This is a genomic window from Pedobacter kyungheensis, from assembly GCF_000812965.1.
GTDB lineage: Bacteria > Bacteroidota > Bacteroidia > Sphingobacteriales > Sphingobacteriaceae > Pedobacter > Pedobacter kyungheensis.
Window position 1 is genome coordinate 288,358 of record NZ_JSYN01000002.1, and the last position, 57,057, is coordinate 345,414.

Annotated in this window: 62 protein-coding genes (1 of these 62 only partly in view); 24 read left to right on the forward strand and 38 right to left on the reverse strand. The window is 46.4% G+C overall.

The features are described from left to right. Positions 1-687: 687 nt before the first annotated feature. The 5 genes from OC25_RS02010 to OC25_RS02030 all read right to left on the reverse strand — a co-directional run bounded on the left by OC25_RS02010 (position 688) and on the right by OC25_RS02030 (position 4,502). Positions 688-981, reverse strand: a complete 294-nt coding sequence (locus OC25_RS02010; protein WP_039471167.1) for a DUF3892 domain-containing protein — start codon at positions 979-981, stop codon at positions 688-690. A 548-nt stretch (positions 982-1,529) separates the two neighbouring features. Further along, positions 1,530-2,489, reverse strand: coding sequence for an NAD-dependent epimerase/dehydratase family protein (locus tag OC25_RS02015; RefSeq protein WP_039471170.1), 960 nt, complete (start codon positions 2,487-2,489; stop codon positions 1,530-1,532). 11 nt (positions 2,490-2,500) lie between these two features. Beyond that, the gene (locus OC25_RS28410; RefSeq protein ID WP_280740754.1) at positions 2,501-2,635 is read right to left on the reverse strand and encodes a hypothetical protein; all 135 of its coding nucleotides are present in this window, start codon (positions 2,633-2,635) and stop codon (positions 2,501-2,503) included. A gap of 230 nt (positions 2,636-2,865) precedes the next feature. Continuing rightward, entirely contained in the window at positions 2,866-3,942 is a 1,077-nt protein-coding gene (locus OC25_RS02025; RefSeq protein ID WP_082018474.1) for a sigma-70 family RNA polymerase sigma factor, read from the reverse strand. Positions 3,943-4,277: 335 nt separating this feature from the next. Further along, complete coding sequence (locus OC25_RS02030) at positions 4,278-4,502, reverse strand: hypothetical protein (RefSeq protein ID WP_039471175.1); 225 nt, start codon at positions 4,500-4,502, stop codon at positions 4,278-4,280. Between the two features lie 168 nt (positions 4,503-4,670). Here OC25_RS02030 and OC25_RS02035 point away from each other — a divergent pair, with 168 nt between their 5' ends. The 3 genes from OC25_RS02035 to OC25_RS02050 all read left to right on the forward strand — a co-directional run bounded on the left by OC25_RS02035 (position 4,671) and on the right by OC25_RS02050 (position 6,399). Next, positions 4,671-5,015: a hypothetical protein gene (locus OC25_RS02035; protein WP_039471177.1), complete on the forward strand. Its 345-nt coding sequence runs from the start codon at positions 4,671-4,673 to the stop codon at positions 5,013-5,015. Positions 5,016-5,577: 562 nt separating this feature from the next. Then, entirely contained in the window at positions 5,578-5,946 is a 369-nt protein-coding gene (locus tag OC25_RS02045) for a response regulator (protein ID WP_052265889.1), read from the forward strand. 267 nt (positions 5,947-6,213) lie between these two features. Then, on the forward strand, positions 6,214-6,399 hold the full coding sequence (locus OC25_RS02050; protein ID WP_039471182.1) for a hypothetical protein: 186 nt from the start codon (positions 6,214-6,216) through the stop codon (positions 6,397-6,399). 156 nt (positions 6,400-6,555) lie between these two features. On the opposite strand, the gene OC25_RS28500 is transcribed toward OC25_RS02050, so the two are convergent. The 3 genes from OC25_RS28500 to OC25_RS02060 form a co-directional block, all read right to left on the reverse strand. Then, positions 6,556-6,699 carry a hypothetical protein gene (locus tag OC25_RS28500; protein ID WP_425339061.1) on the reverse strand — a complete coding sequence of 48 codons (144 nt, stop codon included), beginning with the start codon at positions 6,697-6,699 and terminating at the stop codon, positions 6,556-6,558. Between the two features lie 11 nt (positions 6,700-6,710). Then, positions 6,711-6,944: a hypothetical protein gene (locus OC25_RS02055; protein ID WP_039471184.1), complete on the reverse strand. Its 234-nt coding sequence runs from the start codon at positions 6,942-6,944 to the stop codon at positions 6,711-6,713. 147 nt (positions 6,945-7,091) lie between these two features. Then, positions 7,092-7,376 carry a hypothetical protein gene (locus OC25_RS02060; RefSeq protein ID WP_039471187.1) on the reverse strand — a complete coding sequence of 95 codons (285 nt, stop codon included), beginning with the start codon at positions 7,374-7,376 and terminating at the stop codon, positions 7,092-7,094. Between the two features lie 226 nt (positions 7,377-7,602). Here OC25_RS02060 and OC25_RS02065 point away from each other — a divergent pair, with 226 nt between their 5' ends. Further along, positions 7,603-8,088, forward strand: coding sequence for an ankyrin repeat domain-containing protein (locus OC25_RS02065; protein ID WP_039471189.1), 486 nt, complete (start codon positions 7,603-7,605; stop codon positions 8,086-8,088). A 1-nt stretch (position 8,089) separates the two neighbouring features. Here OC25_RS02065 and OC25_RS02070 read toward each other — a convergent pair whose 3' ends face one another. The 14 genes from OC25_RS02070 to OC25_RS02135 all read right to left on the reverse strand — a co-directional run bounded on the left by OC25_RS02070 (position 8,090) and on the right by OC25_RS02135 (position 24,399). Then, positions 8,090-8,740: a hypothetical protein gene (locus OC25_RS02070; RefSeq protein WP_245221854.1), complete on the reverse strand. Its 651-nt coding sequence runs from the start codon at positions 8,738-8,740 to the stop codon at positions 8,090-8,092. A 17-nt stretch (positions 8,741-8,757) separates the two neighbouring features. Beyond that, complete coding sequence (locus OC25_RS02075) at positions 8,758-10,950, reverse strand: catalase (RefSeq protein WP_039471194.1); 2,193 nt, start codon at positions 10,948-10,950, stop codon at positions 8,758-8,760. An 11-nt stretch (positions 10,951-10,961) separates the two neighbouring features. Then, complete coding sequence (locus tag OC25_RS02080; RefSeq protein WP_039471637.1) at positions 10,962-11,516, reverse strand: YciE/YciF ferroxidase family protein; 555 nt, start codon at positions 11,514-11,516, stop codon at positions 10,962-10,964. A 371-nt stretch (positions 11,517-11,887) separates the two neighbouring features. Beyond that, the gene (locus OC25_RS02085) at positions 11,888-12,484 is read right to left on the reverse strand and encodes a hypothetical protein (protein ID WP_039471196.1); all 597 of its coding nucleotides are present in this window, start codon (positions 12,482-12,484) and stop codon (positions 11,888-11,890) included. Further along, positions 12,448-12,738: a hypothetical protein gene (locus tag OC25_RS28195; protein ID WP_039471199.1), complete on the reverse strand. Its 291-nt coding sequence runs from the start codon at positions 12,736-12,738 to the stop codon at positions 12,448-12,450. Before OC25_RS28195 ends, OC25_RS02085 begins: the two co-directional genes overlap by 37 nt. A gap of 2 nt (positions 12,739-12,740) precedes the next feature. Further along, positions 12,741-13,106, reverse strand: coding sequence for a hypothetical protein (locus OC25_RS02095; protein ID WP_156131367.1), 366 nt, complete (start codon positions 13,104-13,106; stop codon positions 12,741-12,743). An 8-nt stretch (positions 13,107-13,114) separates the two neighbouring features. Continuing rightward, the gene (locus tag OC25_RS02100) at positions 13,115-13,639 is read right to left on the reverse strand and encodes a hypothetical protein (protein ID WP_156131368.1); all 525 of its coding nucleotides are present in this window, start codon (positions 13,637-13,639) and stop codon (positions 13,115-13,117) included. Then, positions 13,623-14,039 carry a hypothetical protein gene (locus tag OC25_RS02105; protein WP_039471204.1) on the reverse strand — a complete coding sequence of 139 codons (417 nt, stop codon included), beginning with the start codon at positions 14,037-14,039 and terminating at the stop codon, positions 13,623-13,625. The genes OC25_RS02100 and OC25_RS02105 overlap by 17 nt, the downstream gene beginning before the upstream one ends. A gap of 619 nt (positions 14,040-14,658) precedes the next feature. After that, on the reverse strand, positions 14,659-15,642 hold the full coding sequence (locus OC25_RS02110; protein ID WP_052265890.1) for an ABC transporter permease: 984 nt from the start codon (positions 15,640-15,642) through the stop codon (positions 14,659-14,661). 11 nt (positions 15,643-15,653) lie between these two features. Then, positions 15,654-16,631 carry an ABC transporter ATP-binding protein gene (locus OC25_RS02115; RefSeq protein WP_039471207.1) on the reverse strand — a complete coding sequence of 326 codons (978 nt, stop codon included), beginning with the start codon at positions 16,629-16,631 and terminating at the stop codon, positions 15,654-15,656. Positions 16,632-16,670: 39 nt separating this feature from the next. Then, complete coding sequence (locus OC25_RS02120; protein ID WP_039471209.1) at positions 16,671-17,525, reverse strand: COG1470 family protein; 855 nt, start codon at positions 17,523-17,525, stop codon at positions 16,671-16,673. A 651-nt stretch (positions 17,526-18,176) separates the two neighbouring features. Continuing rightward, positions 18,177-22,226, reverse strand: coding sequence for a malto-oligosyltrehalose synthase (gene treY, locus OC25_RS02125; RefSeq protein ID WP_039471211.1), 4,050 nt, complete (start codon positions 22,224-22,226; stop codon positions 18,177-18,179). Beyond that, positions 22,219-24,093, reverse strand: coding sequence for a malto-oligosyltrehalose trehalohydrolase (gene treZ, locus OC25_RS02130; RefSeq protein ID WP_039471213.1), 1,875 nt, complete (start codon positions 24,091-24,093; stop codon positions 22,219-22,221). Before treZ ends, treY begins: the two co-directional genes overlap by 8 nt. Positions 24,094-24,186: 93 nt before the next feature. Beyond that, positions 24,187-24,399, reverse strand: a complete 213-nt coding sequence (locus OC25_RS02135) for a hypothetical protein (RefSeq protein ID WP_039471215.1) — start codon at positions 24,397-24,399, stop codon at positions 24,187-24,189. A 213-nt stretch (positions 24,400-24,612) separates the two neighbouring features. On the opposite strand from OC25_RS02135, the gene OC25_RS02140 reads away from it, so the two are divergent. Then, positions 24,613-24,831 carry a hypothetical protein gene (locus OC25_RS02140; RefSeq protein ID WP_156131369.1) on the forward strand — a complete coding sequence of 73 codons (219 nt, stop codon included), beginning with the start codon at positions 24,613-24,615 and terminating at the stop codon, positions 24,829-24,831. Positions 24,832-24,896: 65 nt separating this feature from the next. Here the strand turns inward: OC25_RS02140 and OC25_RS02145 are convergent, their stop codons facing one another. Continuing rightward, positions 24,897-25,730: a DUF72 domain-containing protein gene (locus tag OC25_RS02145; protein ID WP_245221858.1), complete on the reverse strand. Its 834-nt coding sequence runs from the start codon at positions 25,728-25,730 to the stop codon at positions 24,897-24,899. Between the two features lie 481 nt (positions 25,731-26,211). Between OC25_RS02145 and OC25_RS02150 the strand changes: the two genes are divergently transcribed. From OC25_RS02150 to OC25_RS02170, 3 genes are all read left to right on the forward strand, one after another. Next, a complete protein-coding gene (locus OC25_RS02150; protein WP_039471219.1) occupies positions 26,212-26,676 on the forward strand; it encodes a low affinity iron permease family protein in 465 nt (154 codons plus the stop codon). A gap of 33 nt (positions 26,677-26,709) precedes the next feature. Further along, entirely contained in the window at positions 26,710-27,954 is a 1,245-nt protein-coding gene (locus OC25_RS02155; RefSeq protein WP_052265891.1) for a DUF2252 domain-containing protein, read from the forward strand. A gap of 658 nt (positions 27,955-28,612) precedes the next feature. After that, on the forward strand, positions 28,613-29,206 hold the full coding sequence (locus OC25_RS02170; protein ID WP_039471226.1) for a YciE/YciF ferroxidase family protein: 594 nt from the start codon (positions 28,613-28,615) through the stop codon (positions 29,204-29,206). A gap of 241 nt (positions 29,207-29,447) precedes the next feature. Here the strand turns inward: OC25_RS02170 and OC25_RS02175 are convergent, their stop codons facing one another. Next, positions 29,448-29,759 (reverse strand): hypothetical protein, encoded by a 312-nt coding sequence (locus OC25_RS02175; protein ID WP_156131370.1) that lies wholly within the window; start codon positions 29,757-29,759, stop codon positions 29,448-29,450. A gap of 26 nt (positions 29,760-29,785) precedes the next feature. Further along, entirely contained in the window at positions 29,786-30,310 is a 525-nt protein-coding gene (locus OC25_RS02180) for a DUF4385 domain-containing protein (protein WP_052265892.1), read from the reverse strand. 360 nt (positions 30,311-30,670) lie between these two features. On the opposite strand from OC25_RS02180, the gene OC25_RS02185 reads away from it, so the two are divergent. Both OC25_RS02185 and OC25_RS02190 read left to right on the forward strand, forming a co-directional pair. Beyond that, positions 30,671-31,246, forward strand: coding sequence for a GDSL-type esterase/lipase family protein (locus OC25_RS02185; RefSeq protein ID WP_052265893.1), 576 nt, complete (start codon positions 30,671-30,673; stop codon positions 31,244-31,246). 6 nt (positions 31,247-31,252) lie between these two features. Beyond that, the gene (locus OC25_RS02190) at positions 31,253-32,017 is read left to right on the forward strand and encodes a hypothetical protein (protein ID WP_039471230.1); all 765 of its coding nucleotides are present in this window, start codon (positions 31,253-31,255) and stop codon (positions 32,015-32,017) included. Here OC25_RS02190 and OC25_RS26650 read toward each other — a convergent pair. The 3 genes from OC25_RS26650 to OC25_RS28505 are packed head-to-tail and all read right to left on the reverse strand — an operon-like array spanning position 32,000 to position 34,359. Next, a complete protein-coding gene (locus OC25_RS26650) occupies positions 32,000-32,680 on the reverse strand; it encodes an SOS response-associated peptidase (protein ID WP_052265894.1) in 681 nt (226 codons plus the stop codon). The genes OC25_RS02190 and OC25_RS26650 overlap by 18 nt on opposite strands. A 22-nt stretch (positions 32,681-32,702) precedes the next feature. Beyond that, positions 32,703-33,947, reverse strand: a complete 1,245-nt coding sequence (locus OC25_RS02200; protein WP_039471232.1) for a Y-family DNA polymerase — start codon at positions 33,945-33,947, stop codon at positions 32,703-32,705. Beyond that, positions 33,931-34,359 (reverse strand): LexA family protein, encoded by a 429-nt coding sequence (locus OC25_RS28505; protein WP_425339062.1) that lies wholly within the window; start codon positions 34,357-34,359, stop codon positions 33,931-33,933. Before OC25_RS28505 ends, OC25_RS02200 begins: the two co-directional genes overlap by 17 nt. 175 nt (positions 34,360-34,534) lie before the next feature. On the opposite strand from OC25_RS28505, the gene OC25_RS02210 reads away from it, so the two are divergent. The 4 genes from OC25_RS02210 to OC25_RS02230 all read left to right on the forward strand — a co-directional run bounded on the left by OC25_RS02210 (position 34,535) and on the right by OC25_RS02230 (position 37,160). Then, on the forward strand, positions 34,535-34,774 hold the full coding sequence (locus OC25_RS02210) for a hypothetical protein (protein WP_039471235.1): 240 nt from the start codon (positions 34,535-34,537) through the stop codon (positions 34,772-34,774). Between the two features lie 48 nt (positions 34,775-34,822). Continuing rightward, positions 34,823-35,263, forward strand: a complete 441-nt coding sequence (locus OC25_RS02215) for a hypothetical protein (protein ID WP_039471237.1) — start codon at positions 34,823-34,825, stop codon at positions 35,261-35,263. Positions 35,264-35,569: 306 nt separating this feature from the next. Further along, on the forward strand, positions 35,570-36,088 hold the full coding sequence (locus OC25_RS02220; protein ID WP_039471239.1) for an RNA polymerase sigma factor: 519 nt from the start codon (positions 35,570-35,572) through the stop codon (positions 36,086-36,088). 430 nt (positions 36,089-36,518) lie between these two features. After that, entirely contained in the window at positions 36,519-37,160 is a 642-nt protein-coding gene (locus OC25_RS02230) for a DUF305 domain-containing protein (RefSeq protein WP_039471243.1), read from the forward strand. Between the two features lie 2,013 nt (positions 37,161-39,173). On the opposite strand, the gene OC25_RS02245 is transcribed toward OC25_RS02230, so the two are convergent. From OC25_RS02245 to OC25_RS02260, 4 genes are all read right to left on the reverse strand, one after another. Further along, positions 39,174-40,241, reverse strand: a complete 1,068-nt coding sequence (locus OC25_RS02245; RefSeq protein ID WP_039471249.1) for a PAS domain-containing sensor histidine kinase — start codon at positions 40,239-40,241, stop codon at positions 39,174-39,176. A gap of 207 nt (positions 40,242-40,448) precedes the next feature. Beyond that, complete coding sequence (locus OC25_RS02250) at positions 40,449-40,982, reverse strand: DUF892 family protein (RefSeq protein ID WP_052265896.1); 534 nt, start codon at positions 40,980-40,982, stop codon at positions 40,449-40,451. A gap of 12 nt (positions 40,983-40,994) precedes the next feature. After that, positions 40,995-41,354, reverse strand: a complete 360-nt coding sequence (locus OC25_RS02255) for a response regulator (protein ID WP_039471251.1) — start codon at positions 41,352-41,354, stop codon at positions 40,995-40,997. A 29-nt stretch (positions 41,355-41,383) separates the two neighbouring features. Beyond that, complete coding sequence (locus OC25_RS02260) at positions 41,384-42,217, reverse strand: helix-turn-helix transcriptional regulator (protein ID WP_039471654.1); 834 nt, start codon at positions 42,215-42,217, stop codon at positions 41,384-41,386. Between the two features lie 539 nt (positions 42,218-42,756). Between OC25_RS02260 and OC25_RS02265 the strand changes: the two genes are divergently transcribed. From OC25_RS02265 to OC25_RS02285, 5 genes are all read left to right on the forward strand, one after another. Then, positions 42,757-43,398, forward strand: coding sequence for a Crp/Fnr family transcriptional regulator (locus OC25_RS02265; RefSeq protein ID WP_209435553.1), 642 nt, complete (start codon positions 42,757-42,759; stop codon positions 43,396-43,398). Positions 43,399-43,442: 44 nt separating this feature from the next. After that, on the forward strand, positions 43,443-44,300 hold the full coding sequence (locus tag OC25_RS02270) for a sulfite exporter TauE/SafE family protein (RefSeq protein ID WP_245221860.1): 858 nt from the start codon (positions 43,443-43,445) through the stop codon (positions 44,298-44,300). An 84-nt stretch (positions 44,301-44,384) separates the two neighbouring features. Beyond that, the gene (locus OC25_RS02275) at positions 44,385-45,803 is read left to right on the forward strand and encodes an MBL fold metallo-hydrolase (protein ID WP_039471256.1); all 1,419 of its coding nucleotides are present in this window, start codon (positions 44,385-44,387) and stop codon (positions 45,801-45,803) included. 109 nt (positions 45,804-45,912) lie between these two features. Next, the gene (locus OC25_RS02280) at positions 45,913-46,470 is read left to right on the forward strand and encodes a YeeE/YedE family protein (protein ID WP_052265898.1); all 558 of its coding nucleotides are present in this window, start codon (positions 45,913-45,915) and stop codon (positions 46,468-46,470) included. 10 nt (positions 46,471-46,480) lie between these two features. Then, complete coding sequence (locus OC25_RS02285) at positions 46,481-46,894, forward strand: DUF6691 family protein (protein WP_039471258.1); 414 nt, start codon at positions 46,481-46,483, stop codon at positions 46,892-46,894. Positions 46,895-47,440: 546 nt separating this feature from the next. Here OC25_RS02285 and OC25_RS02290 read toward each other — a convergent pair. Continuing rightward, positions 47,441-47,794, reverse strand: coding sequence for a response regulator (locus tag OC25_RS02290; protein WP_039471260.1), 354 nt, complete (start codon positions 47,792-47,794; stop codon positions 47,441-47,443). 534 nt (positions 47,795-48,328) lie between these two features. Between OC25_RS02290 and OC25_RS02295 the strand changes: the two genes are divergently transcribed. The 4 genes from OC25_RS02295 (at position 48,329) to OC25_RS02310 (ending at position 51,924) form a co-directional block, all read left to right on the forward strand. Next, a complete protein-coding gene (locus OC25_RS02295; RefSeq protein ID WP_039471263.1) occupies positions 48,329-50,386 on the forward strand; it encodes a UvrD-helicase domain-containing protein in 2,058 nt (685 codons plus the stop codon). Between the two features lie 39 nt (positions 50,387-50,425). Continuing rightward, entirely contained in the window at positions 50,426-50,737 is a 312-nt protein-coding gene (locus OC25_RS02300; RefSeq protein WP_082018477.1) for a 3'-5' exonuclease, read from the forward strand. Positions 50,738-50,800: 63 nt separating this feature from the next. Further along, on the forward strand, positions 50,801-51,403 hold the full coding sequence (locus tag OC25_RS02305) for a hypothetical protein (protein ID WP_156131371.1): 603 nt from the start codon (positions 50,801-50,803) through the stop codon (positions 51,401-51,403). Positions 51,404-51,453: 50 nt separating this feature from the next. Further along, positions 51,454-51,924 carry a hypothetical protein gene (locus OC25_RS02310; protein WP_156131372.1) on the forward strand — a complete coding sequence of 157 codons (471 nt, stop codon included), beginning with the start codon at positions 51,454-51,456 and terminating at the stop codon, positions 51,922-51,924. A 138-nt stretch (positions 51,925-52,062) separates the two neighbouring features. Here OC25_RS02310 and OC25_RS02315 read toward each other — a convergent pair whose 3' ends face one another. From OC25_RS02315 to OC25_RS02335, 4 genes are all read right to left on the reverse strand, one after another. Beyond that, complete coding sequence (locus tag OC25_RS02315; RefSeq protein WP_039471271.1) at positions 52,063-52,452, reverse strand: type II toxin-antitoxin system HicB family antitoxin; 390 nt, start codon at positions 52,450-52,452, stop codon at positions 52,063-52,065. After that, the gene (locus tag OC25_RS02320) at positions 52,445-52,708 is read right to left on the reverse strand and encodes a type II toxin-antitoxin system HicA family toxin (RefSeq protein ID WP_039471273.1); all 264 of its coding nucleotides are present in this window, start codon (positions 52,706-52,708) and stop codon (positions 52,445-52,447) included. The genes OC25_RS02315 and OC25_RS02320 overlap by 8 nt, the downstream gene beginning before the upstream one ends. A 273-nt stretch (positions 52,709-52,981) precedes the next feature. Beyond that, positions 52,982-53,944 (reverse strand): NAD-dependent epimerase/dehydratase family protein, encoded by a 963-nt coding sequence (locus OC25_RS02325; RefSeq protein ID WP_039471274.1) that lies wholly within the window; start codon positions 53,942-53,944, stop codon positions 52,982-52,984. 384 nt (positions 53,945-54,328) lie between these two features. Further along, positions 54,329-55,189 carry a sigma-70 family RNA polymerase sigma factor gene (locus OC25_RS02335; RefSeq protein WP_039471661.1) on the reverse strand — a complete coding sequence of 287 codons (861 nt, stop codon included), beginning with the start codon at positions 55,187-55,189 and terminating at the stop codon, positions 54,329-54,331. Between the two features lie 329 nt (positions 55,190-55,518). On the opposite strand from OC25_RS02335, the gene OC25_RS02345 reads away from it, so the two are divergent. Continuing rightward, the gene (locus OC25_RS02345) at positions 55,519-56,067 is read left to right on the forward strand and encodes a Riean_0653 family protein (protein WP_156131373.1); all 549 of its coding nucleotides are present in this window, start codon (positions 55,519-55,521) and stop codon (positions 56,065-56,067) included. Positions 56,068-56,142: 75 nt separating this feature from the next. Here OC25_RS02345 and mobC read toward each other — a convergent pair whose 3' ends face one another. Then, positions 56,143-57,057, reverse strand: the end of a protein-coding gene (gene mobC, locus OC25_RS02350) for a conjugal transfer protein MobC (RefSeq protein ID WP_052265900.1). 1,107 nt of this gene lie beyond the right edge of the window; only the last 915 of its 2,022 coding nucleotides appear in the window; its start codon lies off the right edge, out of view; it ends in the stop codon at positions 56,143-56,145.

The following is a 57,057-nucleotide window of genomic DNA, read 5'->3' on the forward strand; positions in this document are numbered from 1 at the left end:
GCTGCAAATATATTACTTTGTCTGCTTCATTTCCAAATCCCCTAGCAGCTGACCAGGCATACAAAAATGGATTTTTCAAAACTTAATTCCGGACAATCTCCAAAAAAATTAATGCCACAAAATTTAATTCCGAACAACAACAAACAAACAGCCCGATTTACCGAAGATCAACTGCCTTGATCTGTTAATCCAGGATATCCCCAACTTTACCCCATCCAGAAATAGGCTGCCGCATTAGCCATTACCGCGCAGCGCGGAACTTTTGCAGGAAAAGCTCCGCTTATTTTTAGTAAATAGTTTATAGCTTCGAAAGCCGGTCTTTGCCCGGCTTTCGTCTTGTAAAACATTTCAACATGCTGACCTGCTGATACCAAAACATGCTATTAAACCCGTCATGACTATCGGCCCAGGTGACTGATACATAAATAAACAGGATATATAAATTTTGGCGAGGCTATCAAGATAGCGAGCCTATTCGAGGTTCTGAGCTAATTTTGGTTAAGTCTCGGATGAACAGTTTCATTTGCGTTGAAGTGTTAGTCATTGGATGAGCTAAGCTTAATTCCTAAACTCCCACGCCTAATTTACTGATCAGATAACAACCAGTAATCCTGATCGAAGACAAAAACCTTTCGCCCCACCAGGCAAAATATCAAAAACGAAGTAATGTGTTGGACTAGCTACTTCCTATTCACACTCAGGCAAGGACAGCAAGTTATCGCTTGTCACACTATCCGCCGCAGTTTTCACGTACTTTGTACCCTTTCCGGTTTCCGCGGTGATCACCTCTGCCTGATTACCCCAGCGGTCCTTGACATAAGCAGTGCCCATTTTGCTATTGATGTAATCATAAAGCTCTTCCCTGGTGCACCTACCGGAATTACCATTTAACTCATTTACCCAGCCCAAATGCGATATTGCAACATATGGATTTTCGTGATCGCCCTCGTCCTTGTTTATGCACGTTATTCTAATTGCCATTATATATTTGATTTAAAATTAAACGCTTCATTAGGCACACCCTGCCCCCGCTCTTTGCAGAAATAGGCCTTGCAAACCTTTTAATACAGACCTTTTTGCCCGGTGGGAACTAACCTCCCAGCTTTCAGACCGCTACATAATATCAACACGGGAAGTATAGTGCGGCTGGCCATAAAAATTCCCCGGCTGACTAACATCAGCCGGGGATGACTCTAAGGAGCTGTGACATTCAAAAGCAGCACAGCCCATTAACCAAAAAAGCGGCCTCGCGCCACTACAACTAACTGGCCGCCGCGTCCCTAATACGCTGCTTATAGTGCGGGAAACACACTAGCGGCCATGCGGCAATATTCGCTAAAAAATCGACCTCTCGCCTCATGGATCAGTGAATTCGGTAAATCGGGCTGAATTATATAGCTGTTAGCTGTTTCTTATTTTGCGATCGGAGATACACCTAGTGTTGCACGATCATTTATTTTGTCACCCAATAAGGATTATTAAAAAGCATAAGCTTCCCCAGCAGTATATCCAGGCAAAAAATAGGCAGGTTATGAGATTTGCAGCCTTTTACGTAGGGTGGTCAGCATCACTTCAACAGTTTCGTTAAGCCCGTATTTTGGCGCCCATCCCCAATCCGCCCTGGCACGCTGTCCGTCAAGGGATGAGGGAAAGCTCTCTGCGATCTGCTGCCGGAAGTCAGGGAGATAGTGCAGGCGGAAACAATCAATGTGACCACTGATCTTTTCTCCTAACTGGTCGGGGCTGAAACTCATCGAATCCAGGTTGTAAGCGGTACGCACAGTGATGCGCTCTGCCGGAGCCTCCATGAGCTCCATGGCCGCTCTGACTGCATCTGCCATATACATCATGGGCAAGATAGTCCCGGGTTTGAGGAAGCAAATGTAATCTTTGGTGGAAACCGCATGGTGAAACATTTCGACCGGGTAATTCGTCGTTCCTTTACCCGCGGGGTATTGTGGACTGATCAGCCCGGGATAGCGGATGCTGCGAACATCCAGGCCATATTTCTCAAAATAGTACCTGCACCAGTACTCTCCTGCAACTTTGCTCACCCCATACGCTGTCGCGGGATAGCTGGAATTGATCTGCGGTGAGGATAGCTTAGGTGCATCTTTTCCGAATACGGCAATACTGCTTGGCCAAAATACCCGCTTTACGCTGCAAGCAACGCCAATATCAAGTACATTGAGCAGTCCCTCTACTCCGGATTGCCAGCACTGTTCTTTGTTTGTCTCTTCACTTATGGGAAGCAAGGCTGCAAGCAGATAAATCTCGGTGACTTTTTCCTGCCTGCAAAGTACCAACAACCGGGTTTTATCCCGCGCGTCTACCTGCCGGTAAGGATGGATATGATCCCGCACCAGTCTGGCTTCCAGCATGTCCGAGGCCAGTACCTGCTCTCGTCCATATTTCTTTCGCAGCGCTTTAAGCAATTCAGATCCCAGGTGCCCGCAGGCACCAATGACCAGTATCTTTTTCTCTTCCATGGCCAGGCAATCTAAAGCCAGTGAATCTCGTCATTATCCTCATCACCTCTCCTTCGGGAAGGTAGATTAATTTTGCGCAGGATCAGTCCTGCTGAAATCGCCAGTACAGCAATCAGCCCGGCCTGAACAATGGTATCATCTGTCATGTTGTGAACTTGTTTTTGTTTTATTCCTTTCAATCAGGAACTGCTCCCATAAGTAGCGCAGTTTTAAAGCGAGTATTTCTAGTTGTAATCTCATATGCATTCGTATTCGGTACATAAGGTATAGCTCTCCAATGCCCTTCCAGAAAAACGGGCCCCGTGTTTTTAGCAGCAGGCACCAGCCGGCAAGCAGCAGTAGCAACAGGCCGTTTAAGGCAGAACCGCTGAACCCCTCATTCATACATGATCCCTTTTTCCCGCACCAGTGTTTTAAGTTTTTTGATTGCCGATGCAGCGATCTGTTTAATTCTCGATGGGGTAAGGCTGGCCTGTGCGGCCACGACCTCGTAACTGGATTCCATCGGACAATTGATGCCATACAGCTTTTCGAGGATTCCCCGCTCTCTGGCACTTAGCGTGGCCATCAGGGAATCAACCAAAAATTTTTGGTCGGAGCCGCTGGCCAGGTAGTCCGAAGGCAGCAGCTCCTGATCTGCTACCAGCTCGACCAATTCCCGCTCACCCGCTTCCTGACCACTGGGCTGATAAAGCGACAGCGGCATCCTATCAAGGAGCAACTGCTCTTCCATCTGGGTGGCCGGAACGCCAACAGCCTGCGCAAGCTCTTCCACAGTGGCGGCCCGTTCCAGCTGCTGCTCTAAAACCCCCATCTGTTGGTGGGCAAGGGTAATGTTACGAACCTGGTTCATGGGTAACCTGATCATCCTGGAATGCTCTCCCAGCGCCATCATAATGGCCTGCCGTATCCAAAAAACTGCGTAGCTGATAAACTTAAATCCGAGTGTATCGTCGAACTTCCTGGCCGCCGTGATCAACCCCAAGTTTCCTTCGTTGATCAGATCACTCAAAGGCAAGCCCATGCGCTCGTACTTCTTGGCGCAGGTGACCACAAAACGAAGATTCGCAGATACGAGGCGATCCATTGCCGATAAATCCCCCTCCCTTACCCTTCGGCATAACAGCAGCTCCTCTTCCTCACTCAGCAAATCAATCCTGGCAAGGTCGTTGAAATAAAGGTTCAGTGAATGGTATCCACGCGTGGTATAGGAAATTTCAATGCGGAGGGCTTTCATGCCCGGCTTCTTGTTCATGGTCAGTATTTGCGGCCTACAGCAGGTTAGCCCGTTCATTTGGTCGTGATAAAGATCCAAAGTTCGCTCAAGCTGGCCAATTGGAAGACTTAAAAAAGTAAAGCGGGCTGTTTTTATATTAAAGTGGTAGAATTTTATTCCGACTACCTCCCCCGTTAATTTATCCTGCAGAACATTATACCATTTCACGAGCGCCATGAGCTTGGGGATGATCCGAACGTGGCGACCTGTTTTTGAGCGATGTGGCCACTTTTTCACTTTAATTTGACCACCTATTACGCATTAAAGAAGTTATTCGGCTTGTTTTAAGCAGTTTTAATGTGCATTTATTGCGCGAATGACATTGGATATTGGTTAGGCTAACACGCCATTTAAACGATCCACAAATGGAAAACCGCAATGAAGCCGTTGACTATCGATATAAAAAAATACAAAAAAAGACCCGGTTATGCCGGGTCTTTTCTAAGATTGATATGACTGGTGAACTCATCCTGAGATAACTAGATAATGACTCTATAACAGATAAATTCCGTCTATTGATACACCACTTCAAAGCTTCCGTACATAGCCATTTCAGCAGTGTGGGAAACATTCAATTTTAGTTTTAACTGATCGATAAGTTCCTTTGCAAAAATGATGCTCTTGTTGAGATCCTTGATGCCGCGGATTTCTATTCCCCTTTGGAGCATTTTAAATTTCGATGGCTCAAACTTTTCAATGAATTTTTCGAGGTCTTTAGATTGTGCTGTTACATTCATAGATATATTTTTCTAACCTCAACCCGATTCCAGCAGTTTTGTTTTTACCAGCAACCACCTAATTTTTCCACATCGCCCTAAACAACTAATGCTCAGCACGGTTGCTGTTCAGCTCACCGGAAACTTTCCTTTCACCAAACCATTTCGGAAAAAGGAGGTTTAAAAAGTATGGAAGAAAACTTACTTGCAATTGCGTACTTAGAAGAAAAAGAAAAAGCGCTGGAACACCGTAAAATAATTGACCTCGATTTAAAACCGGCACTTAAAGAACTGGAAGATGATAAATCGGAAGCCGGAAAATTAAAAGTACCCGAACTTGAAAAACAAATAGCGGATGAGGAGGAGCGATTCAAAAAAACAATCGAACGCATGCAGGCGGCTTTTACCCCTTTCTACCCTTACCTGGAGCGTATCGGAGCCTCGAAAACAAATCCTTACCTGCTACATTACCATCAGAAAGACTACGGTTTCTATATTGATGACAACAAAAACATACATTATACAACTTATTAACCACGGTAACAGGACCCAAAAACCATATCAAACCTTTCAGAGCGCTTTCACCGTATTACTGAGCAGTGTATGATGGTAGTATTATTTTACGAAACAGCCGTATAAAGCAATGGTTTTTATGGAAAAAGTTGCTGAAAACGGTTTATAACTGGCTCCGGAAAAGAACTGTTAAGACCAAAAGCGCTCTGATAGTAGCCAGGCGGCGTTTTTGCATTGAAGACGGCCCGACACCGGCATTCCGGTCTGCACAGCGCTGCCTGTCTTTTCTAGCGAAGCTGACCATCGGATCCCTGTCCTACCCTCCCCTGTTTTGAATCACACCAATGAAGGATGTAGCTGACCTATGTTAATCCTTACCCTAGCTAAAACATACAAAATCCAGTTACCCGCGCAGAAAAACCAAAAAGAAGCCGGAAAGATCGGGCCAGCCAGACGGCAAAAGGAGGATGATAAAAGTCAAATGGTTTATGTGCATTTTACGATTGAAAGCCAGACAGAACCGGTGAGAAATTATAAATTACAAAACTAATTGGATTTGGGTCCGGTTTAACCAGCAGGATATATGAAGATAAAAAAGATACTTGCCGTAGACGATTCCCCTGAAATACTGGAGCTGTTTAGCTTTTTCTTCCCGCCTATGGAATATCAACTGAAAGTACTCTTGTCTGCTCAGAATATCCAAATGGAAATCGGTAGCTTTTCCCCGGATATTATTCTGCTAGATATCCGGATCGGAACTGAGGATGGCAGAAAAATTTGTAATCAGCTAAAAGCAAACCCCGCTACCGCTTCCATTCCCATTATCATGCTCAGCGCCTTAATCGGTTACTACAGCCCTGCTGAAAGCTGTGACGCTGATGCTTTTATTGCCAAGCCTTTTGATATTGATAAGCTGTCTACCCGCATAAAAACACTTACAGGCCAAACCTAATGAAAATGCTCCTGGAAAGGGTATTACCAATGCCTGGGTGCTCCCCCCTGAAGCAGCAGTAAAGTTAATCAAAAAACCTTTATACCAGGTATACCCGCTTACCAAGCCAGGAGGCCATGATTTTGCTAATGAGCGAATCGACAGCCATCCTAAATAGCTGTTTTTGGTGTATTAACGTTTTTTTTATAAAAAAAAAACAGATATAACCGTCTGCAAAACCCTGGCCAATCGATAGGAAATGCCAAAGACATTTACTACCTTCGTTACATGGAGACGGACAAGGAAAAGGTAATTCGTACTGAAGACCAACGGGAGATGGATAAACTGCTTTTGCGCAGCGCTGAAATGCGTGCACGCCATCAGCTCACCAAAGAAAAAGGCGATGAGCTTAAGGAGCGCACGGATGAGTTTTTAGGCAGTCAGGACCGCCCCGAAAATCGCACGACAGGATAGCAGTTGCCAGTTGTTGACCGTCATTTCACAAATACCCTTAGTGACAATTGATTCAGTTATCAGGGATTTGCCTTGATACCCGTCCATTTTAAGTCGTTTCAGTCCGGTGCAATGGCAAGGAAACTGAAAACACGGATCCTTTCCCCAGCTCACTTTCTACCGAAATCTCACCTTTATGATCTTGATGATGCGGTTTACAATATAAAGTTCCATTCCTAGTCCATTGTATTTTTTCTTGACCTGTTTCTCGCGGAAAAACTTTTCAAATATCAGACCCTTGGTTTCCGCTGACATGCCAATTCCCTGATCGCTTAAAAGCTGATGTCGCCCGCAAGAGAGATATTCGCACCCAGCACAATGACCATCTCAGCATCCAAATGCCTTCCCCCAATCTGCTCCCACCCCTTATCAGTACGCGCGATACTGGCCAACAATGTAGTGTCAGGGTAATAGACGAAATACGGATCACCTTTTTTAAACTGTTTTACTGCAAAAAGACGCGGAGCACGGTAAACATCCTCCAGACTTGTTCTGATCTCACTCATTTATATTCTTAACTATATTTTAAACTGTCCGGGTAAACCATGCCCCGAGAAAAAAACATCACGATAAAGACCATTTCCCCTTCAAGGCATCGCATCGGGAATCACCACAATAATACCGCCTATAATTATCCTGTTCTTATCTGCTGCCTAACGGTTTACTGCAACGGCAAAGCCAAGTGCACCTACGTATTGAAAGGTTGCAAAAGCATTTCCCTTTTCTGTGCGCACCACGCCCGTAAAACTTGTCGGATAATCCCCGACTGATTCCCAGACCGCTTTAGCCGCGTCCGCAAACTGCAACAGGTCTGTATCCTCTTTTACAATAAAGGTCATGCTGTTATCTCCCATCTCTTTACTCCGCTGCGATCCGATAAATTGCGAACGGTAATAATCATTTTCACACTGAAGCTCATCTGTTAGCTTATCCACCATATATTTTCTGTTTTTCCAGCCTCAAAATCAAGGCATCTTACATTGAAACATGGCCCTGCTGCCAAAAGTTTTGGTTGATACATAATTTGGCTAATATCGGGCAATATATCGCCACCGTAATTTAAGCGCAATGGTCTCACCGAAATAATACTGTCCAAAACATTGGGCCCTGAAGCTGAAAATGGCGATAAACGAAACTTTTAACCATATACTTGGTTGTACCCACATGGAAAACATCAACGAACTTATCATACCAGCCGCCCGCAAGGGAGAAATTGAAGTATTAAAAGAACTTATTCTACGCAAAGCCGACCTGGACTTTACGGATGAAAAAGGGTATACGCCACTGATTATCGCCTGTTACAACAACCAGATGGAAGCGGCAAGGCTATTGATCGAAGCCGGAGCCAAAATCGACGCGGCCGATCAGGGCGGCAACACTGCATTGATGGGGGCTGCGTTTAAAGGTTATAAGGACATCGCAAAACTCCTGATCGATAGTGGTGCCTCACTTGATCTAAAACATGGAAACGGTGGAACTGCCCTGATGTTTGCAGCCATGTTCGGCAGGAACGAAGTTTTAGCTTTGCTGATCGGACGCGGCGCCGATCCGACACTGACTGATCACCGTGGCCAGACTGCTATGGATTATGCAGCCTTGCAGGGGAATGAAATGGGAAGCGAAATCATAGGCCGTGCGATGGGAGCCTAATCTAATCCGCTAAAAAGGCCTTAACCAGGCTTTTCCACTGGGGATAAGATAGCCCCAGCTTAGCAGCCAGGCCAACAACCATATTCCTTCCCTTATCGATCAGGTTGCCAGCGCTGGTATTGGCCACCTCGTTACGCCCATGTTCTTCAGCGGAAACCGCATTGCCCTCACGCCTGATGATAAAGGTGGAAGTAGCGGTCTCCTGCAGAAAATGTGCCGTTTCCGGATTGCCGGATACCGGATGGGCGGAAGGCCTTACCCTCATACCAAGCCCCGCTATGCCGTCTTTTTCAAAGCTTTTAATTTCTTCTACCCTCACCCAATCATATCCCATCCCCGCCATGGTAGCCGGCCCTGGTATATCGATGCGGATATAATCCCCCTCCCTAGCCTCCCTATCAACACTTATCCCCGAGGTATCCATCAGCTGGAATGCAGATACCCCGGCAAGCCTGCCCCAGGAATTGACATCCAGTAAACGCCTGCAGGCCCGTTCAAATATCCTATCCGCTTCTTCATTGCTGCGACCACTTCGCTTTTCCACTGTGCCCATATCGCTGCCCTGGTATTGACCGGGAACCAGCATCTCATTCATTCCATCTTTTTCCATAATCGTCAGTTTAAAGTGATGGGGATCAAACGAGATCCCCATCAATATATATCATTAAATTAAGCCGGGATCTTCCTTGGATTTTCCCGCTCCCAAAACCTGTGCGCTGCGATCATCTGTTTGAACAAATCCGTCAGTTTAGCGGTATCCTCCAAAACAACTATCCCTTCCCTCAGTACCGTTTCCCTGGAATACTCAGCAGGCAGTTTTTTATGAAAGTAAGTGGATTCCAGTACCTGCATAGCCATATCATCTGCCGCAATCGCCTTACAATGTTTGAATGCCTCATTTAAAAAATGTACCGCATTGGCCTCTGCCTCCAGTGTAGCCACCGAATTGGTCCCGCCCGGAACATAAACCGCATCATACAAAACCGAAGCGGCGGTAAGAAAACTCTCATCGGGAACAATTTTCTGGTTCTCCTGCGAGATGGTCTCTCCCAGTCTGGGCGCAATAACATGCACCACGGCACCATCTGCTTCCAAAGCATCTTTCACCGCGCTCAAAGCTTTACCATCCACACCATCAGCAGCCAATATGGCTATCTTACGTGTCTTAATACTGTCTTTAACCGTTCCGGCCATACTCAAAGCCTCAGACCTCGGGAGGTCGCCCTCCGGGTTCAGCGAAGCATAATCTTCCCGTTTTCCATCTGCAGGCATACTGTTGTTCAGTTCTTCCAATGGAATTTCCGGGATATGCAGCCCCAACGCATAGGCCACCTCGGCCGCAAGCCCCTTGTCGATCTGCGCCAGCACAGCAAGCATACGTTCCCGAACGGCAACGGCCTTTACCTTGCCCAGTTCGAAACTCAGCGCATCAATAATATGGTTTTTCTCCGGATCGCTCTGTGAATTGAAAAACAGGCGTGCCTGCGAGAAATGGTCAAAAAAGCTCCGGCTCCTGGCCCTGATCTTTTTGGCATCGATCCGCTCATTATAACTGGTAAAACCGCCATCGGCTTCCTTTACCTGCTGTGGATCATTGGCTGCAAGGCCATTCGGGCCATAACTGGTCTTGCCCCTGTTAATGGTCTGGCGCATATAACCATCACGCTGGTTGTTGTGAACCGGAACCACGGGCCTGTTGATCGGGATCTCGTGGAAATTCGGGCCTCCCAACCGGATCAGCTGGGTATCGGTATAGGAAAACAGCCTGCCCTGGAGCAGCGGGTCATTGGTGAAATCAATGCCCGGAACCACATGGCCGACATGAAAAGCTGCCTGTTCGGTCTCCGCAAAAAAGTTATCGGGATTCCGGTTCAGCGTCATTTTACCGATCCTTTGAACAGGTACCAATTCTTCGGGGATCAGTTTGGTGGGATCCAGGATATCAAAGTCAAATTTGAATTCATCTGCCTCTGGTATTACCTGTATACCTAACTCCCATTCCGGAAAAGCACCAGCCTCAATCGCATCCCATAAATCCCTCCTGTGAAAGTCGGGATCTTTGCCGGAAATATTCTGCGCCTCATCCCAGGCCACAGCATGTACGCCCAATAAGGGCTTCCAATGGAACTTCACAAAATTCGATTCCCCCTTCGCATTCACCAAACGAAAGGTATGCACGCCAAAGCCTTCCATCATCCGGTAGGAGCGCGGCAAGGCCCGGTCGCTCATCGCCCACATGATCATATGGGCAGATTCCGGCGTTTGTGATATAAAATCCCAAAATGTATCATGCGCGGAGGCCGCCTGGGGCATCTCATTATCCGGTTCAGGTTTTACCGCATGCACCAGATCGGGGAATTTCATCGCATCCTGTATAAAAAATACCGGCATATTGTTACCCACCAGGTCAAAGTTTCCTTCGCGGGTATAAAACTTCACCGCAAATCCCCTTACATCACGCGCCAGGTCGGTAGAGCCCCTGGATCCCGCTACGGTAGAAAATCGCACAAAAACCGGTGTTTCCTCCCCCGGATCACCTAAAAAAGCTGCGCGGGTAAGCTCCGATAAATCTTCATAAACCTTAAATACCCCATGCGCAGCTGATCCCCTTGCATGTACGATGCGCTCAGGGATACGTTCATGATCAAAGTGGGTGATCTTTTCGCGCAGGATAAAATCCTCCAGCAGGGTTGCCCCCCTGTCACCTGCTTTAAGTGAATTCTGGTCATCATTTATCTTTACGCCATGGTTGGTGGTCATCGACGCACCGCTGGCATCCGCTACAAAATCCTCCAGCTGGACGGTTTTAGTACGTTCCTGCTTTGTAGCTCCGTTTTTTAATTTCGGGTTTTTACTCGCCATATTTCCTTAAATTATGCCTCCTGAGAAGCCTTGTAATTGATATCTTTCTCTGCCAGCTGACCCAGTTTATCAGCGGCACTTTTCTCTTCTTCCAACGTCTGTGCTAAAATCCCCGCCACCTCATCCAGACCCAGCGTCAGGGCGATTTTGTGCAGGCCGCCATAACTGGCGATCTCATAGTGCTCTACTTTCTGCGAGGCGAGGATAATCCCGACATCCCTCGTAGCCGTTCCAGGGGGTGTTTCTTCCACAATCCCCTCTGCTTCTTTGGTCAGGCCTTCCATTGCATCACATTTTTTGGCCACCGCCTTTTCACCCAGCAACCCAAATACCTGCCCGAGCCTTTTCACATGGACTTCTGTGTCAGCCAGGTGAGACTGTATTGCTTTTTTCAGTTCCGGCGAACTTGCAGCGGATATCATTTTAGGCAGCGCTTTAACCAGATGGTTCTCTGCCCAATACAGATCTGAAACGGAGTCTGTGAACAATCCTTTTAAGGCAGGGGATTCCTGCACAGAAGTCTGGGCTGCAAGTTTTGGACTGCTGCCGGTTTGATTTTTTTTCATGTTATGTTCTGTTAAGGTATATATAGATAAAACCCGGTATACTGCCATTAAGTTTTGTCAATTTTCCCCTGTCAGACCGGCAGCAGCATACTCGCCTTACAGCCAGGGAACAGAGGTGTTTTAACACGGGCTGCGAAGATTTAAAAAACTGTAAAGGAAAACCCGTATCAGACCAAACGACAAGTAAATTCAGGACATTTATCTAGATTACATAGATATATGACCATATATGATTTCATTAATCTAACGGAACCGGAGTTCAGCACCTGGGTTCAGCTGTTGTATTTTTAACGTTTTATTGTCGATTTGTACCATCTTAATCCTAAGTTGGGTTGGTATCCTATCTTTTGAAAATACTTGTTTGTTTTATTTTAGATTAGCTTACTTCGGTTTCGATATACATATAATAGCCGCTCGATCTGCCGCTGGCTGATAGCATAGGGTGTAAGCGTTAAATTTTCAGTTTCGCCTGGAAAATGATAAACTAAAATTTCAACCCTTGCACTGCGTGTTCGCCGGATAATAATCTTTTCATCCTGGATTTCTGACCAGCAGTGAAATCCTGTATGGACGGTTTGAATTCCTTCCTTACTGATGATTAACTTGGGACGCCGGATAAGCATATCCCGAATAAAGGTGTACATGGCATACAGCATCCCGGCAATCAATATCCCACCGATCAGGTAGATGAATGAACTCGCCTCTTTTGGCACATACAGGCATATGGCGATCCCCAGGCCGATGAAAACGGTTTGCATAACGAGATTGAAAATTAAATGTCCCCAGGAAATGCCGATAATGGTCTGGGCTGGTACGGCAGGATCGTCGGTAAATTGCGTGTGTTGCGCCTGGCCACTTGGCAAGTCTGTATGAAGCCAACGGCCCAGTAAGGAATCGTCAAAATCCAGGGCAGATAGCCTGGCACTCTTTTTTAGTTCTTTGATGTCGCTGCGTTGGTGTAAGCCCATGCCTGCCAGTCTAGTAATCTTTTTCGCCAGAAGCGAAATGGCAGGTAAATGAATAAAAAAAACGTAAGTAGGGCAATGCCAGCAAACACAAGGAACATGTTTAGTGAATCTTTGTTATAATTTGCAATAATGAGCACAAGGATAATCAGTGTGCCGATAAATATCAGGGTGCCAGTAATGAGTAAAATCCTGGCTGGCAGTGTTTGCTTGCGCCCTTCCTCGATACCTTGCTGTATTGGAATGAATCGTACCATGTTTACCGGGTTCTATAGAACAGGATTTGAAGTACTTTGCCTTTGAAACGGTAAGTGCCTTTGATGCTTTTAGGGCTTGTGGCCTCCTGGTCTATGCCGAGGAGTTTGATGGTAGCTCCGCTATTGGCCCGGAAACTGAGTTCGCCGTTTTCCGCTGGCGTGCCGCTAACTGGGTTGAATATCTGTGTTTTCGCTCGGGGTTGAGCGAGCTTGATTTGGCTGGCTGCCAGATACCCTTCGGCGTAATCAAGCTCAAAACGTAATTTCTGCGCTGCGTTTTTAAAAGATACCATTTGGTATGCTTTGGGTTGCTGCGCCTGCAAACTGATGCAGATGAAAAAACAAATCAATGTAGGGAAATATTTCATGGTTCAGATTAGGGTTTAACGTGATAGGTAGCGCGGCCGCTTCTATTAGGCCCTCGGGTGAGTTCAATATCAAGGTGCTTTTTCATGCCGTTAATTAACCTTTTTAGCAGATCTGCCTGTTGGTGGCTTTGTGCTACGAAAAGGCGTGCGCTGGTTATGTAGTAAGATTTGCCATTTGTAAATTTAATGTGGAAGTAAATCTTGCTTTGTTTGCGAAGATCATAGGCATAGGTGTCAATACATTCGATGCTGGTTTTATCATAACCTACTCCGTTGATCACAATTGATTTTTTGCCCAGGGAGATGGTCAGGTCTTTTGCTTGTGTTTTCAAAAGCAGCATCATAACCAGTATCATGCAGCCGAAGGCAATGGGCAGGCTTCCCCGATAGAGCAGAGGCTGGAGCATAAAGATATCCATTAAACCCGCTACCAAAAATCCCGCTCCTGCGATCAGGTAAATAAATGCTGGTGGCCGGGTCATGACTTCGGTCAGGCTAAATTCCTCGCTAAAGTATCTACGGTGTTTTTGCATAATGGATGATTTTATAAATCACGTAGGCTATGGTAAGCATAAAAAAGAGCCATTGGCCAATGGTAAGGAAAAACAAGCCACCGAGAATGCCATTATTATGGGTATTGCTTTTTTCAAAATAAATCGTCACTTGTTCACCAACAAATCCCCATAGGATACTTTGATCGCTGCCTTCCAATGTTTTGCCCTGATAGCTAAACCGGTAGGTCGCATGGTTGTTGTATTTGCGGTGGTTATTGGTCAGCAGTTTCGCGTTGGTGATTGCATACCGCTCGGGATGGGTGATGTAGATGTTCACCAACTTATTGCCATTAGGAATGCACAGCCATGGCAGGGAGATCAGGATCATTACTGCAAACAGGAAAAATGGACTGCGTAATTGTTTCCTTTTGGGGTTCATGCTAGAGTTAACAAACTCTGGCGAGAGATTGTTTAAGATCCAAAAAGATAATATATTCAAGGTAGTTGCAGTCGTCAGCAGAAAAGCGTGCGGGAAGTACACGGTCGTGCTTAGAATCCTTGCTTTTGCTTAGTGGGATATGTTGATTTTACGGCTGGAGAGGTTTGCTGGGTGCCCCAAGTGACTAACATTTGATGATTTATTGCAATGCAAACCTTGTACAGTAATGAACGATCCTTATTATGGGGGCTCGTTTTCCCAAAATCTATTTCAATCAAAAAAGGGGTTGTTCCGAAAACTCGTACAGTCCCCTTTTCCATCCTTGCCGCTCTAAAACCAAGATTATTTACCTCTCAGGCATCACTATCACAGGCTATTCCTTAGGATACGTATGGAACACTTAAGGTATACCCGATTGGCTTGATTTAAGGCAAGACCATATTCTTCATCACCTTCATCACCTCCACCACGTCCACCAGGCTTACCGTCTCCTCGCCTCTCATCTGACCACCGCTATCATTAGTTTGTTTTTGGGAGTTGGAAACGCTTGTTATCCGGCATGATATCAATGTCAACCAAAGTGCATTATGCAGGACTACCACCTGGTATTCGGGCAATACTAACTTCTGATTTCACGTCTCATGAATAAATAATAGGCCAGTGCGAAACAAGCTACACTGAAGGCAATCATACCGCTGATCTGGGGCCACACGATCATCAGGCTTTCCCTTACCGGAAGTGGTGCCGGGATGGCGCCCGAGAGTTGTTCCATGCTCATTGGCCCCAGACTTCTCACAGATGGCATTAGCAGCGTTGTAGCAGCATCGCTGTAAAGCTGATTGGGGGCTATTCTGAGTATGTTTAGGATTAGCTCGTTATAGCCCATTAGCTGGCTCTGGGTAAGGTAGGCTGGATCGGGCATAAATGCTTTAACGGCTAAATTAACGAGCATGGGATAAAATACGGTGAAGAAAAGCCATATCCCCAGAACGCTCAGTGCCGAGGTTGCCGGCTGTCGAAAAATAATGGAAAAAAGGATAGCCAGGCTTAGATAAAAGCCGATGTAAATAACTGTCGTGAGCGTAAATCCCATGATCCGCAAGACCTCCTGCGGCTCTATCCTAACACCTGTGATAAGCAGTCCACTGCCAATCATGAGTAAGCTTAAGGAGAAAAACAGCGTGGCGGTGATTACTATGGGGCTGTAGATTTTAGCGAGCAAGATATTGTCCCGGTAGATCGGCTGGGCGATGAGCCTGGTGAGCGTGCCTGCATTCATTTCTGTATTTATCGCATCAAAGCCCATGCTGATGCCGAGCAGTGGTGCCAGAAAGCTAAGCAGGATATGGAATGGAGGCATCGATCCATCTCCACCAGTGAGGAGCTTGAGGTATAGGAATGCGTGGTCAGGATCCTGGGTATTGTTGAATACGGTTCTGATATTCGATACTCCGATATACATGGATGCTGCGAAGGTGAAAAAAACAAGTAGCAGTAGTAGCGTAAAGCGCCAACTTCTGATCAGGTCTGTGATTTCTTTAGCTGCCATTACCTTGAAAGGGCTTGGAACTTTTGGTATGATGAGCTTATTCGTGTCTGTCATAGTTGAATTTTTTAAAGGGTTCCTGTTTCACCTTTTGAAGTTTTTGAGTTGCTGTTTTCGAAATATCGCTGGTAGATTTCGTCCAGGCCGTACTCTTTTTTGCTTACGCTGAGGATGTCTTCTCCTGATTCAATAATTGTGCGAATGAGTTTTGGTGTAATATCTTCGGTGGTACGGAACATTAAAACTTCGCCCGATATATCAAACGCGTCAATGGATGCGTTACTTGCAAAGGTACGCTTTAAGTAATCAATGGATTTCGGGATATTTTCAAGCTGGATTACGGTTTCCAGGCCGGTGTTTCCAAAAAGTTCGCGGGATAAATCAGTTAGCGTTCCTTGGGCCAAAAGCTCGCCATCAACAAATATGCCGACCCGGTCACATACCTGTTGGACATGGTGAAGATGGTGTGAGGACAGTAATACAGTGAGCCCTTGCCCGGCGCTCAGGCGCTTAATGAGTTCCAAAAATTCCTTTACACCGGCTGGATCGATACCGAGTGTTGGTTCATCAAGAATAATCACTTCGGGCGATTTAATTAATACCTCTGCAAGGCCCAGACGCTGTTTCATGCCGCGTGAATAAGCAGAAGTTTTTTTGTTCCCTGCATCTTTGAGCCCTACGAGTTCCAAAACTGTGCTGGTCCGCTGACTGATACTGGCCTCATCGAGTCCATTTAGTCTTGCGATATAACGCAGGTTTTCCATTCCGGTCATCTGGGGATAAAAGCCCAGGTGATCTGGCATATATCCTACTTTTCGTTTGATGAGTATGGGATTGCGTGTGGCATCATATCCGCACACAGTTGCGCTACCGCTATCAGGCTCGGTAAGCCCGAGCACCATCAAAATGCTGGTAGTCTTTCCAGCGCCATTGGGACCAAGCAGACCAAATATTTCGCCGCGGTTGATTTCAAGGCTAAGCTTATTGACTGCTTTCTGGGAACCATAATGCTTACTTAGGTCCTGCAGTTTTATTATCGGATCCATCTTGTTATAAGTCAAATTAATGGTAATAAAAAGATGAATTTATCTTCTGCCGTATTTACGGATGAGTGCATATACACATCCCAGGGCAATGAGTATAACCAGCACTCCTATCCAGCCTGATAGCAGGGAAGTCTTGATGAAAATGCGGAATGCAGCCTGACTGGAGACGTTGTTACCAGCGAGGTTAAAGGTAGCAGCATAGTCTCCGGCTATAGTTTTATCAGGTACCCTTAGCAGTACTTTCACCCTCGCGGTTTTGCCGGCTTCGAGTTTTTCGATTTTCGCAGGTTCAAAACTCGTTTCCCATCCGCTGGGTAGCTGCGAGGTGACTTCCAGGTTTTGCAAAGGCAGCGTTCCGGTATTTCGGACTTCAAGTTCGATGTCTTTATGACCTCCTGAGGTCAATTCCTCGCTAAGTCTGCCGCTGGGGGTAGCGAGTATTGCGGCGTAATTCCCTTTCACTACCGCTTCAAGCGCAACTGAAAGGGTTTGCGCCGGGGATACGGCCTTGAAAGGAATGATGTATTTGCCCGCTTTGGCATTACTGGTCGCTGTAATTTCCAGGGCTATCTCCCGGCTTTGGCCTGCCTCCAGGTTCAGGGAAGTAACCGTGCTTCCATCTACCCGGGAACTCATCTGCCATCCTACAGGCAGTTCTGCCTTTAGCTCATACAGCTGCCGTGAGGAGGTGCTGTTATGCAGGGTGAGAGAAAAGCGGAAGGGCTCATTGGTAGCGGATTCGAGGTTAATCAACTTGGCGCTGAGTGCTGCACTCGCTGTTGATTGTTTTTGTTCCTGGGCATTAGCTTTCGCTCCGGTTAGCAAAACCGCTGCTAATGAAATTGTGCTGAATACTCTGTTGAAGTTTGTTTTAAGTAAATTTTTCTGTGACATGATCTAAACCAAAAATTTTAATAATTGCTCTAAAAAATGTTTTCTGATTGTTTATCTGATTAGGATTCAAAACAAAAAAAGCGGACGTTTTTTTCAAAACCTTTTAACATTTTTTAACAATTCTATTTTTTTGAACAGGTCTCATTAATTGCTTTACTACCATGCTTTGAGAACAAGTGCAGATTTCACTAAAACTGTACATTTCGTTTCGCTCCAAACTGGACGCGAATCTGGCTGCCGGATTTTTTGGTAAATCTTCCCTTTCCCTCTGAAAGCTTAGCCCTCTGGCTCCAGATTTTCTTCTTTCCCTGGCTGCTCGGTTTGAATTAGCTCTGGATCCGGATTCAATACTTGTCTCAAGATCAATTACCGGTTAGCTTGCTGAGAGTAACCTGAAATCCTTAAAAAAAATGCGCAGAAGCGTTTAAATCTCATCTGATGTGCAAGATCACACCAGCAGCCTGTTTTGGCTCCGGGCTTTAACATGGCCTGAACTTAGAGATTTTATGGGAAATAGTGAGCGGAGAATTTCTGATCCAAGATCAGTCCGTACAGCTTGGAACGAAACAGCCCGTCAATTTGGAGCGAAATGAGGTGACGCACCTGAAACCACATGTCCATTTCAGGTAACAAAAACACCTCCCCCCAAATCTACACCATTCTGCCAAACACCTCCGCCTGTTGGCAAAGCCACTGGGCATGTCCAGGGCTTAATTCCTTTGCATCCAAACGCCAGAGCCAGTTCCCTTCCACACTGCCCGGACTGTTCATTCTGGAATCCCCACCAAGTCCCAGCACATCCTGAACAGGCAATATGGCTATTTTAGCCTTGGAAGAATAGACCATCCTGGCCACCGCCTCATGTACCTCCTCACCCTTGATCCCCGGACCTATATATAATCCCAACCGCTTTTTCCCTTCCCGCCCCAATTCATTTTCGTACCAGCCTTTTACGGTATTGTTATCATGTGTTCCACTATACACTACGCAGCAGTCATCAGCAAAATTATGCGGGATATTGGGTGATACCAGTAGATCGTCACCGAAGGCAAACTGGACAACCTTCATGCCCGGAAAAGCAAGTTCCTGGCGCAGGGATTCGACATCCGCCGAAATTTCGCCCAGGTCCTCAGCAATAAAAGGAAGGGTGCCAAGTGCTTTCTCAATCGAACGAAAAAACTGCAGACCCGGTCCTTTGACCCATTTGCCACCGCTGGCATCATCATCCCCCGCATCAACTTCCCAAAAAGAAGCAAAGGCCCGGAAATGGTCCAGGCGCACCAGGTCAAAAAGCTCCATATTTTTCTTCAACCTGCGTTTCCACCATGCAAAGCCGTCGGCTTCCATACTTTCCCAGTCAAAAACCGGCATGCCCCAGAGCTGCCCTTTTTCGTTAAAGTAATCCGGCGGCACTCCGGCTATCTTTAGAGGGTTGAGCTCAGTATCGAGTTTGAACATCCCGGGCTGTTTCCAGACCTCAGCCGAATCCCGGTCTACATAAAACGGCAGGTCACCGATGATCCTGATGCCGTTCTCCCCGGCATATTCCTTCAATGCCGTCCACTGCCTGTAAAAGATAAACTGCTGCCACTTAATTTCGCTGATCTCAGCGGCATTGGATTTTGAAAACGATCGCAGGACCTTCTCATCCCTGCTCCGGTAGGTTTCTGGCCAACGGTACCATTCCTCGTTTTCATAATGGTTTTTAATAGCGGTATACAGTGCAAAATCTTCCAGCCATTCATACTCAGCGCTGCAAAACTTCCCGTAAAGCTCCCACAACGGTCCACTGGCGATTTGCCGAAAACGCCCATAAGCCAGCCCCAAAAGTCTGCCCTTTGATCTCTCCACTGCATCAAAATCGATCCGGTTATTTAGGGTCAGCTGAGCATCTGCCAATTCTTCCCCGGTCAACAGCCCATCATCCAGAAGCCCCTCTGGACTGATCAGCAGCACATTGCCGGCAAAGGCGGAACTGCTGGAATAGGGCGAATGCCCATTACCTGCCTTGGTCGGATTTAACGGCAATATCTGCCAATAGCGCTGCCGCGCGCTGGCCAAAAAGCGGACAAAATCCCTTGCCCCCGGCCCCAGATCTCCTATCCCAAAGACAGACGGGAGCGAACTGATGTGCATCAGGATACCTGCAGACCTTTCCGGCTGCTGTTCCTGCAGCGCAAGCAATGCTATCGGCAAGGCTCCAAATAACTGGTTAATCCTGATCCCCCCATGCAGGATATCTTTGGCCCCTTTCTGCTTCCAAAGCAAATCCTGCCACTTCAATGGCAGGCCCTTGGGCAAAACGATCTCGGTATCCAGCCAGTCGAAACCTACCCCTGCAATAGAATCCGTCAAGCCCGCCAGCCCCAACGGAACCGCAACCAAGATACACTGATCTTCAAAGCGCCTTAAAAAAGCGCAGATATGCTGCCGGTATTTCCCCTTCACCGTTAATGGAATATATTTCCCCTGCTCAAAAACTGCAGGGCAATCACTCCTGATTTTCATCAGCACATGGGACAACCAAAGTTTGGTTTTACCCGGATAACGCGCCTCCCAGAGCTTTTTAGGATTCCAACGGTCCAAACCGCCAAGCATTTCCTCCCGCCCTTTAAAATCCACCGGCCTGCGGTTATCCGGATCAACCAGGCTCAAATCCCACAGCTCGCTGCCCTGATAAAAATCGGGTATACCCGGACAGGTAACTTTAAGCAGCAACTGGGACAGGCTGTTGACCACCGCAAAGTCTGCCATCTTTTCCAGGAACCTGGTGATAATCTGATTAGCTTCGCTATCCGGCCTTGTCAGTTGGTCCACAAAGTCTGTTAACCTACTTTCATAGGCTTCATCCGGCTCGGCCCAGCCTGAGCGCTTTTTCGCCTCTCTCAGGGCCTTCTGAACATATTCGTCCATCCGTTTAGCAAGATCATCCGCTTCTTCCCCCGGCATCGGCAAAATCCCCACAACGGTCTGTATCATCAGGTAGATATCGTTGGGATGCAAAGCTTCAACTGAAGGGTCTGTTTTTTTAAGGCGATTGAGCCAGTCCAGAAGTTGTTTCACCACTTTTGCCCAAACAGATGGAATATCGCTGAGCACATTCAGGCGCGCCCTGACATCTTCTCCGCGCTTGGTGTCATGGGTGGCAGTGGCGTTAAGCGATAGTGGCCAAAGACGCTGTCTCTCCAGCATCAGTTCGTGAAAAGCGGAAACCTTTAAACCAAAAGCAGCAGCGGCATCGCCTACCTCGTTATGGCCGATAAACCGGTTATAGGTGAACATCAGCGTATCCTCAATCCCTTTGGCCATGAGCGGCCCGGTAAACTGCATACAGCGCTGGTAGAAACGGGATGTTTTCTTATTCACTACAGTACTGTTTTTGTCCGGTCCGGTCAGAAACAGTTCCTCCAGGAAGCAGGCTGCATTGCGTAAAGCCGGCTGGGAACTGACTGGGGCAATCAATGCCGCAATTTTTTCCCGCTCATCCTTAGGCAAGGGCAAACTATAGGTATAATACCTATAAACGGGCATCCCGATCAGCATTTCCCCGAGAGCCCTTTTCAGGTTTTCCCTGCCAATCTCTTCCAGCTTTTCCGGGTCCACCAGCTTCAGCTCCATTAACAACCCCAACAGGTTATCCAATTCACCCTGCATGTGGCCGTACAAAATATCACCTTTCTTTCCATACACCATGGAGCTGACATCCTGTTTTTTACCCGTAACCTGCTGATAGAGGTCATCGAAGGGTTTAACGGCATTCCGGTCCGTGAACAGGTTGTTCACCATGGCAAGGAAGTCATATCCGGTAGTGCCCTGAGCCGCCCAGGATGAGGGCAACTGCTCGCCTTCTTCCAATATCTTCTCCACGGTAATATATACATCTTCCCCAACATGCTGCCGTAGGTCCTGCAGATAGGCTTCCGGGTCAAAAAGCCCGTCAATGTGATCGATTCTCAATCCCTGGAATAGCCCTTTTTCAACCAGATTAAAAATATAGGCATGATAAGCATCAAAGACTTCCCTTTCCTGGATATTCAGGCAGATCAGGCTATTCACCGTAAAAAAACGCCGATAGTTGATCCTCGATTCAGTTTCCTGCCAATGGCAGGGCCGGTAGTGCTGCATGCCGATCAACTCCTCCAGCAAAGCCGGATCCCGGTTCACTTTCCCCGCACCATGGCTTTCCAAAAAGGCCAGCCCCACATCGTTTACAGGCCAGCAGTTCCCACCGAAATCCAGGCCATATGCACCAGCAGTCTTTTTTACCCGGATAGCACGCTCCGCTACCGCCCCTTCAAGATCAGTGCCCAGAAAAGGCACCATCATCTTTTCACTAAAATCGATATCAAAATACCTCCAAAATGCTGATGTTTCCCCATGCTTTAACACATCCATCAGCCAGCTATTGCCGGGATGAAAGGCCATGTGGTTGGGCACAATGTCCTGCAACCAGCCGATGCCCGCAGCCTTCAATTTCCTGTTCAAGACAATAAGCTGCTTCTCGGTACCGATTTCGGGGTTGATCATCAGCGGATCGGTTACATCATAGCCATGGCTACTGCCGGGCATGGCCTTAAAGATCGGCGAGGCATATAGGGTATCAACGCCAAGGCTTTTCAGGTAGGGTATAATCCGCTCAAGTGATCTGAAATCAAAGTCTTTGTTAAACTGGATACGGTAGGTAGATTTTGGTCTATACATGTTTTGCTGCTAATATTAAAAGTGATTCTGCTTTAACGCTGATGCTTCCATCAGCCGAAACCTGGTTAACAGTATGGCCATATCCTCCCCACACTTCAGCGGATGAATCCACCAGCGTCTCCCAGTCGTGGCGGGGGCTGAGCCGGAAGACCTGCCCGCTGTCCGAAAAATTCATCAGGGCCATGACCTGCACACTATCGTTCCATCTTTTCAGCACCAGGCAGTTCTGCTCCGGCAGCGCTGTTGCTTTAAGCTGGATGCGATCTAAGGATGAAAGCACAGGATGGGTTTTCCGCAGCACGATCAAGGCCCTGTAATAGTTCAGCAACTGCTGCTGCTTAAGGCCGGTCACTGCTGCCCAGTCCAGCCGGGAAGAGATAAAAGTTTTTTCATCCTGTGGATCCGGCGCCTCCCTGGACTGATGGAAAGCGGCAAATTCGGCTTTCCTGCCCTTTCTGACCGCTTCGATAAGCCCAGGATCGGAGTGGCTGATAAAAAACATAAAGGGATGTTCCTCCCCATATTCCTCCCCCATGAAAATGAGTGGGATAAATGGACTGCAGAACACCGCGCCTGCCAGCAGTTTCAGCATTTCCCCACTGACCAGCCTGCTGCTGCGTTCGCCCAGCATGCGGTTGCCAATCTGGTCATGGTTCTGGGAAAAAACGGTAAACTGTTCCCCCGGGTTCCCCGCTGCCGGCGCCCCGAAGGTTTTATCCCGGTGTGGAGAGTATTGCCCATCGTACACGTAGGCATGCGCGTAAGATTTCGCCAGGTGCTCCACACCATTAAAGTCACTATAATACCCCTCCTTGGGCTGTCCTGCCGCCACACGCAGCGCATGATGGAATTCATCCACCCATTGCCCGTCCATCCCGTAGCCATTAACCTGGACAGGATTGATATAGCGGTTATCGTTCAGGTCAAGCTCGGCAAAAAGCTGGTACTGCCTTCCGGTCTTAACAGCAAGCTGTTCAGTATATGATCTGATTGCAATCAGGATATGTACCGCACTAAAATCTTTTATGGCATGCACCGCATCCAGCCTGAGCGCGTCGATATGGAAATCACGGAACCACATCAGGGCATTTTCGATAAAATAATTCCTTACCCCGTCACAGCCCGCATCATCAAAATTGATTGCCTTCCCCCATGGGGTAAGGTATTTGTCCGTAAAATAAGGACCAAAATCACCGAAATAATTACACTCCGGCCCCATGTGGTTATAGACCACATCCAGTATCACCGCGAGCCCCCTGGTATGGCAGGCATCCACCAGCCGCTGCAAATCTTCCGGACCGCCATAGCTGTTCTGCACCGCAAAGGGATATACCCCATCATAACCCCAGTTCCGCTCTCCCGGAAACTGTGCAACAGGCATAATTTCAACGGCTGTAATCCCGAGTGAAACCAGGTAATCAAGTTTAGTTTGAATACCCTTGAAATCACCGCCTGGGCTAAAGGTTCCGACATGCAATTCGTAAACGATATAATCTTTCCGGGGAATCCCCTTCCAGTTCCGATCAGACCATTCAAAGGCCCCTGGATCAAATGCGGTTCCCCTCCCACCAAGTCCGTCCCTGAAATAAAGCGCGGCAGGGTCATTCCGGACAAGCCGGGAGACGCCATCTTTCCCGTGGCCGCCTGCTTTCAGGATTTCAAAGGCATAACTATCTCCTACCTTCATCTGGTCTGTCCGCATGTACCAATACCCGCGTTCCAATTGCTCCATATCCAGCGGAACTGGTAGATGATCCGCTATCAGCATTACCTTGCAGGCAAATGGCGCCCAAATCATAACCTCTGCAATGCCTTCCGCTAAAAAATTCAGGCCGATTTTTCGGCGGCCGATCTCTATTTGCATCATTTACAGTAAAACAGTTTAAATATTCCGGCAGCCGCATTCGGACAGCCATTTAAAGTGATAACAAAGACCATCCCTTAATGGTTAAGCGAAAAACTATTTAAAACCTCTCCGGGTCGACACCAGGTTTATTTTCGCCAGGGTTAATTCACCAATAATCTCGACAATGTGCGCGTTAAGCACTGCCGTCGATCTTACCGGCTCTTCATTTTCAGCCATGAGCAGATTGATTTCTGCAGGCCCTTTGATCGCTGTTCCGCGGATAAGCGAGCCCAAAAAAGCTTTCAGCTCCATCGTTAATTCTTCCATATGGTCTTTCTTTAAAAAGCCATGATCCGGCTAAAAAGTTTTGCCCATTAAAAAAAAACTTAAAATGCATCACCGGTCAAATGCTGTTTTGGCCCTTCGGTTATCCAGAACGCCAGGAACCCGAAACAAAAAACCTATTTTCAGGGTTCCATTAGCATGACAGCCTTTAACATCCAAATTTCCCACAATGGGGAACCCTTCATCTTAAGCATTATGCCAAAGGACGATTATTTTATCATCAGCCACGGAGAAAATATAATCGGAGCGACAAGGCAGGAAGGTTCGGACTGGATTTTGATGCAACGGGATGAAATTGAAGAGTGGCGGTTGGTCGGATGCGATAACCATCCTGCTCAGAACAGCAAACCCATCATACTGGGTGCAGCAGAGATCAACCAGATTGCAGGCGAGATCGAAAACCACATGAAATAATAAAAGCTGCCATCCATCAGATAGTCAGCTTTCCACTAAGCCGGACAGCGCACCTTGACCGCACATTAAACCATGTCATCAACCAATCCCCTGAGGGTTCTTAAATTCCCATAGGCATCCCCCATCGTATTGTTAAAATAAACATATACCTTTTTCCCCTCCGATAACCATTCTGCAATATATCCTGCATACTCAGACAGCACATCTTTACTATAACTACCCCGGTAATTACCGCCCGGCCCATGGAAACGCAGGTAACGGAAATCGGTATCAGGCCCTTCAGCAGGCCCAGCCCCCATGCCTTTATCATGTACAACCATTCCCAAACCATATTCCCCCAAAAGTTCCATTACCTCATCTATATACAGCGAAGCATGACGGAACTCTACCGCAATCTTCCATTTTCCTTCCGCGTCTTGTTCACGAAGGCTGGCCATCAGCCTGGAGAGCTGTACAAAGTTCGCTATCCTGACACCAGGGGGAAACTGCACCAAAATAAAGCCCCGTTTCTCCCCGACTGCCGAAACCACTTCCATAAACCGGCCCAGCTCATCCGGATCAAAGGCCAGTTGCGGGTTATGTGTGATCCCCCTGAACAGCTTAAAGGTAAAGCGGAATCCTTCCGGCACTTCACCTGCCCACTTTTTAACCGTTGCGGCCATCGGAATCTTGTAAAACGAACTGTTGATCTCAATACTGTCCATCAATGAGCCATAATAACAGAGCCTCGACTTTTCCCTGAACTCCCCGGGATAATGCAGTTTATTGGGCACGGGTAATATGAGCCCGCTTGTTCCTGAATAAAAACCTTTAATTTCCTGTTCCATTCCCTTAGCAACACAGCCATTGGCCAAATTGTTGTCAAATCCGTGCAGCAAGTCTTCCAATTCCATCTCCATATTTAGTAGCCAGGTCAGAAACCTGTCCAAAAAGGAATAAAAAAACAACAGAAAAGATGGTAAAAAAACGCATCTCCTGCTTAAACCATACGACAGCTATTTTGACTGTTCCCCTTTAATTATCTCTTCCAATAATACACCAGGATTAAACCAGGCAAAAAATCAAAACAGCCAAATAAAAAGAAGCGGCAAGCCCAGTAGATTATCTCTTCCTGTATTAAACCAGCACAAAACCAGGTGAAAAATGGAAAAATGATTCTACTATATAGACCATATCTATATTAATCAACCAATCCCTTAAATAGCTTTTCTAATAACATACCGGAATAAAACCGGGCATAAAAAAACAGAAAAAGGAAACTCCCATAAAAAATACGGCCTGCAAACCAACACACAAAACACTGTATATAAAACACATACCAATAACGCCAAAACCATTCGCCGCTAAACATTGTACTAGCTATAAATGCAATCAGACACCATGAAAAAACAGAACCTATTCGAACGCATCTCCAACCAGATCACCTGCTGGACAGGTAGCCCCTGGGCATTTATCATCGCCCTGGCAACCGTCATCATCTGGGGCATCACCGGTCCACTGTTCCACTATTCAGATACCTGGCAACTGGTCATCAATACCGGAACCACCATCGTCACTTTCCTGATGGTCTTTCTGATCCAAAAAACCCAGAACAAGGACTCCAAGGCCATACAATTAAAACTAAACGAACTCCTTGCTGCCAGCCGCCATGCCAGTAACCGCATGGTCGATATCGAAGACCTGACCGAAGCCGAGCTGGATACCCTGCGTAAATATTACCAAAAACTATCGGACGAGGCCGAAAAGGATGACGACATCCATAAATCACATTCAATTGATTCTGCCGAAAAACTTGCCGAAGAAAAAGGCCAGTCACCCAGAAGTGTTAAGACAAGCCATGATTAAGAAAATAAAGCGATCCATTTCAACAAATACGATATGTCATCACGCAGCGAAAAAATAAGGGCATTCAACAAAAACCGCCTCCCCTCCATAGTCAATCTGAAATACAGCGCTATGCTGGAAAATGCCTTCCGCTTCTACCGCGGAACCTGCCACTTGTTCTACGAACGCATTTCGGCCCTTAAATCAATGCCCAAATCCCCTACCGGATGGATCAGCGGTGACCTGCACCTGGAAAACTTCGGTAGCTACAAGGGCAATAATAAACTGGTCTACTTCGACCTGAACGATTTTGATGAAGCGGTCAAAGCGCCTGTGTTATGGGAAGTGGTACGGCTGGTGACCAGTATCTTCATTGCTTTCCAGACCCTGGAGATCGACGGCGAACAGGCCATGAACATGGCAGCACTTTTCCTTAAAAGTTATGGTACAACACTCATCGGCGGAAAAGCAATGGACCTGGATCCCAGGACAGCAAAAGGCATAACCGGAGACTTTTTAAAAAGGGCGGAGAAGAGTTCCCCAGTTGAACTCCTGCAGAAACGCACACTAAAAAAAGGCCGCAAACTGCTACTCGATACGACTGACGAACGGCATTTCAAACTCAAAAAAGAGCTCAGATCCGAACTGATCGGTTTCATGGAGGAATGGTTATCGCAAAATAACGACAGTCCTTATAATTACCGCGTAAAGGACGTAGTCTACCGCCTGGCCGGAACGGGAAGCCTGGGACAGAAACGCTACCTTTTCCTGCTCAGGAGCACACAGAAAAAAGACCATTATCTGCTCCTTGACATGAAACAGGCCTATTCTTCCTCGCTGATCCCTTTCCTCGACATTCCCCAGCCCAAATGGCCAAACGAGGCCGAACGGATCGTCACGGTACAGAAACGCATGCAGCATGTCTCTGCATCACTGCTTTCTACAGCCAAATTTAAAAGGGAAGACTATGTCATACAGGAACTCCAGCCGGTAAAGGATACCCTGAAGTTTAAACTGATCAGGGAAGAGTACCGCAAGCTCTACCAGGTGATCGATGACATGGCCATGCTCACCGCATCCTCACAGCTCAGGAGTTCGGGCATGGACGGATCGGCTACCAAGGATGAACTGAAAGTGTTTGCCTCCGGAACAAACTGGCAACAGCAGATCCTGGACATCGCTACCGAGCAGGCCGCACTGGTATGCGCTGATTTCGGTGCCTTCCAGCAGGATCACAGGAACGGGGCTTATCAGCCAGTACATAAAAATAAAGCCAGGGAGGAACTAGCTATGCGCTGACAGGCCAATGCTTACTGCTTAACCTATTTGATCATTTATTGCCCCGGATATAGCCCGGTGAGTCCACCGGGGCAACCTGGCAGAGGATAGCTTAAACCATCAATAAAATAAATTTGGATACAAAGATTGATCAGGGTCTGGCCAAAAATTACCGGATCACTTAATTACCAGTATCGTTCCTGCACGCCGCTCCAGGCGGAAATAGTACTGAACTTCCGCATACCGCCTAAGCACCTCGACATCTGCTACCACACCTTGCTTTCCGTCCACGCTTCTGATACGCGCTCCTATCCTGATCCCTTCAAGAACGGACTCATCGCTCCTGGAGGAAATCTCAAGATATTTACTGGCATCCGCATGCGGGCTCCGGCCCGATTTTTTGCGGGAACTTTCCCCTGACTGCTTTAAATGATATGCATCCTGATCCATATAACTATTTTCTAAAATATACGTAAAATGCCAGCTGTGGATTGCAGATGAAAAAAAAACGTAAAACTACGCGAAGTTATGCTCCAGATTTTGCGTTGCGGAAAAACCGGAAACAAGCATCGTTTTTCCCGCACCCAAAAAGCGTATAAATACGAATTAGCTAAATCCGCAAAACCATTAACGCGTAAAACGGGTTCTTTTTCCAACATACCTATAAAAGAAAATAATTATGGCAACGACAAAAACAACGGTAAAAACAGCGGCCAAAGCCCCGGCAAAATCAACAACCAAAACAAAGGGTACAGCGGCCTCTAAAACAGGAAAAATCGAAAACACTGAATTCCATGAATTCTTTGTAGATGAGCTAAAAGACATTTACTGGGCTGAGAAACACCTGGCCAAAGCCCTTCCAAAAATGAAGAAAGCGTCCACAAGCCCTGAACTGGCCTCAGCTTTCGAAAAACATACTTCGGAAACCGAGCAACATATCAGCACCCTGGAGCAGGTATTCGGGTTACTGGAAGAAAAAGCAGCGGCTAAAAAATGTGATGCAATGGCGGGTCTGCTGGAAGAGGCTGATGGCATTATTGCCGATACGGACAAAGGAACCATGATCCGTGATGCAGGGCTGATCCTGGCCGCGCAAAAAGTGGAACATTATGAGATCGCTACCTATGGAACTTTGAGGGTATTTGCGCAGAACATGGGGCGTGAGGATATTGCAGACCTGTTGACCCAGACCCTTGAAAACGAAAAAGCCACTGATGAGGCATTAACCCAAATCGCAGTCGGAGCGATCAATGCAGAGGCAGCGGCGGAATAAGCACAATATACACACAAACCATACAGGCCCTCCGGGGCTTTTTTTACGTCCAGCCCATTCTTTAGGGCAATGAGCTGTTGTGAGTTCCCGGTATATACGCTGTCTCATCCTCCCTCTGCCAAACGGCTTATACCTATATTGTTTACCAAATCATTATAAATTTAACAGCGTGCAGCGTTTACCGGCCAAAATCTCCCATAACCATCCGAATTACCCTGGCCCTTCACCCGGCTATGGAACGCTATTCTATCTCCCCTCCAGCAAGTCCTTCCAGGAACCAGCCTGATTTATAGTCAAAAAACGCTTCGCTGTCTCCGGACTCGCTGATCACCTTGCCTTTAAAATCATGTGCAATATCTTTCTCTGTCTCCAAAACTGACTTGGCCAACACCGCATACTCCTCCACATTAAGCCCGTCCCTGATCACATACCAGGGCTCGCCCTGTTCGGTATAACGGGTTTCCACCAGCCCTTCTTCAAACCTGGCCCTATCGGCACCATTCAGGGCACCACTATTTTTATCGTTATCCATCATATTAGTCTTATTTACCAAAAAATAAATCAATACCTTCCTAAAACTCAACCATAAGCTTTTTTCCAATCCGCTTTCGCCCGTTTATAACCCGGGTGATCTTCTGCCTTCTGCCAATAATCATAAAATACTGCGGCTGACCCCGCCTTTAGCTGCTCTCCCGTTCCCCTTTCCAGCATTGCATAATCATTCGCCTTATCATACTTACGACCACCCTTATAGTTTGCATAGCGCCTCGCCCGGGTATAGCCCATCTGCAGGTATTTCCGCGCAAGGTCAGCCCCCACAAAATCCCCAACATCCATAAAACCGCTAAACAACTCATAAATAGCTTCAGCACTCTCCAGCGCGATATCCGGATTCTTGAACCGCCACAACGGACCGATGACAGACTTATACGGCTGGCAGATCAGCACCCCCTGCTCGCCTTTCCCAACCCGGTACAACTCCGGATGTGCCCTATAGTCCACATCACTTTTCCAGGCGTATTTTTCTTTCCCGAAACCCAGATAGGATGGTCTGCGGGCATTAATCCCTGCAGTAGCATTAATATCTTTTCCCGGTCTGTCCATGGTAATATCTGCTGACCGGTTGTCTCACGGGGCTTTGGTTTTGGAAACATCCCGGTCGTTTTTGGATAACAACAGTCGCTAAAGACAAAAGGTTTGCCAGGAGTATACCAGCGTACCTTGCCGGCAGTCTAAAGACCAGCGGCACCCGGGCAACTGCATAAACGTCCAAAAACAGGCACACTGTTATACTACCATAATAAGCACTCCGTCAAAACAATCAAAACAGTTCGGAGGTTCTTAGATAACCTTAATCATCAATATAAATGTCACTGGAAGGACTTATCGCAATCCCGGCCCAAATATGTACCCATTGGAGCGGCGCTACTGCCCGCCGGCTTACCCATCGAAAGGAAATGGTAAATGGACAATAAAATTATTTTCTTCGGCGACAGCCTGGTAGCCGGCTACGGACTAAAAGACCCGGACAGGGAATCCATACCAGCCCTTATCGGCGCAAAGTTAAAACTGTTGAACTTAAACTACAGCGTGATCAATGCCGGCACCAGTGGCGACACGACCACTTCGGCCCAATCCAGGTTGGAGCATGTACTCCATGAAAACCCGGCGATTTTCGTGCTGGAACTTGGCGCCAATGATTTCCTGCGCGGCATCAGTCCTGTACTGATCCTGTCCAACCTCCAGCTCATCATCAGCCGGGTTAAATCCAGCTGCCCGTCTGCAGCTATCCTCCTCCTGTGCATCGAACTTCCCGACTGGGCAACCGGACTGCATCAAGAAGACTACAGCGGTATCTTTCCGGCACTGGCAGCAAAAAACGGCATTGCCCTGGTCCCCTCGTTCCTCAAAAATGTTGCAGGCGTCCGCTACCTGAACATGGATGATGGTGTCCACCCGCTCCGGGAAGGTTATCAGATCGCGGCAGAAAATATCTGGCCGGAGTTATACCAGATTATCCTGGAGCGTGAAACATCGTAATAACCAATGAGATCAACCATGCGAAAAAAAGCGAGGATCAAAGAAAAGGAAAAACTGGAAAAGGCAAGGTCTTTTGAACTTGCCGCTGATTTCCCGCAGGCCATCAAAACCTACAGATCGGTGCTTGCAGGAAATCCTGTCCATCTCCAGGCCGCAACCCGCCTGCTCGTCCTGCTGCGAAAAACCAAAGACCTGAACAGCGAAGTACAATTACTCAAAGCGCTGATCCCTGCCCAGCAAGCGCACCTGGATACCGCCTACCAAAGCTGGCTCGGCACGCACAGTGGCCTGGCCAAAGACACTGCCCCACTGGCCAGGATTCTCGGCCTGATCGGCAACCAAGACAGGCAGGTATCAAATGATGATACGCTGGCCAAATGGCAGTCCAGATTGCAGGCACTGGAAAAACGCCTGAAGGCGAAGCCAGCAAAAGCCACCGTAAAATCCAGGCTTGAAAAGAAAACAGAAGCGCTTAAAGAAAAACCAAAAAATGTAAAAACAAACACCAGTACTACAACCATGGCAACATCACTGCCTAAATCCCGGTCAAAAAAAGCTTCCGAAGCACTTAAACCAAAATCAAAAACCTTAAAAGTAAAGGCAGGTACTAGCCCTCTGGCAAAATCCCTTTCCAAATCCAGGTCCAACATGCAACCAAATGATCTTGATCGAAAACCGGCAACAAGCAAAGGCATTAAAGCCGGCAATAAACCAAACCCGAAAACAAAGACCGGGAAAGAAAATCCAAAACCGCTAGTCAAAAAGCGTTAGGTCCGGTCCCGAAGGCCTGTTGTTATTTGCATCCTTATTCCTTGCATTATTGATCTTGGCATCTACCTGCCAGCCCTTCAGCAGCTCATCATCTACCGGATGTAAGACTTTCAATCTTTCAGCGGCAGGCAGTTCCCTGTCCAGCCACACTGCACTTTCACGCTGCGAAAGGATACAGGGCATCCGGTCATGGATCTTGCCAACATACCGGTTGGCCGGCTGCATGATCATCGTACAGGACGGGATCACGATGCCCGTTTTGGGATCTTTCCAGCTGTCCCAGTAACCTGCCATCAACAGCATTCCCCCATCGCTCCTTTCAAAATAATAAGGCTGCCTGCTGCTCCCCGAACGGTCCCACTCATAAAAGCCTTCCACCACAAATACGCAATGCCTGCGCCCGATCAGGTTTTTATAGCTGGGCAGCGAATGCATCGTTTCGATCCTGCAATAAGTGGTGGAAAACTTTGGTACTTCAGCAGAACCCGCGGGAATTAAGCCCCACTTTACATAATGCAACCTGCCCGGCCTGGCATCCAGTATTACCGGCATATCCGTTCCAGGCGGCCGGTTGGTATCTTTTTCCCTTGGATCCCCGCCCAACAGCAATCCGGCCTTTGCCGCCATTGCCAGGCTTTCGCCTATCAGTGTTCTTCCGCACATATCTTTTTCCTTTTATCTGTTCCTATTTAACTTTTATAATGTCGCTCCACCTGGTGGTATAACCTTTGGAGAGATATTCATGTTTCAGCCGCCATTTCTTTTCATACCCCTCGCTCGCCATACGCAGCGTTCCCCGTCCAAAAGCCAGGTTAAGTTTATCCAGTACAGCAGACACCGTATCCTTCTTCCCACCGTCGTGGTCAAAAAAGGCATTGAGCTGCAGTTCGCTTTCCGGTACCAGTCCGGTAGCGATCACCCCCGCCTTCCTGTATTTCACCCCGTGCCTGAACAGCTTTGCCGAAACCCGCACCGCAACCCCCACCAGATCAGTTGTACTGTTACTGGCAATCAGCAGCTTATGGGTATGGCTCGGGAAGTGCTGGGGATGGTCTTCCCGGTTTTTATTGGTATACAGGAATACCTGCAGGTACAGGCAGCGCAGCTTCTCCCTACGCAGTTTCTCCGCCAGCCGGCTGGCATACAGCGTTACCGCCTCAGCCAGGATCTCAGGCTGCTCAATATAATTCCTGAACGAGCGGCTCACGGTAATGCCTTTCTTCACTTCCCTCACCTGCTCCAGCGGAATGGCAGGCCTGCCCCAAAGCTCATTCCACATGCGCTGCCCCATGATGGTCATGTGCTGCTTGAACCACATTTCAGGCATATCCCTCAGCTCTGCCGCCGTTCTTATGCCGAGCGCTTCAAACTTTTTGTAATGCTGCCTTCCAACGCCCCAAAGTTCATGTACCGGAAATTCCCGGACTGCAGCGGTAATCTTTTCCTCACTATCCAGCACCAACACCCCTCCGCTCTTTTTGGACATTTTATTGGCCAGTTTGGCCAACGTCTTGGTTGGCGCCACCCCTATCGACACCGGGATACCCGTATTGCGCACTACGGATTCCCTGATCCGGGGCACATAACTTTCCAGCTCCCTAACCCCGCCCAGCCAGCCAAAAGCCTCATCAATACTGTAAACATCCAGCCTGGGAAACCATCTGCTCAATTGGTGCATCACCCGCTCGCTCATATCCCCATACAGCACATAGTTGCTGGAAAATACCTGGATCGCAAACTTTTTGATCAGGTCCCGCACCAGAAACTCCGGATCGCCCATTTTAATCCCGCAGGCTTTGGCCTCCTCGCTCCTGGCAATCACGCAGCCATCATTATTGCTCAGCACGACAACAGGCCTGCCGTTCAGCTCCGGGCGGAAAAGCCTTTCGGCCGAGGCATAAAAGTTATTACAGTCACAAAGTGCAAACATTGCTGTACCTCCCTGTCCTTAATGCCTTTGGCAACATATTCCTACAGACCGAGGTCACCACCCCCCATATCTGTAGTGATCCGATCTCCGTCTCACGCGCAACATCCTGGTCATTTTTGAGCAAGGCCCCTGAATTTTCGGAGAGGAACACCCTGCAGCTAAATGCACCGGCCAGAAAGGCCACAACCACAGCCCCATGCGTAGCAGTGAGCGAGCGGTCTACAATGAGGATATCGCCACCAGAAATTCCGAAGGATTGCATATCCTCCCCCTCCATCTGAAAATAAAAGGTGGAATGGGGATCGATTACCAGCCTGTCGGTGATGTCAAGCCTGCCCTCCAGATAATCCGCGGCCGGGGACTGGAACCCCGAAATCTTTTGCTCTGCTCTTTTCTCAAACGACCTGATCATAAACCCCTTACTATTATTATCCCACAAAATTATACTAAAATTTTTAGCAAAAAGAATCTTCAACCATCATAAAACACAACCCCAGAGAATAATCAATTTCCTGCATGCCAAAAACCATTCACTATAAACTTTGTATTTACAATACCCGGTCATCACCGGAACAAAATATCATTATATGGAAAACCTGACCCTATCTGAAAACGCCAAGCGTTTCATGGACTACGCCGTTGATACCTTAAACGCGATGGACGGTGCGCCCGAACATAACCAGTCGCAAAAAGATGAGGTGACCGCAAAGATCGCCACACTTAAATCCTATCTGGACAAGCTGGAAAGCGCTTACCTCGGCACCATCCCGCTTGAGCACCAACCGCCCGTTGATCCGGAATACATCGCAGCTGCCGGCCACAGCTGATCCCGGCCAGACCATAACCTACCCTTCAACCCTTAAAACAAACACATAATGGGCAAAATCACAAACCTCATCTCAGGCCTCGCCGGCGCAGTGGTGCTGAACATCCTGCACGAATCCCTTAAAAGCAAGGGCAGCGGTATGCCGCATATTGATCGCCTGGGCGAACAGGCGCTGCAAAAATCACTGCGTTACCTGGGCACGGGCATTGAAGACGAACACAACCGCTATCTGGCCACCCTTGCGGGCGATGTTGCCGGAAATGCAGTATACTATAGCCTGATCGGCGGAAGAAACAGCCTGATCTGGCCAAAGGCAATTGCATTGGGCCTTGCCGCAGGTATCGGCGCAGTCACCCTGCCCCGCCCCATGGGCCTTGACCCCAAACCAGTCGCCCGCAATGCGCAAGCAACCACACTGACCATTGCCTATTATCTCACCGGCGCACTGGCAACAGCCTCCGTGCTGAAACTGTTCAAAAACCGCTTATAAGGGCAACATTTTTTCCCTGCTCACAATAAAAAGCAGAAATTTACGCTTATGTATAGGAGAGCGTTAATTTAGATTAAACGGGAACCTGTCTGATGATGGGTTCCCGTTTTCATTTTCATCCGATGGCGCAAGACACCGCTCCCGCCAATCCTTCCCCGCCATCCTCCGGCCTTCGGTAATTAATTCCTTTTTATGCGCATCTGCCCCAGGTATAAATACGGTCTTTACCCCTGATCACCTCCTCACCGAAACCAAAAAGCCCCGCGATTGTTAGCTATCCAGCTATTATACCTAATTGAAAACAACATGGATCAAAACGAATTCAGCCTGATTGCAGGCGAGCATGCAGTCGCGCTCCACATGCATGCATTAAAGTTCACCAGGGACGAGGACGAAGCGAAGGACCTGGTACAGGACACATTGGTCAAAGGGGTACGTTTCTGTGCTAATTTTGACCGGGGCACCAACGTAAAGGGATGGTTGTATGTGATCATGCGCAACACCTTTATCAACGATTACCACAAGGCCCAGAAAAGGCAGACCATCATCGGCCAGGAGGAAGAACTCAGCAGCCCGAACCTGCTTAAAAGCTCCACCCAAAACGCATCGGTTTCCACTTTTATGATGGAGGATATCCGCAAAGCCATGGCCAGTGTTCCCGAAACCTACAGCTACCCCTTCCGGCGTTACTTCGAGGGCTACAAATACGAGGAAATCTCCCAGGAGCTCGGTATTCCCCTCGGCACGGTCAAAACACACATCCACCAGGCCAGGTCGCTGCTCAAAAAATACCTGAAAAACTACCGTGACGGAGCCGGTGACTAAAGGGGCAAAACTTCCCTAAGCCCCACTCTTAAGATACACTCACATTAAACCACAAACTAGGGTTGTAGCAGTTTGCTACAGCCTTTTTTTACTTATCTGTTCTACTGGCCATTATCAACCCGGAAAAGTCAGTCACCAGCCTTCCCCCTCCACTATCCCGACCCTGTTTGACCGTAATCCCCTTATCAAAGCTACTCAGCAGCGCAAAAATTACCATAAGGTGATCCATAAACATCCATAATCTACACCGTTCCCATCCTCCCAACCTCACAGCCAGGACTTGCCTGATGTGTACAGCAAAATCCCACTGCACCTGTATGTTTAAATCCGCCCCGCAGCAACCAAACACCCATCCCCTCCTCCCAATCGGCAAATAAGCAAAACCAATCCTATTCAAACATGTTGTAACTGTACATCAATCTTTTACACCATGATCAACATCACCCATACCAGCATCATTCTTCTGGCGAACTCATTAATCTTCGCCACACCAGCGAAGCTGGAAGAAACGCCACAAACCCACATCACCGGGTCCACAACAACCCAGTCCAGTGACGCCGCCACACTTAACGAACTAAACCTACTCTGCAGCAAACAGCTGAGGGCAGCCGGACTGGCAAACAAACAGGGCAATAAGACCAAAGTGTGGGGGAATAAAGCAACTGAGGCTTTAAGCAGCTTCAGCACAGAACTAAAAGTGCTCGCCAAAAACAAATCGATACAACTCACAGGCACATTGCCGGCGGGCGGACAGCGTCCTGATGGCCGCACCGACTCCAGCCCGGAAAACCTGAAGGATACTGCAAGGCTAAACAATACAGCGGGGGAAGCCGGAAACAGTGGACTGGTCAAAACAACCCCAAAAGGAATAAACGATGAGGCAAACACTGCACTTGCAGAAAGCCTTTCCAAACTCAATGGAACAGCTTTCGACAGCGCTTACCAGGGCCTGCTCATCAGTGACCGGCCAGTAGCGGAAAAACTGCTAGCCAAAGCCGCCACCTCAAGCGACAGCGATATATCATCCTTTGCCAAAAAGTATTTAAGCAAACTCAGATCCGCCAGGTTCTAAAAACCTATCCGGTCGGAAACGTTCCCTGATGGACTTCCGGTCAAAAAATACACATCATTGTCAACGCACATACCTTATATGCTAAAAATACGAATCCCCGCACCAGCAGTTAACGAACAATCTTACTGCGTATGCCCTTAAAAATAAAAACATGAAAAGGCAATCGGATACCAATGTAACCTGCCTCTGCCCAGGAAAATTCATCACCGCATACAGCACTCCATTAAGCCCACGTGTGGGAATGTCTAACTGCAGGGCCGTTTATCCGGACTAAACTTAACCGATTAAAATAATTTAAATGTGAACCGATACGAATCAGATAGCTGAAAAATGTTCTTTTTGATTGGTGTCCGCTACAGCAGCCAGCTTCTTTTCCGCAAAACCGGACGCAGTTACAGGTAGCCCTCTACCCCGAGCTTAGCTCTTATTGCGCTATAAATGCTTTCCGGAATCGACCTGCTCCCCCAGCTCTGAAATCCATCTGTCCAGGTAAAGGTCCCGCCCACTATGGAACGCCCAGCCAGAGGCTCTTTTTATAATATTCAGGCTATTACCATCGTAATCAATACGGAAACTATACACATCCTCACCACAATCCCGGAAAATAAGAAGTGTACAAGTATACCTCCGCCCTTGGGCACCTGTAAAATAATATTTCGACATCAGATTTGAATATTGGGATATAGACAATTCAAAAATAACAAATATTCTCCAGTCCATATCCGTAAAAATACCAGATAATACCCTGAAGGTTCCATTCTGGCTACACACGCTGACCGCCCGAAAATGACTGGTGGATACACCGCCGGGGAGTACCTCAGTAAACCTTTTGATATTCATGTGCCGTTAAAGAAAATCGCCATGCAGTTAAACTGCCCAGCGAAGGGGCTTCTATCAAAACCCTACCGCCCATCATCATCCATCTTGCGCTCCAATGCTCCTTCAGTTCAGCCAAAACTTGGTCCTGCTCAACCGCTTACGACTCCTTACCGAAGCCCTACGCCTGGCCGGCTCGCCAATGGACATGGACAACTTCTCCTCCAACCAGCGAAATATATTGCTTTCCCCTGCTAATTTGCAAATCACCCCTGTAAGCCAAACCCTTGGCCATACCCCGCAAAATAAAATTTAATTCCATCGACCGCTAATGAAATACCAATCCACAAAACAATATTCCGAAATAAACCATCAAATCAGCCCATTTTACCAAATATCAGCATTGCAGTTCTTTACCAGCAAAAACTCCCCAGATTTGTACCACGTAATTAATCATCAGGGTGAAAGCCATAAAACCCGGATGAAAATCCTGGCTGGGTAGAAGCAGCCGTTTTTTAGTTGAATAAATATTGGTGATTAGTATGGAGCCGGTCTTTGCCCAACTCCTTTTTGTTAAAAGCATAAGCCGCAATGAAAAGACCATTATAAGCCTGTCCAAACATCCATTGATTGCCATTCCATTACCAAGGATCAGCAGCCAGGTCAAACCCAGGGAAAAAAAACTATAGTGGAAAGAAGGCAACATACACGCCATTGGCACACATCATTTAAGACCTTAAATAAGTGCACCCCAAAACCATTTTTGCTTATCATTGCAGTTCAATACAAAGCATCCCATTAACAGTTCCCATCAATGAACAAGCAGCGTGGTACCAGCGATCTGGCCAAGCCCATCCCTTATCCTGATCCCGGGCGAATGGTACCTGGATTACTGCTGGCAGCAGCACCAGTAGCACAACGCTAAGCTGATCATGCTGCTACCAGATATTGGAAGGGCGACGGCAGAATTTGGGGCCCATTTGTCCGGCAACAAATATTTTGCCCACGATGATTAATTCCAGATAACCCCAAAAAAAGCTGTTAATGACTTAACCACAAAAATGACCTATTGCGAATCATGGCCGAATAGCCATTAGTAATAACCTTGCAAAACATCAGATTTTCCGGTTTCAATGGAACCGGAAATCTGATATTTCGGCAGGACAAAGCTCCAAAACAAGAAAAAAGTTATTCGATTTAAATAATGGCCAAATTGACTTGAAAAACGCTTCCTCTTCCGTCAGGGTCATGAACTGAAATGGATCCAGCATGCTTCAACACCAGCTCATGACATAAAAAAAGACCGATTCCCAATCCGTCTATTTTCTCAGCATGACTCACACGGTAAAACTTTTGGAAAATTTTCATTTTTTCGATAGCCGTGATACCGATCCCGTAATCCCGGACAGACAGCGTCAGGGTTTCTCTGCTGATTGTGACAGCGATATCAACCACTGCAGGCCCGCCTGAGTATTTAATTGCGTTGTTAAGCAGATTGGTAATTACCTGCCCGATCCGGCAACGATCAGCGCAGATGATAATCTCATCTAATTCTTCGATCGTTATCGTGCATTCTGGATTTATGATGAGTGCATTATGCACGCTTTCCTTCAAAAGGGCACAAAAATCGAACCTGGTTTTGTTAAGTTTTAATTCCTGTGAAGCTGAAACTACTGGAGAGGAGATCTCATGCAATAGTTGGGAGATCCGGTCTGCAGAAAGCAGTGCGCGGGATGCGACCGTCAAAACCCTGTTATCCTGCTGGTCTTTCAAATGACGTTCGATAATTTGAAGGGAGGCCCTCACTGCGGACAGGGGTGTTTTAAGCTCATGCATGGCAACATTTATGAGCTCATCGCGCAGGATTTCGATATCTTTTCTTTCTGTAATATTTACGGTCGTGCCCAGAATTTTAACGGGGAGAGATTCCTGAAATAAAACCTCACCATTGGCTTCAATCCATATCACCTGACCGTCGGGATGGCGAACCCGGTATTGGGCTGAATAGAGTTGGCGGTTTGAAATGGCATGTTGCACACTGGACATCATTGCTGGCAAGTCCTTGGCAAGAATGCAACTTAACATTTGGTTATAGGAAAATTGTTTATCTGTTTCCCAGCCAAAATTCCGCTTACACTGAGCTGTGCAAATCATGCTGTTACCATTCTGTAAATCTAATTCCCAAAAGCCTATTTGGGCCTGTATGAGTGCATCATTCAGGTGTTTCTGAGAAATAGTAAAGGTGGCATCGCCTGATTGGATCATCTTTTATGACTGCATCAATTTCAGTCAAAGGTAATGATTAAAAATTATCACCCGAATCAATCATCCGCAATACTTACCACCTTGCGGAGTAAAAACAACTTGGCGGATTTTGCGCCCAAAACTAAAGCATGAAGAATTTTATGTGCAAACAAAGCTTTTGATGACATTGAATCTTTTCTTACCTCAATTTCGCAATAGCGCTGAAAATCATACAGGATTAATCACATATTTTGTGGACACGTGAACAAAAAGTAGACGGTCCATTTTCGCTGCCTTAAAATTTTCTGTGAGCAATTCAGACACCTCGTCATTTCCCAGTTTCGCTGAGGCGATCTGCAGCATCTGGAAAGAGGACATCTCCACACTTTTGATATTCTGAAGGTAAAAAATGATGGAAAGATCGGATATTTCATCATCATTGATTGCACGTTCAATCGAATGGAAAGCTTCATCTATCAGGCTCGTCAACCCCTTGATGCGCTTAAGGGATGCCTTACAATCGATTAGGTTGTAAACCATTTCAATCCTTGCAAGCTGGTTTTCAACATCCTTAACTGTTTCCAGGATAACATCCTGCAATACGGAAAACTTTACATGGTTAAGCAACAAAGGCAGTTTCTTCAACAGATGTATTTTTGCCGCATAAATCCGATTTAAATGATTGACTATAAAAGATTTAACTAAACCGACCGATACCGGTACATGTGCCAAGGGGTCGAACCCTAATGATTTATTTTTCATTTCTTTATACAGTTAACAATATTGCTTAACCTGATCGAGTACATGCGCGATATCAAAAGGCTTTGTGATAAACCCATTAGCCCCACTGTGATCCGCTAATTTCCCGAGCTCTAGTTCGGCAGATATTAATAAAATAGGTATATTCATCGTTCGTGGATTGGATTTATAATCACTGCAAAGTTCGGCACCGGTTTTCTCAAATCCGCTGATACGCACATCGGTTATCACAAGCGCGGGATTGATTTCCGCGACGGATTGCGGGGATAACCCTTTTTGTGATATACAAGGGGTATATCCTGCATCCTGAAGGATTAATTCCATGATATTCAGGATATCCTCATCATCGTCGATAACTAGTATGGTTTTATTCATTATTAAATCGGTTCATTGCCTATGCTGGTCTATAACAGTTCAGATACATCAATACCATAGGCCTGGTTAAAAATCTCTTGAAAGTACGCACGGGAGGCGTAGCCGGCTACATTTGCGATTTCTGTAACCGTCCTGTATTTCCCGCTTGCGATGGCTTCCCATGCCATTTGCATGCGAATCATACGAACTAGTTTATTTGGGGTTATTCCCAATATTTTCTTTACCTGTCTATGGAGCTGGCGTTCACTCATTGCAAGGTCAGAGCTTATTGTGGCAAGCGTTACATACTCAGAGCCACGGTTTTGTCTGACCGCTAATTCAAATTTCCCCAGCCAGTGTTGATCTGTCTGAGGCATTTTATCGCGTGTATATAATTCCAGGTGAGGCTCTTTTGCACCAAGATTTCGTCTGAGGGTATCAGGGGAAATTTTAAGCGCCTGGATCTGTTCGGCATTCAAGGCGGAAAGAACGGTACTTATACGATCTGCCTCGCTTTGCACATTTCGATAGCTGAGCTCTTTTGCGATGCAAAATATCACGTCGTACTTATCGGCATAGACAGCTGTCCAAAACAGCCATACTATTTGCCCCTGTTTGGTAACCAATCTGTTTTCAAACTTTTGGACGCTCCGATCACCATATAGTGTAGCATGGATTTCAAGATAATTGTTGACATCTTCCGGATGGATATAATGATCTAATGGCTGAGTTAATAGTTCATCATATTCATAACCGAGCAATTTTGTAACAGCGAAATTCATTTTTTTAAAATACCTGTCGCGGCCGACTATGCAAACCAAATCTGGCATAAGTTCCGTTAAATAATCCAGATCGAAAATATTCAGTATTTTTACGCTTTCCATTATGCATTTGACATCAGCCACCCGGGTTGGATGGCTTGGGATTTGGTTAAAGAAACACATTCTTGACGACAATGTTTAGCTAAGCTTACCCCGAAACTCAATTTGTCAGCTTTGCGTATAAATACGTCAGTTATCTTCACCTAAAAAGTTGCTGATTGAGGCAATCAAATCTGCCAGTATTAATAATAACCCAAAACTGACGGTATAACAAATCCGCTCTTTAGATATCGCTCAGCTATTACAGGTGCCCGCCCTGAATCCCTTCCAATATGACAATACTTGTTTTTTTTAAACGTAAAATGAAATGGCTTGACCTTTGAAACCTATCTTGAAGTGATGTATTTCGATACCAATCAGCTGGCAAAAAAAATTTCCTTCCCTTCTCGTGTTCATCCTGGTGTTTCATAAAATGACATCGCTGTAAGCTCGCCGGAGGAAGCAATAATTTACCTTCCCTCAGCAGGCTTTTATGGTAAATATTACGATAATTTTGCTACTCATCTCACGTATGGTTATCTTTAAAATCCCAACAATACTAAATGAAAAATATGGTAGTCGCTGAATATATCGACAGGCTCTTTACGCAATTCGAACCTTCATTAAAGGAGATACTGACCAACAATGCTACACTTCGCGATTTTAAAATTGGCGATATGCTTATGCAGACTGGACAAAATATGCGCTCTACCGTTATAATTGTGGAAGGCACGGTTAAATTGTACCGCGAGGGCGAAGATGGCCAGGAATTCTTTATGTACTATCTCCAACCGGGCAATGCCTGCGCCCTATCTATGATATGCGCGACCAAACAGCAAACCAGTCAGGTAATGGCCAAGGCTATTCAGCAAACAAAAGCTTTGATGATCCCCATTGTTTTGATGGATCAGCTGATGCGTGATTACAAGACATGGTATTATTTTGTCATCGAAACCTACCGCACGCGATTTGAAGAATTGCTGTTTGTTATCGATAATATTGCCTTTAAGGCTATGGATGAGCGACTGGCCTTTTATCTTAAAAAACAGGCTGCCGATCTGAGCACAAAGCAATTGCACCTCACCCACAACCAGATCGCTTCAGATCTGAATACTTCGAGAGAGGTAATTTCCAGGCTGCTCAAAAAAATGGAACAATCCGGACAAATTAAGATGCAACGCAATTACATCGAATACCTGATTTAACCCATCTGACCTGTGAACATTCATTCCCAGAAAAAATCTGCAGTGTGACTAAAATCACCAACATTGCCGCAGCACAATCCGATTTTTGTCAGAAATTGACATATATGGAAATCATTGCTTATCTTGCCGCTGCTTTAATCGGCATCTCGCTTGGCCTAATAGGCGGTGGCGGCTCAATACTAACCATGCCCGTATTGGTTTACCTCTTTGGAGTAAACCCGCTACTTGCCACCTCATACTCATTGTTTATTGTAGGTACTACCAGTCTGGCAGGCACCATTGGTAACTTCAGGCGTGGCCTGGTCAACATAAAAACCGCCCTGTTATTCGGCAGCGCATCCATATCCACTGTGTTTTTAACCCGAAAATTCATTATCCCCAACATCCCCAAAACCATCTTCAGCATCGGCGGTTTCGAACTCAGTGAAAACATGCTCATGATGATACTTTTTGCCTTATTGATGGTGGCTGCCGCCATCGCAATGATCAAAGGCGCCAGGGAATTACCTGGATCCGTTGTGGAAAAACGCAAGCCACATATGGGCAAACTTTTCTGCTATGGTCTCGCCATCGGCCTTACCACTGGCTTTTTAGGCGCAGGTGGTGGTTTTTTGCTCATTCCTACCCTGGTAGTTCTGGTAGGATTGCCCATGAAAGAGGCAGTTGGCACATCACTTTTCATCATCGCGCTTAACTCAGTCATCGGCTTTACCGGTGACTTGGGCCATTTTTCTATTGATTGGGTGTTTCTCGCAAAAATAACTGCGGTTGCCATAACAGGTATAATGGCCGGCGGGGTGATCAATAGAAAAATAGACGGGGGGAAACTGAAAAAAGGTTTCGGATGGTTTGTACTGGTCATGGGCTGTTACATCATCCTGAAGGAAATCGCATTTAACTGATCGCTGCAACCAACTTTCTGTGTGACTAAAGTCACCTGTTATCCTATCCTTAAGCACTAACTTCGAAATATTAATTTAATGAAAATGATAATAGAACAAATTTACACCGGATGTCTGGCACAGGGTGCTTATTACATCCAGAGCAATGGGGAGGCCGCCATTATTGACCCGCTTCGCGAGGTGAGCCCTTATATCGAGCGTGCATACCGAAATAACGCAGAAATTAAATATGTACTGGAAACGCACTTCCACGCGGATTTTGTTTCCGGCCACATTGATCTGGCTAAGAAAAGCGGTGCAAAGATCGTTTATGGGCCAAACGCAAAACCGGATTTCGACTTCTATGCAGCCAAAGATGGGGAAATTTTAAAACTGGGGGGCGCCAAAATCAAGGTGCTTCATACCCCAGGGCACACCATGGAAAGCACCTGTTTTTTGGTTAGCGATGAGCAGGGAAAAGAGATTGCGCTTTTTTCCGGAGATACCCTTTTTATAGGTGATGTGGGAAGGCCGGATTTAGCGCAAAAACTCTTTAGCGAATTAACAAGCGAAATGCTCGCAGCTTACCTTTTCGACTCGTTGCGGAAAAAGATTATGCCCCTGGATGATGGTATTGTTGTATATCCGGCACATGGAGCGGGTAGCGCCTGTGGAAAAAACATGAGCACGGAAACAAGCGATCTTTTGGGCAATCAAAAAAAAACCAATTATGCCTTGAGGGAAGATATGTCGCAGGATGAGTTCGTAAAAGCGGTGACAGCTGGCTTGATGCCTCCTCCGGCATACTTCCCGGAGAATGTGATGATGAACGTCCATGGATATGATAGTTTTGATGAGGTAATCAAAAGAGGCCTGCAAGCCTTGGATCCAGGTACTTTTGAGCTGGTGGCCAACCAAACCGGAGCGGTGATTCTAGATACCAGGGCTCCCCAGGTTTTTGCCAAAGGCTTTATTCCAAATGCCATTAACATTGGAATTGATGGAAGCTTCGCACCCTGGGTTGGCACATTAATCCCGGATATCAAACAGCCCATCTTGCTGATAGCTGATGAAGGAAAAATCCAAGAAGTACTTACCCGCTTGTCCCGCGTAGGTTTTGACGGCACGGTAGGTTATTTAGATGGTGGTTTTGAGGCTTGGGAAAACGCCGGAAAGGAAACCGACAGGATAGGTTCAGTTTCTGCAGAAGAGCTAGCCAGGATGTTAAAGGAATCACAATTGGCCATAATAGATGTCAGAAAAGCAAACGAGTTTCTAAGCGAACATGTCGAAGGTGCTATTAACCTCCCGCTAGATTATATTAACGATAACACTGGCAGCCTGGATAAGGACAAAACCTACTTTGTGCACTGTGCCGGAGGCTACCGGTCGGTAATATTCAACTCGATTATGCGGGCAAGGGGGTATCACAACCTGATTGATGTCTCCGGAGGCTTTACAGCCATAAAACAAACCGGAGAGATCGCAGTCACAGCATTCATGTGCCGCAGTACATTTGCCTGATCCAAAACACATTATTATTCAATTAAACGAGGAGATTTTAGGCGTCCAAACCCCTAGACATCAAATAAATTAAACATAATTACCTTATCAAATTTTGATACAAAACACCATGATTGATCTCATTAAACAGCCCTGGCCCTGGTATTTTTCGGGCACCATGATTGCACTCATCATGCTCTTACTGCTTTTTTTCGGAAAGTCATTTGGCTTCTCATCAAATTTGCGCACGATGTGCAGTATGGCCGGAGCTGGCAGAAAAATAAGATTTTTTGATTTTCAATGGAAGAACCAAATCTGGAATATGATGTTCCTAATCGGATCTGTCGCAGGAGGATATATCGCGACAAATTTTTTAAGCAATCCATCCCCCTTAAAATTATCTCCGGCGACAGTTGCAGATTTGAACCGTTTGAATGTCAGTTTTGATGGCACATTAAATCCAGCCAGTCTGTTTTCTTTGCCCGCATTGACAGACTCCAAAACCCTCGCTATCCTACTTATTGGCGGCTTACTGGTTGGTTTTGGCTCGCGCTATGCCGGCGGTTGCACTTCAGGGCACGCAATATCCGGCCTTTCGAATCTGCAACTCCCTTCCCTGATTGCAGTAATCGGGTTCTTTATAGGGGGACTCATTATGACTTTTCTGATTATACCCTTTATTTTTTAAATCAACGCTCATGAAGCTCATAAAATATATGTTAGCCGGTATGCTTTTCGGCATTATCATGATAAAATCCGAAGCTGCATCGTGGTACCGGATCCAGGAAATGTTTCGTTTCCAATCCTTCCACATGTATGGTATTATAGGCACCGCAGTGGTTTTAGGTATAATTGCGGTAATGCTGATCAAGAAATTTAACATTAAGGACATTGCCGGAAACCCTATCCTGTTCCATCATAAAGAAAGGGCTTATTTCAAATACGCCTTTGGTGGAGCCATTTTTGGTTTGGGCTGGGCACTTACAGGCGCATGTCCCGGACCAATGTTTGTTAACCTGGGTAGCGGATATGCTGGGATGGCAATAGTCATACTTGGTGCTCTACTGGGAACCTTCCTGTATGGCGTAATCAAAAATAACTTACCCCACTAGCAATAATGCAGGTCCAGGTGAGAAAACCTACCGCGATGACCGATCATCGCTGCCCAAGGAACTAAAAAGGGAAAGTATATAGATACTTTAGTTCAGTTTGAAAACAAGATAGGCTGCGCGTTGAATGCATAGGCTAAAGTTAAAACCGGCTATAAAATCCTGATGATAGCTAAGCGATCTGCCTCATTAATACGTTCATTGTTGCGAAACTGATAAACTCAGGCATCGGGCCTTAAGGATATTAACCCCAGGCGCAATAGCCGATTACGCCCACCTCCACGAATGGCTAAAAGTTTAGTGCTTAAAAATCCCTTTAGCTGCGCACAGCCAAAACTTTGTCAGTGCGTGCCGGATTGTTGGATACTTTTTTTGTGGAGGTATTTTAAGTCCTGCACCGACTGGATAACGAAAATTCAAATATCGCCCAAAATTAAGCCTTGCAAATGGTTGCAAGGCTATTTTTGAATCTAAATCGTCCCGAAGATTTGATTTAACACTAAAATATCAAATTGCAGGAAATATGTCAATACCATCGTAAAAAAATACTCAATTTTTAGTAGCTAGCCGCAACACGTTCTCCTCAAGCGATTTTATATCAAAAGGTTTTTCGATGAAAGCATCATACTCAATGCCGGCAGGTAATAGCCTGGAAGATGCGCTGGTTATGATCACCCCAATATGTTTCATTTGGGCATTTCCCTTGATCTCCTCTGCGATCTTAAAGCCGTCAGAAAAACCCAATGAGATATCAATTATCGCTACATTTGGTTGAAACTGTAATAGATCCTGCTGCCAGTTGTCAAAATCTTCAATGGTCAAAACTGTGTGCGCGCCTTCCAAAATCATAGTGATTGCGTCACACGTTGCGCCATCATCTTCAAAAATGATAATTTTTGCCATAAGCTGCTTATTTGGTCAAACAAAATAATAATTTTTGAAGATAAATAAAACAGGTACAAACCTGTTCACATTGATCAATTACGGCAGCAATCCTTATTTGGCATAAGTACGAACTTAAGCTATCACCCTTGAGCCATAACCAACGCTAACCAGCGAACAGCAAGATCTATAATACTTCAGACCAATCTTTGACTCCAGGTTACCAGCCTGCACAACAGTATCGACAGTTTACAGCAGAGCTTCGGATATGCTGCGACCGGTCTTGGTTGAAAGTTTTAACAGCGGCATGTTTTGCATCTATATTAGAATATCCTGGAGCATAAAATAAACCTGCCGAGCAAAATACACAACAAACTAATTATCATACATTTAGAACAAATCACACAACCAAAACAATGGCATCAGATAAGCACAAAGAAATGGATGAACTGCGTGCCTACAATTATATCCCAAACCTCAAATATTTGCGTACCAAAGCCATTTTTGCTTATCATTGCAGTTCAATACAAAGCATCCCAACAACAGTTCCCATCAATGAACAAGCAGCGTGGCCCCAGCGATCTGGTCAAAATCATCCTCTTTATCCTGACCCTGGGCGGGTGGTACCTGTATTACCGCTGGCAACAGCACCAGCTTGACAAAGCGGAGCTGATCAGCCTGCTACCCGAGATCGAAAAAGCGACGGCTGAATTTGGGCCACATTTCTCCGGCAACAAATACTTTGCCCACTATGACTATCTTCAGCTCCGGTTCCGCCATGCCCTACTACTATCCAAAATCCCCAAGAAATACAATAACTATAACCTTAGCGATCAGGAGTTCAAAACCATTGACCGTTTTGCCGGCCTCCACCAGGGTATCACAAAATACAGGTCAGACTATAACCGGGAATTCACCAACTCAGAAATAGTGGGTTACAAATCCTTTTTCTCCAAACTGGAAAAGTACCCTTTATCTCTTGAACAAATGCATGCCGTAGTCAGCGAGGAGGACAATAGCCTGGTCATCGCCGGCGCGGGAACTGGCAAAACCACAACAATAAGTGCCAAGATTGCCTACCTGCTGGATAAAAAACTGGCAAGGCCCCAGGAGCTGCTGGTGATCTCGTTTACCAACGCCGCGGTAGAGGAAATGTTTGAGCGTACATTGCGTTTCTGTGGTAAGGATTCCGGCGTAGAACAGGCCACCTTCCGCACCTTTAACTCCTTTGGCAACCAGGTAGTGCGGTATTGTAATCCGCATCCCAAACAGATTGCCTTTGAAGGCAAAGACTATAAGGTCAAAGCTTTCCTGCAGCAAAGCTTTGATTCGCTTTTCAAAACAGATGAAGACTTCCAGTCCAAGGCCATCAGTTTCCTGGCCTTTTTTAACCGGCCGGTGAAAGATCAATTCGAGTTCAATTCTGCTGCCGAATTTAAAAACCACCAGCAATCCCAGCGCTGCATCAGCTTAAGTGGCGTTGAGGTAAAAAGCATGGAAGAGCTCCAGATTGCGAACTTCCTCTATCTGCACCAGGTCGATTTTGAATATGAATCGCGCTTCCCGCTGGAACGCGAAGACCGCAACCCGGATTTCGGGAACTATGCACCCGATTTCTATCTGCCGGGTTATGATATCTACCATGAACATTATGGCATCGACCGAAATGGTGATGTACCAAACTGGTTCTCCGCAAAACCTCCCTTTAAAACAGCAAGGGAATATTACCACCACGGAATGGCCTGGAAGCAGCACATCCATGAAAAGTATGGTACAAGGCTCATCAAAACTTATTCCTACCAAAGCAGCGATGGCTCTATGCTGCTATCGCTAAAAAAACAGCTAAGTGCGCTAGGTGTAATGCTCCGCAAACGACATCCAGATGAAATCATTGCCAGGCTCAAAAAGACCGAAAACTTTGAAGGATTCATCGGGCTGATCTATACTTTTCTAAACCTGATGAAATCCAGCGGTATGATGCCAGGCGGATTGCGCATCGAAGGTATGGAACAACGTTTCTACGTATTCCTGGATGTCTTCACGCCACTTTTCAATCGCTATGAGCAAAAGCTAAAAGATACCAGCTGCATCGATTTCAATGATATGGTTAACCATGCTGCGAGCTATATTAAAAATGGCAAGTACCCAAAAGCCTACAAATATATCCTGGTCGATGAATTCCAGGACATGTCCCAGGGCAGGTATGCAATGCTGGACGCCCTGAAAAAAGCGAACCCATCGGCCAAACTTTACGCTGTTGGTGACGACTGGCAATCCGTTTACCGTTTCAATGGCAGTGATGTTTCGATCATCAGCCGTTTCAGCGATTATTTTGGTGTTACTGCCCATAACCAGATCCTGCAGACCTACCGCTTCAACACAGAAATCCTGCAGGTAAGCAGCACATTCATCCAGAAAAACCCGGCACAGCTCCGAAAAAAACTGTCCTCCCCCTTTGATGCTGACATTCCTGCTTTTGGACTCATTCCTGTAGATTTAGGCCGAATGAAAAAAGCGGAAATAGACTTATATCTATTTGACCGGATCAACCAAATCCTTTCCGGGATTGCCAGGAACGCCCCCAATTCATGCGTATTCCTGATTGGCCGCTAGAACCATAATTCGCCTGCTGACCTCGCCCAACTTAAAAAAATTCAGCCGCAATTGCGGATTGCTTTCTACACCGCGCATGGCAGCAAAGGCCTTACCTGTGACTATGCGATCCTTTTAGGGCTGGATTCAGGGATATTCGGCTTTCCTTCCGAAATAGCGGATGATCCGGTGCTGGATGTGCTGCTGGAAGACAGCGGCAGTTATGATAATGCGGAAGAGCGCAGGCTGTTCTATGTGGCACTGACAAGGGCACGCCATAAGGTTTACCTGATGTATAGTAAGCGCAATCCAAGCAAGTTCATCCGGGAACTAAAATCGGATCATGAAATTGAAACCATGGAAAAAATATAGCATCTCATCGCGGTAAAGATTTGTGGAAATGATCAGCTGACTGCATCTTCTCCTAAAAGCCAGATGACAATCATTAAATTAAGCCGCTCGCTGCTATTATTTAGCTTATCTTTTTTAGCCTGCAAAACTACCCCGCCTGAAAGGTGGGACACTTTCAGGGTTAATCCACGTATTTCCCGGAACAAGGCTTTTACAATCATGGATACCCAAAAAGAATTAATGACATTCCCCCACCAGGATACCGCACTAAAACGCAGCAGCATGGTATCTATCCTGACCGGGGATCTGCACAGCAGGCAGGATTCGCTAAATTCAAACTTCAATACCTGCACCGCCTATCTTTCCAAATCAGATACACTGCATATCAATATCGGGTTGCACAGCCTTTTTGGCGGCAGCGGTTTTATAATCAGCTGTTATGACAGCCGCTTTTACACAGAAGGTTACGAGTATTCCGATGTAGTATACTCAGGAACTGACAAGCCGCAACACTGGGTGATCCGTCAGGAGCTTACCCTGGACCGCGCAAAATATAAGGCCGGTGACAGCTTATACGGTTATATCAATTTCAAGGCCGCGGAACGAAACGAGCTTGGCGACACGGTTATTTACAGTGGAAAGGGAAACTTCCGCGCGAAGGTAAAAAAGTCCAGGTTTGACAATTAACATTAAGTTTAAAAGCCTATTGCTATTTTAGCGGCTAAAATTAAACACTTTTGAAAAAGACATTTATCCTTTCGATACTGATCATTCTATCTGGTGCCGCGTCCTCCCAGTCCGTTAACCTAACCGAGCTGGTAAGCGTTTATGATGCTCCTTATAAGGAGATCAATAGCTTTTTGACCAAAGAAAAAAAATACAAGGCCTTCAGGCAGGAAACCCCTCCTGAATTTACCGTTTACCACTACTTTTTAAACCGCGGTAAGTCTGCCGAGGAAGAAGTCATTACCGGCATGGGATTCGAAACAGAACCGGGAAAGATCAATACTAATTTATATTATAAGTCAAAGGATTCTTCTTTTGTAGATAATCTGCAAAAACAGGTATCAAACCTTGGCCTTAAACTCGATAGGGAGCAATCAACGGACAAACTCAAGAGCTTTGAATACTCCATTGATCGGCTTGCTATGAAGTTTACTTACTCTACCTCCAAAAACTATATGATCTTCTTTAGCCGTAAACGTTAAGTTTACTGGCGCAGCGACTTGTCACCATAGCAATTGGAACGAAAATAACTACCTGAACGTGATGTACCTTCATGCATAAAAAATGCCATGGTTGGGACTCCATGGCATATCACTGTTGACATTGTTTTGCAGGAAGTTTTATGCAGGCTGTAATTTACCTTCTTCCAAACGGGCACTGAAATCTGCTGACTCCTTGTGTGCCAGCGTGAATGCCAATGCTTTCTTCACGAAGTCATTAAGCGTAAGGTTGTGCACAGCGGCAAAAAGCGCGGCCTGCTTATGAAGATCGGCTGAAACCCTCACGTTGAAAGTACCTTTATAGGTCTTATCAGGAACCTTGCCTATCTCGGCGCAGGTTTCCAGATAATCTTCCACTGCCTCTTCAAAGGCAACCTTTAAAGCTTTTACCGAGTCTCCTTCAAAAGTCACCAGATCATTGATCGCCAGAATTTTCCCAAAGAAAACTTCGTCTGTACTGCTATAATGCACTGATGCGTAATAATTTTTATAATTTAAGATGTCATTCATCTTTTAAGTGGCCAATGGCCTTTAAATGTTCTATCACTTGCCGGATCGCATACCCTTTCATAATGTTGGAAGGATGAGGCTCATGAAGGGAAATGAGATTTTGTTTCCCATCTACAAACTTTCTTCTCGAACCCCCGGTCTTACCGGCCTTAATTTTTTTATAACCAAAATGGGTCAATACCCTTAGCAATTCCTCCCAGGTAAAGTCCTTTGGAACTGACAAAAATCTTTCAAGTAATTTTTCGATACCTGCCATAGCAATAATGTTTTTTTGTTATCAATCATTTGTCCTCCTTTTTTTGAATTGTTGAAAAAATCGTGTTTTGCTTGCATGCCCTTAGGCTAATCCAAAGATAAAAATAAAAACCGAATTATGCAACTAAAATTTAGTTGCAACAGATTTACACTAGCCATTGCATAATAGATAACCAGTTAAATGGAAAGCCCGGACAAATAGAACTCACCAACAGCTACGTGTTCTTTCAAAAAACTCCTGATCTTCCAGGCTAAAACCGGGTCAAAAACAAAACTAGGCTTTTGACAACGATGTCATCCTCGTCAGGTTCTCCAGCATATCCCTCACCATTTCCTTCAGGCCAAACCTCGACTGCCATGCCCAGTCCACCCTGGCATCATAATCATCGATTGAATCCGGCCAGGTGTCCGCAATCTGCTGGCGGAAATCCGGAAGGTAATCAAGCTTAAAGTCCCCGATATGCTTCCCGATCTCAGCTCCAAGCACCTCGGGGGTAAAGCTCATCGCCGAAAGATTGTAGGAGGTCCTTACCCTCAGCTTTTCAGCAGGAGCGTCCATCAATTCCAATACCGCACGGATCGCATCAGGCATATACATCATCGGCAGCATCGTACCGGGTTTCAAAAAACACAGATAGCGTCCATCAGCAAGTGCCTTATGGAAAATATCCACCGCATAATCCGTTGTCCCACCGCCTGGGGGAGATTTATAACTGATCAATCCCGGAAAGCGTAAACTGCGTACATCAAGCCCATATTTTTCGAAGTAATAGTGGCACCAGTACTCCCCTGACGCTTTACTGATGCCATAAACCGTTGAAGGGATACTCGCATTGGCCTGAGGGGTATGCTGCGCAGGTGCATCAAGGCCAAATACGGCAATACTGCTTGGCCAGAATACTTTATCCATCTCACATTTTTCCGCCACATCCAGTACATTCAGCAGACCATCCATATTCAGCTGCCAGGCAAGCGCCGGGTCCCGTTCCCCACTGGCCGAAAGCATGGCGGCTAAAAGATAAATTTGTGTAATGCGCTCTTCCCTGCACAACATCAAAAGCTTTGACTTATCCGTCACGTCCAGTTTTACGTAGAGATAATGATCCCCCGCCTTATTCTTCTCCCGGATATCGGCCGCAATTACCTGATAGCGTCCGTATTTCTGCCGCAGTGCTTCGGTCAATTCTACCCCGATCTGCCCGCAGGCGCCGATCACAAGTACTTTAGTTTTATTCATTTTGTTAGCTTATAACCAATGCATGTGTTCATCATCGCTCTCATCTGTACGTTTATCCAGTAGCCGGCTTTTTCTAAGGATAAACCCCGCGCATACCGCCAGCAGCAGGATCAGGCTTCCGTGAAGGAGCACGTCATTGTTCATTTTATATGTGGTTTGTATTTAATTTTCCTTAATGGCCCATCAAGCCTTAATATCAGGTATAGCGCCTTTAACCATAAAATCTCCAGTCCAAGCTTCCACCTGGTGAGTACCAGTTTAAAAGTTATCACACCAACACAGTTTCCCCTCCAGAAAAACGGTCCTTTGTAATAAAGCAATACCGTCCAGCCGGTCAATAGCAACACTGGCGGGATCAACATCGACCAGCAATAAGGTCTTGGGCTAAGCATTCACCAGCCCCCTTTCCCTTACCAATGTTTTAAGCTTATTTATTGCACCAGCTGCGATCTGTTTGATCCTTGATGAAGTGAGTAAAAAACGGGCCGCTACCACATCATAACTGGATTCCATTGGGCAATTGATACCATACAGGCTCTCTATGATTCCGCGTTCCCTTGGTGTAAGGGTAGCGAGCAGGGAATCAACAAGCAAGTAATTATCAGCCCCTGAAACCAGGTAATCTGCAGGCTGTAGCTGCTGATCGGCCACCGTTTCTATCAGTTCCTTTTCTCCCGCCTGCTGGCCAAAGGTTTGATAGAGCGAAAGCGGTATCCTGTCAAGTTGCAACTGTTCTTCCATCTGCCCCACCGTGATACCGACCACATGCGCAAGTTCCTCCATAGTTGCTGACCGTTCAAGCTGCTGCTCTAAAACCCCCATCTGGTGCTGGGCGACGGTGATATTGCGAACCTGGTTCATTGGTAACCTGATCATCCGGGAATGCTCACCGAGCGCAGACATAATGGCCTGGCGGATCCAAAAAACAGCATAAGTGATGAATTTAAAGCCAAGGGTTTCGTCAAACTTTCTGGCAGCGGTAATTAACCCCAGGTTACCTTCATTAATCAGGTCGCTTAAGGGGACACCCATCCGATCATATTTTTTAGCACAGCTTACCACGAAACGCAGGTTTGCACTGACCAACCGGTCCATTGCGGAAAGGTCCCCCTCCCTTACCCTTCGGCAAAGCATTACTTCTTCTTCGTCACTTAACAATCCAATCCTGGCGAGGTCGTTGAAATAAAGGTTCAGCGAATGGTATTCACGGGTGGTATAGGAAATTTCGATGCGGAGGGACTTCATGCCCGGCTTCTTATTCATGGCTAGTATTTAAAGGCAACACTTAAGGTCAGGCCCGATTGTTTGGTTGCTGTAAAGGTCAAAAGTTCTCCTGCAGCAGCCAATTGCCTGAATTAAAAAAGTAAATCGGGCTACATTAAACCAATCCGAAGAAATTAAATTCCGGCACAGCTTCCCAGGTGACGTCCCGACGAAATATTATCATACCACTCAAATAAACAGGCCGCGGGGAGGATTCACGAAGGGGCCAAAAAGACAACAATTTGTTAATACAGGAAATTGCGCTAACTGGCAAGCACCTGTTATCTTTGTGATCCATCAAAAACGCTCCCATGAAAAAAATCATCATATGGATGATACTCGCAAGCCCCCTCTCTATGGGTGTATCCTGCAAGAAATTGAAATTTGAATTTTCAAAACAGATCATGCCGCCCATCACCCAGCAAGGGCTGAATACTTTCGGCTTCATGTTCGGCAAGGAAATGTGGGTACCAAGGCCGCTTAGTTTTACTTTTCCAAGCCTGAAAGCGACTTATAGACTAAAGGGAAATGATAGGATATTGAAAATTACTTGCAGCCGCACAAGTTCCGTGCTTTCAAACTATTCCGATGATTTCGAAATCGAATGCATAAACCCAACGCCTAAAACCGGAGCCTTCGAACTAAATGAGCAGAACTGCAGCAGTGAAGTCCTGGTAACCAAAGCCGATCAAAGCTCCAAGGTATTCAATCTTTATAAAACCGGAACACTCAACATCACCTGCTGGGATTCAAAAGAACGGATCCTCTCAGGTACCTTTTCAATGAGTGTCAAGGAGAAAACCAGTGGAGAAACCGTAATGGTCAGTGTGGGACGATTTGACCTGATCTTTACAGAATAAGCTTTTCCATTGGATCGCTATTCTACCGAAATTATCTGGCTGTTTATCCTGGCCAATAAAAATAACCAAAGGCTGTTAGGTCGACAGACTCTGGGTTACAGCCTGGCTACCTTTTCTCATTCCTTTCTTCTTTTTATTTTTCCCCATTGACTGCTTTCCGTTTTCTTCCACCTTCCCTTCTGCCGCTACGATCATTCCCACTTCTGTTTTAATGCGCTCATAATTCATCCTGATCTCCTCCTCGCTGGCTCCCTTTCCTGTAGGAATATCTCCAAACAATTCCTCTTCTTTAGCAATCGAGGCATGGTCATTCATAATCTCACAGTTGAACATTTTGAGCGATATCTTTTCTTCAGGGTTATCCGCTACAATCCCCACAAACTCACCCGAGGAGAGCGAGGAAATCCTGGATGCGGGAATGGCCATTTCCAGCTGTGAGGATTTACTGATGGAGACGTCAGTGCTGTTGATGCTTTTGCTCTGGCGGTCCTGCATGGTCTTGCCAAAGGTTTCACTGAGTTTTTTGGCGGTATCCCCGGTTACCTGCCCTGAGATAATATTCCCCACGATACCGGTGATCACATCGGCCTGCTCCGCCCCGTAATCTTTCTTAAGCTGGCTAAAATCCTGTACGGCAAGCGTAGTGGCTACCTTATTGCTCCTGGCAGTAGCGATCAACCCATCCATACCGGAAAAATATATGGTTGGGAACTCATCAAAGATCAGGCTGCTTTTGAGCTTCCCTTTCTGGTTGACCAGCTTGATCATACGCGAAACATACAGCGATAAAACAGCGCCATAAATCTGTATTTTCTGGGGATTATTGCCTGCGCAGATAATCTTAGGTGTTTCGGGGTTATTTAAATCCAATGTAAAATCGTTACCGCTGAGCACATAATACAGCTGTGGACTGGACAACCTGGCCAGTGCTATCTTTGCACCTGCGATCTGCCCTTCAAGCTGCGCCACAGCCTGGTTCTTCCATGCAGA

Bases quoted from the DNA above. Each gene is read 5' to 3' on its own strand.
- OC25_RS02305 (WP_156131371.1), top strand. From the start codon at position 50,801: ATGACAATCATTAAATTAAGCCGCTCGCTGCTATTATTTAGCTTATCT.
- OC25_RS02170 (WP_039471226.1), top strand. From the start codon at position 28,613: ATGGCAACGACAAAAACAACGGTAAAAACAGCGGCCAAAGCCCCGGCA.
- OC25_RS02315 (WP_039471271.1), bottom strand. From the start codon at position 52,452: ATGAATGACATCTTAAATTATAAAAATTATTACGCATCAGTGCATTAT.
- OC25_RS02345 (WP_156131373.1), top strand. From the start codon at position 55,519: ATGAAAAAAATCATCATATGGATGATACTCGCAAGCCCCCTCTCTATG.
- OC25_RS02115 (WP_039471207.1), bottom strand. From the start codon at position 16,631: ATGGATCCGATAATAAAACTGCAGGACCTAAGTAAGCATTATGGTTCC.
- OC25_RS02035 (WP_039471177.1), top strand. From the start codon at position 4,671: ATGGAAGAAAACTTACTTGCAATTGCGTACTTAGAAGAAAAAGAAAAA.
- OC25_RS02255 (WP_039471251.1), bottom strand. From the start codon at position 41,354: ATGAATAAAACCATACTAGTTATCGACGATGATGAGGATATCCTGAAT.
- OC25_RS02275 (WP_039471256.1), top strand. From the start codon at position 44,385: ATGATAATAGAACAAATTTACACCGGATGTCTGGCACAGGGTGCTTAT.
- OC25_RS02285 (WP_039471258.1), top strand. From the start codon at position 46,481: ATGAAGCTCATAAAATATATGTTAGCCGGTATGCTTTTCGGCATTATC.
- OC25_RS02065 (WP_039471189.1), top strand. From the start codon at position 7,603: ATGGAAAACATCAACGAACTTATCATACCAGCCGCCCGCAAGGGAGAA.
- OC25_RS28410 (WP_280740754.1), bottom strand. From the start codon at position 2,635: ATGACAGATGATACCATTGTTCAGGCCGGGCTGATTGCTGTACTGGCG.
- OC25_RS02060 (WP_039471187.1), bottom strand. From the start codon at position 7,376: ATGGTGGATAAGCTAACAGATGAGCTTCAGTGTGAAAATGATTATTAC.
- OC25_RS02050 (WP_039471182.1), top strand. From the start codon at position 6,214: ATGGAGACGGACAAGGAAAAGGTAATTCGTACTGAAGACCAACGGGAG.
- OC25_RS02145 (WP_245221858.1), bottom strand. From the start codon at position 25,730: ATGGAGATGGAATTGGAAGACTTGCTGCACGGATTTGACAACAATTTG.
- OC25_RS02070 (WP_245221854.1), bottom strand. From the start codon at position 8,740: ATGGGGATCTCGTTTGATCCCCATCACTTTAAACTGACGATTATGGAA.
- OC25_RS02230 (WP_039471243.1), top strand. From the start codon at position 36,519: ATGATCAACATCACCCATACCAGCATCATTCTTCTGGCGAACTCATTA.
- OC25_RS02290 (WP_039471260.1), bottom strand. From the start codon at position 47,794: ATGGCAAAAATTATCATTTTTGAAGATGATGGCGCAACGTGTGACGCA.
- OC25_RS02245 (WP_039471249.1), bottom strand. From the start codon at position 40,241: ATGATCCAATCAGGCGATGCCACCTTTACTATTTCTCAGAAACACCTG.
- OC25_RS02150 (WP_039471219.1), top strand. From the start codon at position 26,212: ATGAAAAAACAGAACCTATTCGAACGCATCTCCAACCAGATCACCTGC.
- treY (WP_039471211.1), bottom strand. From the start codon at position 22,226: ATGTATAGACCAAAATCTACCTACCGTATCCAGTTTAACAAAGACTTT.
- OC25_RS02105 (WP_039471204.1), bottom strand. From the start codon at position 14,039: ATGAACCCCAAAAGGAAACAATTACGCAGTCCATTTTTCCTGTTTGCA.
- OC25_RS02025 (WP_082018474.1), bottom strand. From the start codon at position 3,942: ATGGCGCTCGTGAAATGGTATAATGTTCTGCAGGATAAATTAACGGGG.
- OC25_RS02055 (WP_039471184.1), bottom strand. From the start codon at position 6,944: ATGAGTGAGATCAGAACAAGTCTGGAGGATGTTTACCGTGCTCCGCGT.
- OC25_RS28505 (WP_425339062.1), bottom strand. From the start codon at position 34,359: ATGATCAGGTCGTTTGAGAAAAGAGCAGAGCAAAAGATTTCGGGGTTC.
- OC25_RS02265 (WP_209435553.1), top strand. From the start codon at position 42,757: ATGAAAAATATGGTAGTCGCTGAATATATCGACAGGCTCTTTACGCAA.
- OC25_RS02335 (WP_039471661.1), bottom strand. From the start codon at position 55,189: ATGAAGTCCCTCCGCATCGAAATTTCCTATACCACCCGTGAATACCAT.
- OC25_RS02030 (WP_039471175.1), bottom strand. From the start codon at position 4,502: ATGAATGTAACAGCACAATCTAAAGACCTCGAAAAATTCATTGAAAAG.
- OC25_RS02095 (WP_156131367.1), bottom strand. From the start codon at position 13,106: ATGAAATATTTCCCTACATTGATTTGTTTTTTCATCTGCATCAGTTTG.
- OC25_RS02210 (WP_039471235.1), top strand. From the start codon at position 34,535: ATGGAAAACCTGACCCTATCTGAAAACGCCAAGCGTTTCATGGACTAC.
- OC25_RS02180 (WP_052265892.1), bottom strand. From the start codon at position 30,310: ATGGACAGACCGGGAAAAGATATTAATGCTACTGCAGGGATTAATGCC.
- OC25_RS26650 (WP_052265894.1), bottom strand. From the start codon at position 32,680: ATGTGCGGAAGAACACTGATAGGCGAAAGCCTGGCAATGGCGGCAAAG.
- treZ (WP_039471213.1), bottom strand. From the start codon at position 24,093: ATGATGCAAATAGAGATCGGCCGCCGAAAAATCGGCCTGAATTTTTTA.
- OC25_RS02320 (WP_039471273.1), bottom strand. From the start codon at position 52,708: ATGGCAGGTATCGAAAAATTACTTGAAAGATTTTTGTCAGTTCCAAAG.
- OC25_RS02135 (WP_039471215.1), bottom strand. From the start codon at position 24,399: ATGGAAGAATTAACGATGGAGCTGAAAGCTTTTTTGGGCTCGCTTATC.
- OC25_RS02215 (WP_039471237.1), top strand. From the start codon at position 34,823: ATGGGCAAAATCACAAACCTCATCTCAGGCCTCGCCGGCGCAGTGGTG.
- OC25_RS02010 (WP_039471167.1), bottom strand. From the start codon at position 981: ATGGCAATTAGAATAACGTGCATAAACAAGGACGAGGGCGATCACGAA.
- OC25_RS02015 (WP_039471170.1), bottom strand. From the start codon at position 2,489: ATGGAAGAGAAAAAGATACTGGTCATTGGTGCCTGCGGGCACCTGGGA.
- OC25_RS02260 (WP_039471654.1), bottom strand. From the start codon at position 42,217: ATGGAAAGCGTAAAAATACTGAATATTTTCGATCTGGATTATTTAACG.
- OC25_RS02325 (WP_039471274.1), bottom strand. From the start codon at position 53,944: ATGAATAAAACTAAAGTACTTGTGATCGGCGCCTGCGGGCAGATCGGG.
- OC25_RS02280 (WP_052265898.1), top strand. From the start codon at position 45,913: ATGATTGATCTCATTAAACAGCCCTGGCCCTGGTATTTTTCGGGCACC.
- OC25_RS28195 (WP_039471199.1), bottom strand. From the start codon at position 12,738: ATGGTACGATTCATTCCAATACAGCAAGGTATCGAGGAAGGGCGCAAG.
- OC25_RS02250 (WP_052265896.1), bottom strand. From the start codon at position 40,982: ATGAAAAATAAATCATTAGGGTTCGACCCCTTGGCACATGTACCGGTA.
- OC25_RS02140 (WP_156131369.1), top strand. From the start codon at position 24,613: ATGCCAAAGGACGATTATTTTATCATCAGCCACGGAGAAAATATAATC.
- OC25_RS02080 (WP_039471637.1), bottom strand. From the start codon at position 11,516: ATGAAAAAAAATCAAACCGGCAGCAGTCCAAAACTTGCAGCCCAGACT.
- OC25_RS02190 (WP_039471230.1), top strand. From the start codon at position 31,253: ATGAGATCAACCATGCGAAAAAAAGCGAGGATCAAAGAAAAGGAAAAA.
- OC25_RS02120 (WP_039471209.1), bottom strand. From the start codon at position 17,525: ATGTCACAGAAAAATTTACTTAAAACAAACTTCAACAGAGTATTCAGC.
- OC25_RS02155 (WP_052265891.1), top strand. From the start codon at position 26,710: ATGTCATCACGCAGCGAAAAAATAAGGGCATTCAACAAAAACCGCCTC.
- OC25_RS02100 (WP_156131368.1), bottom strand. From the start codon at position 13,639: ATGCAAAAACACCGTAGATACTTTAGCGAGGAATTTAGCCTGACCGAA.
- OC25_RS02220 (WP_039471239.1), top strand. From the start codon at position 35,570: ATGGATCAAAACGAATTCAGCCTGATTGCAGGCGAGCATGCAGTCGCG.
- OC25_RS02200 (WP_039471232.1), bottom strand. From the start codon at position 33,947: ATGTTTGCACTTTGTGACTGTAATAACTTTTATGCCTCGGCCGAAAGG.
- OC25_RS02110 (WP_052265890.1), bottom strand. From the start codon at position 15,642: ATGACAGACACGAATAAGCTCATCATACCAAAAGTTCCAAGCCCTTTC.
- OC25_RS02075 (WP_039471194.1), bottom strand. From the start codon at position 10,950: ATGGCGAGTAAAAACCCGAAATTAAAAAACGGAGCTACAAAGCAGGAA.
- OC25_RS02185 (WP_052265893.1), top strand. From the start codon at position 30,671: ATGGACAATAAAATTATTTTCTTCGGCGACAGCCTGGTAGCCGGCTAC.
- OC25_RS02045 (WP_052265889.1), top strand. From the start codon at position 5,578: ATGAAGATAAAAAAGATACTTGCCGTAGACGATTCCCCTGAAATACTG.
- OC25_RS02295 (WP_039471263.1), top strand. From the start codon at position 48,329: ATGAACAAGCAGCGTGGCCCCAGCGATCTGGTCAAAATCATCCTCTTT.
- OC25_RS02085 (WP_039471196.1), bottom strand. From the start codon at position 12,484: ATGGGCTTACACCAACGCAGCGACATCAAAGAACTAAAAAAGAGTGCC.